Genomic DNA, 55,090 nt, shown 5'->3' with positions numbered 1-55,090 from the left:
AACGCTCAAGGACGAAGGCATCGAGATTGCAGAAGGCGCGCAAGCTGCTGAAATCCGCGGGGATGTCGGGGCGATAGAGGTGGAGGCAAAAGACGGGCGCGTGTTCAAAGGCTCGCATCTTCTGGTGGCCGTCGGCCGCAAGGCAAATACGGATCGTCTGGACCTGGAAAAGGCGGGGATCGAACCGATCAAGAACGGGATCAAGGTTGACGATTCCCTGCGCACCACCAACCGCAAGGTCTATGCCATTGGCGACGTCGCAGGCGGGATGCAATTTACCCATGTTGCGGGCTATCACGGCGGCGTCGTGATCCGGTCGCTGATGTTCGCCCTGCCTGCCAAGGCGAAGACGGCGCATATCCCTTGGGCCACCTACACCGACCCAGAACTGTCGCAAGTCGGCCTGACCGAGGCGCAAGCCAAAGAGAAACACGGTGACAAGCTGGAGGTCGTGCGCTTTCACTATAACCACAATGATCGCGCCATCGCGGAGCGGAAAACCAAAGGTTTGATCAAGGTCATGGTGGTCAAGGGGTGCCCCGTGGGCGCAAGCATCGTCGGTTACCAAGCAGGAGAGTTGATCAACCTGTGGGCTTTGGCGCTGGCAAATAACATGAAAATGAGCCAGATTGCGTCTATGGTTGCACCTTACCCTACCATCGGCGAAATCAACAAACGTGCGGCGGGGGCGTATTTCAGCCCGCGTCTGTTCGAAAGCGATTTGGTCAAGACTGTCGTTCGACTGGTGCAGCGGTTCATCCCATAAAGCGCGCGCCTATGCTCAAATCCCTCTCTGGCAGGCTTCTTATTCTGACCACCATCTTTGTGATGCTGGCAGAAGTGTTGATCTTTGTGCCCTCTATCGCACGGTTTCGCGAAGAATACATGATGAACCGGCTAGAGAGGGCGCAGATTGCGTCGCTGACCCTGCTCGCAAGCGATATGATCGACCCCGAGCTTGAGGCAGAGCTGTTGCGCACTGCGCAGGTGTTTAATGTGGTGCTGCGGCGGGACCGCATACGGCAATTGGCACTGTCCTCCCCGATGTCGCAGACGATCAAAGAGACATACGATCTGCGCGATGCCTCCGCATGGGTGTTGATTCGCGATGCGTTCCATCAGCTCGCCGAAACAGAGCCGGGGGTGATCCGCGTGATCGGTGCCCCGGTACAGGATGCGGGCCTGCTGATCGAAATCACGATGGAGGCGGGCTCCTTACGGACGGCCATGATCGACTATGGTATTCGCATTCTGGTGCTTTCTGCCGCCATCTCGATGATCACGGCGTTTTTGCTGTTTCTGACCATGCGGGCGTTTTTGCTTAAGCCGATCAAGGGTGTGGTCGGGCATATGCAGAACTACGCTCTTGCCCCCGAGGATGCGCGACGAATCATTTCGCCTTCTGCTGGTGTGACAGAGGTGCGCGAGGCCGAGGAAGCATTGATGAAGCTTGAAACCGAACTGACCCAAGCCCTGCGCCAGAAAGAGCGTCTGGCGCAGCTGGGGCAGGCGGTGAGCAAGATCAGCCACGATCTGCGTAACATACTGACATCGGCACAACTGTTTACCGACCGGATCGAAATGTCCGAGGATCCGACGGTCAAACGCATGGCCCCCAAGCTGGTCAGCTCAATCACCCGCGCCGTGCACCTGTGCGAATCCACGCTGGCCTTTGGCCGCGCAGAAGAGCCAAGTCCGACGCTGACGGTCACGCCACTGTTGCGCATCGTCGATGACGTCGTTGATAGCGAGCGGCTGGCGATCAACGGGGCGGACCTTACGTTCACCTGCGACGTGCCGCAAGATTTGCACGTGCGCGCCGATCCGGAGCATTTGTTCAGGGTCTTGGCGAATCTTGTGCGCAACGCCCGACAGGCGATCATCGCCACGGGTAAATCCGGCGAAATCATCGTTGCTGCCAGTGAACAGGCCGGCGACTGGGTGATCCGCGTCAGCGACAACGGCCCCGGCCTTCCCCCAAAGGCGCGGGAGCATCTGTTTACTGCGTTCAAGGGCGGTGCGCGCAAGGGGGGCTCCGGTCTGGGCCTTGCCATCGCGGCAGAGCTGGTGCGCGGTCACGGTGGGACGCTCAAACTGTCAGAGACAAGCGCGTCGGGCACGGTTTTCATTGTGACATTGCCCAAGGGCGACGGGTCTTTCTAATTTGTTTGAAGAAAATTCACGTTAGGCAAAAGAAGGGGTTGCAAACCCCCGCGCCCAGAACTAAACCCCGCCTTAACGGACCGATAGCTCAGCTGGATAGAGTACCTGACTACGAATCAGGGGGTCGGGGGTTCGAATCCTCCTCGGTCCGCCACTTTCAAACATCGTTAGATTTTGAACTTGGCGGCATAACCGTCCGCATTTGTTCATAATATAATTGATCACCCTGCACGCATGATCGCGCGCTGGGCTGTTTGTGTTTAATCGTTTGGTTTTATGGGGGTATGGCCCCTGGGGGCGAGGTAACCCGCGCGGGTGCAAGGGCGCGCGGGTTGTTGGTGTGGGTGCCTCATGCGGCAGGCTTAGGCGATGGCCTCGTCCCAGCCGGTGTCCTGATCCGCCAGTTTGACACGGGTCGGCAGACCGATGGTGTCGAGCAGGGCGAACAGCGGCTTTGGGTCCAGCTCTTCGACGTTCACCATCGTGCCGGTGTCATAGGTCCCATCGGCAATCAGCATCGCCATCGCCACGGGTGGCACGCCAGCGGTATAGGAAATGCCCTGGCTACCGACCTCGTTATAGGCGTCCTTGTGGTCGGCGACGTTGTAGACAAACACCTCTACATCCTTGCCGTCCTTGGTGCCTTTGACCAGATCGCCAATGCAGGTCTTACCAGTATAGTTCGGCGCAAGGGTCGATGGGTCGGGTAGTACGGCTTTGACCACCTTCAGCGGCACGACCTCGAGCCCCTCGGCGGTCACAACGGGCTGTTCAGACAGCAGGCCAAGGTTCTGCAGCACGGTGAAGACATTGATGTAGTGATCACCAAAGCCCATCCAGAAACGCACGTCGGCCTGCGGGTAGTTCGCGGCGAGCGAATGCACCTCGTCATGGCCGGACATATAGGCCTTTTGCTTGCCAACGACGGGCAGATCCCATTCGCGGCCGACCTCGAACATCTTGTTCTCTTGCCACGCGCCTTCCTGCCAGCTGTAGACCGTGCCGGTGAATTCGCGGAAGTTGATCTCGGGGTCGAAGTTGGTCGAGAAATACTTGCCGTGATTGCCCGCGTTGATGTCGACGATGTCGATGGATTTAACGTCGTCCATGAATTCGTCCACGGCGAAACGGGCGAAGGCGTTAACCATACCGGGATCGAAACCTGCCCCCAGAATGGCGGTGGTGTTGGCCTTGGCGCAATCCTCGCGGCGTTTCCATTCGTAGTTGCCGTACCACGGGGGTGTTTCGCAGATTTTGGTCGGGTCTTCGTGAATGGCCGTGTCGATATAGGCGACACCGGTGCGGATGCAGGCTTCGAGCACGGTCATGTTCACGAAGGGCGAGCCGACATTGATCACGATCTGCACGCCGAGGTCGTTGATCAGCGCCTCTACCGCGTCGCTGTCCATCCCGTCGACCGCATGGGCCTTGAATACGCCGTCCTGTTTCATCGCGCCTTTGGCATGCACGCTTTCAATGATCGCTTCGCATTTTGACACGGTGCGGCTGGCGATATGCAGATCGCCCAACACGTCATTATTTTGCGCGCATTTATGCGCCACGACCTGAGCCACGCCACCGGCGCCGATGATAAGAACGTTACGTTTCATGTATTCAGTACACCTCTTGTAAGGGAAGGGTTAGGAGAGGGCGGATTTGAAATCCTCGTAGTCGAATGACCGGACCGATGTGATCGTTCCATCAAGTTCACGAATGGCGATGCCGGGCATCTTGACGCCGTTGAACCAGTTCTTCTTGACCATAGTATAGCCCGCAGCGTCCTGAAACGAAATGCGGTCACCGGGTTTAAGCGGGGCGTCGAACTTGAACTCGCCAAAGATGTCGCCCGCAAGGCAGGATTTGCCGCAGATCATCCAGTCGTGGTCACCGGTGTTCGGGGCCACTTTGGCGGGCTCGCGGTAGATCAGCAGATCAAGCATATGCGCCTCGATGGAGCTGTCGACGATGGCAAGGTTCTTGCCGTTGTGCAGCGTGTCGAGCACGGTCGTCTCTAGCGTGGCGGCACCGGTAATCGCGGCTTCGCCCGGTTCGAGGTAGACCTGCACACCATAGGTATCCGACAGGGTTTTCAACCGCGCGGCCAGACGGTCCAGCGGGTAGCCTTCGCCGGTAAAATGGATGCCGCCGCCAAGGCTGATCCAGTCCATCTGGTGGATCGTGTCGCCAAAGCGGTCCTCGATCAACGTCAGCATGTCAGCGAAACGGTCAAAATCGTCATTTTCGCAGTTGTTGTGGAACATGAGCCCGGTGATGCGGTCGGCCACGGCGGCGATCTGCGCCGGATCATGTTCGCCCAAACGGCTGAAGGGGCGGGCGGGGTCGGCCAGATCGAATTCCGATGTCGATACACCGGGGTTCACCCGCAGCCCGCGCGTATGCCCTGCCGATGCCGCATCGAAACGGTCCAGCTGGCCGATGGAGTTGAAGATGATCTTGTCGCTATTGGCCAGCACCTCGGCGATCTCGTCATCGTCGTAGGCCACTGAATAGGCGTGGGTTTCGCCGCCGAATTTCTCGTACCCCAGTTTGACCTCATAGAGCGAGGAGGACGTGGACCCATCCATATACTGCGCCATGAAGTCAAAGACCGACCATGTGGCAAAGCATTTCAACGCCAGCAAGGATTTCGCGCCGGATGCCTCGCGCAGCCAGGCGATCTTTTCCATGTTGGCCTGAAGGCGGGATTTGTCGATCAGATAATACGGGGTCTTCATGGCAGATCCTTTACAAAACGACGCAGACGCGGTGCGCGTTCCGATTAGGGGATGTTGCCGTTCAACGCAAACTCTGATGTGTCACGAATGGATGTCGCAGTGGCGGCGTGCGGGGGGCGGTTGGTGCTTAGTTGCTGCGGAAAATACGCGACTCGCCGATCATCTGTTCCAGCGCCGCGATCCTTTCGGCACTTTGGTCGGAGCTGCGCGATTGCACGTCGGCGACCAGCGCTTCAATCAGAAAGTTAATCGCCAGCGTTGAGTCCCAGCTCGACGGCACCTCGACCATGGCGCGGAAACAGTGGCGGGCGTGTTTTTCGATGGGCGACCCCCAAGCATCGGTGAACAGCACGATGGTCGCGCCTTGCTTGACCGCAAGATCGGCGAGCTTTTCCAGCTCTTTTTCGTAGCGGCGGATGTCAAAGACGATCAACACTGAACCCGCGTCCATATCCAGCAAGGATTGCGGCCATGCACTGGGGGAGGAATCGAGCAGGGTGACCTGCGGCCGGATGATCTGCAGGTGGTTGAAAAAGTAATGCGCGTTGGACCGGGTGATCCGCCCGCCCAGCAGATAGAGCCTGTGCGACGGATCGGAAAGCAGCGCCGCAACCTCGTCGAATTCAGCCAGATCAAGCCGTTCAAGCGTGCGGTTCACATTGCCCGATACCGCCTGAATAAAGCGCGATACCACGTGATCGCTGCTGTCACCGGGGGTGTCGAGCTTGGCCAGCGGTTTTTTCATCCGTGCGCCGATTTCATCGCGGATGGCGTCCTGCATATCCGAGAAACCGTCGAACCCCAGCTTGCGCGCCAGCCGGATGATGGTGGGCGATGACACCTCGGCCAGTTCGGCCAGCCGTGTGATGGATTGCAGCCCCGTGAGCAACTGGTCGTCCAGCAGAACAGCCGACAGTTTACGCTCTGCCGCCGTTAGCTCGGTCTGCTTTTCTTTCAGCAGATCGCGGACCAGTGCTTTTTTGTGCAACTCATGTTCCTTTCGGTACAGCGCAGATCAGTGTGAAGCAAAGATTACAGAAAAAATCTTGACAGGCTAGAAAATTCTGTAGTGATTGTGAGGCAACAAGACGATAGGGGCACCGTGACCAATACCGACTGGAATGCCGTAAACATCGTGAACCCGCAGGGGCAGGGGGGCTGGCTGCTGGTGTGTGAACACGCCTCGCGCCGGATACCCGATGCGCTGGACGGGTTGGGGTTGTCCCCTGCGGCAAGCTGTTCGCACGCCGCGTGGGACATCGGCGCGCTGGATGTGGCGCACGCGCTGTCAGATGCTCTGGACGCGCCTTTGGTGGCCGGTGACATCTCCCGTCTGGTCTATGATTGCAACCGCCCGCTTGCGGCCCCGGACTGTATTCCGGCGCGCAGCGAGATCTATGATATCCCCGGAAATGCCGCTTTGGACGATGCCGGACGGCAGCAGCGTTTTGATCAGGTGCATACGCCATTTCACGATGCGGTCGCCCGTGTTCGCGAAAGCTGGCAGCCCGCCCAGGCCGCGCCGGTGCTGGTCACGATCCACAGCTTTACGCCTGTCTATAACGGGGCGACCCGCGCGGTTGAACTCGGCTTTCTCTACCACGCGCAGCCCGCCGCCGCGCAGGCCTTGCTGGCGGTTGAACAGGCGCGGGGGCGATATGCTTCGGCGCTGAACGAACCCTATGCCGCGACAGATGGCGTGACCTATACGCTTGAAAAACATGGCGAGGGGCAGGCGCTGCCAGCCGTGATGATCGAGATTCGCAATGATCTGATCGATACACCCGAAAAAGCGCAGGACATGGCGCGGCATCTGGCCGAAAGCCTGACCCAAGCCTTTCCCATCCCCGACAGCGAGGCCGCAGAATGAACGCGATGCGCAGATATATCCGGGTGGTCGACGGCTTTAACTATGGCCTTGGCCGGATCATGATGTACGGGATTTTTGTGCTCATGGGGATCCTGCTGTGGTCGTCCTATAACAAGACATTCGCCTCGCCGCAGATCTGGACGCTGGAAATGGCGCAGTTCGTGATGGTGGGCTATTACATCCTTGGCGGGCCTTATGCTTTGCAGATGGGCGCGAACGTGCGGATGGACCTGTTCTATGCCGAATTGACCCCGCGCAAGAAGGCTTGGACGGACTGTATCACCGTCTTTTTCCTCCTGATATATCTGGTGATCCTGCTATGGGGCGGTATCGAATCCACGATGTATTCGTTCAAATACGGGGGGGAGCGCAGCCCGACCGCGTGGCGCCCCTATATGTGGCCGGTCAAAGTGACCATGTGCATCGGCATCACCCTGATGCTGCTTCAAGCTGTCTCTGAACTGTTCAAGGACATCCTTTTCCTCAAATCGGCAGAGGAGACCCGCGATGCCCTATGAGTTGATCGCCATCCTGATGTTTTCGACCATGATGCTGATGCTGCTGACCGGACAGCGCGTGTTCGGGGCCATCGGCTTTGTCGCGGTGATTGCGGCGCTGTTTCTTTGGGGGGATCGCGGCGGCTATGACATCGGGTTCTCTGCCGCGATCAAGCTGATGCGTTGGTATCCGCTGCTGACCCTGCCGATGTTCATCTTCATGGGGTACGTGCTGTCGGAAAGTAAAATTGCCGACGATCTATATAAAATGTTTCACGTGTGGATGGGCGGTTTGCGCGGCGGGCTGGCCATCGGGACGATCGGGCTGATGGTGCTGATCTCTGCCATGAACGGCCTGTCGGTGGCGGGCATGGCGATTGGGGCCACGATTGCGCTGCCCGAGCTTTTGAAACGCAATTATGACAAGCTGATGGTGACAGGGGTCATTCAGGCGGGGTCCAGCCTTGGCATCCTTGTGCCGCCGTCGGTCGTGCTGGTGCTCTATGCGATGATCGCGCGGCAACCAGTGGGGCAATTGTGGCTGGCTGGCGCGATCCCGGGGCTGATGATGGCCACGATGTTCATCATCTATATCGCCATCCGCTGCCGCCTGAACCCCGATCTGGGCCCCGCCCTTTCCGCCGAGGAACGCGATGTGGGTTGGCCCGAAAAGCTGCGCTTGCTGCGCGCGGGCCTGCTGCCTGTGGTGATCTTTGCCGTGATGATGGTGCCCTTTGTGAACGGCTGGACCTCGCTTGTCGAAAGCTCTGCCATTGGTGCGATTGCGGCCTTTCTGGCTGCGGTGCTCAAGGGGCGGATGACGCGGGCGGTGTTCGAGACTTCGGTGCGCCAGACCCTTGCGATCACTTGCATGTTCATGTGGATCATCCTCGCCGCGCTGGCCTTTGGTGCGGTGTTCGACGGGCTTGGGGCGGTCAAGGCGATTGAAAACCTGTTTACCGAACAATGGGGACTGAACCCTTGGGTGATCCTGATCCTGATGCAGCTGTCGTTTCTGGTCATGGGGACGTTTCTGGACGACACGGCGATGTTGGTCATCGTGGCCCCGCTGTACGTGCCGCTGGTGGGTGCGCTCGGGTTCGATCTGGTGTGGTATGGTGTGCTTTATACGATCACCTGCCAGATCGCCTATATGACGCCGCCCTTTGGTTATAACCTGTTCCTGATGCGCGCCATGGCCCCGCCAGAGATCACGATCCGCGATATCTACCGGTCGATCATCCCCTTTGTCGGGGTCATGGTGCTGGCGCTCGCGGTGGTCATGATCTTCCCGCAGATCGCGCTTTGGCTGCCGGACTATGTCTATGGAAAATAAGCATTAACAACCAAGCGGTCAGAGCAACTGGCCCTTTTCATCCCAACCCCAACAAGGAGTATGAGACATGACAACAAGACGTAAGTTCCTGAAAGGTGCCGCCGTTGCCGGTCCGGCAACCCTTGCCGCACCATCGATCCTGCACGCCCAAGAGCCGATCCGCTGGCGTTTCCAGACCTATGCGGGGTCTGCACTTGGCGAAGAGGTGACGAAACCCGCTATCGACGCAATCAACGCCGCTGCCCAAGGTGAGCTGGAAATCGAGCTTTTCTATGCCGACCAGATCGTCCCCACAGGCGAGCTTTTCCAAGCGCTGCAACGCGGCACCATCGACGGCGTGCATTCGGACGATGACTCCATGGCGTCGCCCACGCCTGTCCGGTCCTTCGGCGGGTATTTCCCGCTGGCGACGAAACACGCGCTCGACGTGCCGGTGCTGTTTAACCAATACGGTCTGGCCGACATCTGGCGCGAGGAATACGCCAAGGTTGGCGTACATTGGCTGTCTGCGGCGGGGCAAGACCCGTGTAACTTCAACACCGTCAAACCGATCAAATCGCTGGCAGACATGGACGGGCTGAAGCTGTATACCTTCCCGACGGCGGGTCGCTTCCTGTCGCAATTCGGCGTCGTGCCGGTCAACATCCCCTACGAGGACGCCGAAGTCGCGGTGCAGACCGGCGAGCTGGACGGTATGGCGTGGTCGGGCATCACCGAAGACTACACCGTCGGCTGGGCCGATGTGACCAACTACTTCTGCACCAACAACATCTCGGGGGCGTGGATCGGGTCGTTCTTCGTCAACGCAGAGAAATGGGCAGAGCTGCCGGACCACCTCAAGCAGATCGTGAACTCCGCAATCGAGGCGAGCCACACCTACCGCAACCAATGGTACTGGGGCGGCGAGGCGCGCCTGCGTGCATCGGGCGAGAAGCTGGAGCTGACATCCGTACCGCAGGATGAATGGAAAGTGGTCGAGGAAGCGGCAGTGAAATTCTGGGACGAGATGGCGGAAGAAGGCGAAACCGCCGCCAAGATCGTGCAGATTTTCCGCGACTATAACAACGTCATCTCGAAAGCGGGCCCGCCCTATACTTTCGGCTGATCCGGCTTTGACATCATGACCATCGGGGCGGCGCATCTGTGCCGCCCCCTCACATCAAAAGGGACGTTTGCAGATGGGCAACCTTACTTTCGACACGCTCAAGGACCTGGCCGCCAAAGGCGAGGTGGACACGGTGCTGGTGGCACTGGTGGACATGCAGGGCCGCCTGATGGGCAAGCGTTTTCACGTCACGAATTTCATCGATCATTCCCACGCGGAAACCCATTGCTGCAACTATCTGCTGGCAACCGATCTGGTAATGTCCACGCCCGAGGGCTTTGCCTCGACCAGCTGGGAAACCGGCTATGGCGACTATGTGCTGCGGCCTGATCTGTCGACCATGCGCCATGTGCCGTGGCTGGATAAAACCGTGCTGGTGCTTGGCGATGTGCTGGATCACCACACCCACGAACCTGTCTCCCATTCGCCGCGCGCCATGCTGAAAAAGCAGATCGCCCGTCTGGATGCGCTTGGTTTTGATGCGATGATGGCGACCGAGCTTGAGTTCTTTCTGTTCGAGGGCGACTATCGCACCCTGCAGAAAGAAAAATACGCCAACCTCGTGCCCCTGAACGGCCACAACGAAGACTACTGCCTTTTCCAGACCACCAAGGAGGAAAGCTTCCTTCAGCCGCTGCGCAACCATCTGGTGGGGGCGGGGATTCCGGTCGAATGCACCAAGGGTGAGGCCGAGGTCGGCCAGCAAGAGCTCAACATCCGCTATGCCGATGCGCTGGCCTGTGCCGATCACCACACGATTTCGAAACAAGCGGTGAAAGAGATCGCCTATCAGCAGGGGTTCTCGGCCTCTTTCCTGCCCAAGTGGTCGGCGGATAAGGTGGGGTCGTCCAGCCACGTGCATATGTCGCTGTGGAAAGACGGCACGCCCGCGTTCTATGACAAGGACGCCAAGCTGGGCATGTCGCAGATGATGCAGCATTTCATGGCCGGTCTGATCGCCTATGCCCCTGATATTACGTATTTCTTCGCGCCCTATATCAACAGCTACAAACGCTTTGCCAAAGGCACCTTTGCGCCTACGAAAACCGTCTGGTCTGTCGATAACCGCACCGCGGGCTTCCGGCTGTGTGGCGATGGCACCAAGGGTATTCGCGTTGAATGTCGCATTGGCGGGTCTGACCTGAACCCCTATCTGGCGCAGGCTGTGTTGCTGGCGGCAGGGCTGAAGGGGATCGAGGAAAAGCTGCCCCTGCAAGAGCCGACGATGGGCGATGTCTACGAAGACGCCAACGTCACCGAAATCCCCCGCACCCTGCGTGCCGCGACCCAAACGCTGCGCAACTCTGCCATGCTGCGAGAGGCCCTTGGCGACGACGTGGTTGACCACTACACCCGCGCAGCCGAATGGGAGCAGGAGGAATACGACAAGGTCGTGACCGACTGGGAAATCAACCGCGGATTTGAGCGAGCATAAACCATGACAAACACTTTGAAATGTATCTCACCGATTGACGGATCGGTTTACCTTGAACGCCCTGTCCTGTCGCTGGAGGCAGCACGCGATGTCTGCGCCCGCGCCAAGGCAGCACAAGGCGCATGGGCCGCGCGCCCCTTGTCCGAACGTGTCCAACTGGTGCGCGATGCCATTGCCGAGGTGGGCAAAACCACCGATCGTATGGCACAGGAACTGGCGCATCAGATGGGCCGTCCCGTGCGCTATGGCGGCGAGTTCGGCGGCTTTGCCGAGCGCGGCAACTATATGGCAGATATCGCCGAAAAGGCGCTGGCCCCGACGATTGTCGAAGACAGCGACAAGGCCAGCCGCAAGATCTCCCGCGAGGCGCGCGGCGTTGTACTGGTCGTGGCCCCGTGGAACTACCCCTATATGACGGCGATCAACACGGTCGCGCCAGCGCTGATCGCGGGCAATACCGTTGTGCTGAAACACGCCACCCAAACCCTGCAAGTGGGTGAACGTCTGGCCGAAGCTTTCCACGCCGCAGGTATCCCCGACGATGTCTTCCAGAACGTCTTTCTTGATCACGACACCACCTCGGCGCTGATCGCTGAACGGCAGTTCGGCTTCGTGAACTTCACCGGATCGGTCGGGGGTGGCAAGGCGATGGAGATTGCAGCCGCAGGCACCTTCACCCCCGTCGCGACCGAACTGGGGGGTAAAGACCCCGGCTATGTGCGCGCCGACGCGGATGTCGACGCCGCCGTTGACGGGCTGATGGATGGGGCGATGTTCAACGCGGGGCAGTGCTGCTGCGGGATCGAACGGATTTATGTGCACGAAAGCCTGTATGATGCCTTTGTCGAAAAGGCCGTGGCTTGGGTCAATGCGCTCAAGCTTGGCAACCCGCTTGAGGCGGATACCGATATCGGCCCCATGGCGAACGTCCGTTTCGCCGCCGAGGTCCGCGCCCAGATATCCGAGGCCGTCGCCGCCGGTGCCACCGCGCTGATCGATACCTTTGAGGCGGATGACGGCGGTGCGTATCTCACACCGCAGATCCTGACCAACGTCACCCACGACATGCGCGTGATGCGCGACGAAAGCTTTGGCCCCGTCGTCGGCATCATGCCCGTCAAGGACGACGCCGAAGCGATTGCGCTGATGAACGACTGCCAGTTCGGGCTGACCGCCGCGATCTTTACCAAGGATGCGGATGCCGCCGATGCCATCGGCGCGCAGCTGGAAACCGGCACCGTGTTCATGAACCACTGCGATTACCTTGATCCGGCCCTGTGCTGGACCGGCTGCAAGGACACAGGGCAGGGCGCGGGCCTGTCCGAGCTTGGCTATCAGGCGCTGACGCGCCCCAAATCTTACCACCTGAAAAAGGCTTGATCCTTATGGCACTGCAAAACAACTGGTCCTACCCCACCGCCATCCGCTTTGGCGCGGGCCGTATTTCTGAAATCGGAGAGGCCTGCGTAGCCACCGGGATGAAAAACCCCTTGCTGGTGACGGACAAGGGTCTTGCCTCGATGGAGATCACGACCCGCACGCTGGACCTGCTGGACGGCGCAGGCTTTGGCCGCGCGATGTTCTCGGAAGTGGACGCAAACCCGACCGAACTGAACCTCGAGGCGGGGCTGAAGGTCTACCGCGAGGGCGGGCATGATGGTGTGATCGCCTTTGGCGGTGGCTCTGGTCTTGATCTGGGCAAGATGGTCGCCTTCATGGCGGGACAGTCGCGGCCTGTGTGGGATTACGAGGATGTGGGCGACTGGTGGACCCGCGCCGATGCCGACGCCATCGCGCCGATCATCGCCGTGCCGACCACGGCGGGCACAGGGTCCGAAGTGGGGCGCGCGTCGGTTCTGACCAACTCTGAAACCCATGTGAAAAAGATCATTTTCCACCCCAAAGTGCTGCCCAGCATCGTGATCTGCGACCCCGAGCTGACGGTGGGGATGCCCAAACATATCACGGCAGGCACCGGCCTTGATGCCTTTGCCCATTGCGTCGAGGCGTTTAGCAGCCCGCATTACCACCCCATGTCGCAGGGTATCGCGCTGGAGGGCATGCGGCTGGTCATCGACTATCTGCCGCGCGCCTATGCAGACGGCAACGACATCGAAGCGCGCGCGCAGCTGATGTCGGCGGCGGCGATGGGGGCGACGGCGTTCCAGAAGGGTCTTGGCGCGATCCACGCCATGAGCCACCCGATCGGCGCGGTGTTTAACACGCACCACGGCACCACCAATGCGGTCTGCATGCCCGCGGTGCTGGACCTGAACGAGCCTGAAATCCGCGAACGCTTTGACCGCGCGGCAGGGTATCTGGGGATCGACGGCGGCTATGACGGCTTCCGCGCCTTCGTGCAGGAGTTCAACGACAGCTTCGGTATCCCGCGCAAACTGTCGGAAATGGGCGTGAGCGCAGACCGGATCGACGATCTGGTCGCGATGGCGCTTGAAGATCCGTCTTGCGGTGGCAACCCTGTGACATTGACCACGGAAAACCTGCGCAAGTTGTTCGAGGCGACAATCTAGACCTCCGCAGAGGGCGCAAAAGAAAACCACCCCCGACGGTCTGCGTCGGAGGTGGTCTGCCGCACCGGGGGGACGGGCGGTGGGGCCCGCCGCGTTGGGGAACGCGGTCGGGCAAATCCAGCAGGGAACGAGGTAAGCCCGCTGGAAGACGCTTACGCTTTTTGATCGGCCAATGTGCCGATGGTGACCGTCCGCGTGACCTCTTTGCCCTTGTGCAGGACCATGACCTCGGCTTTGGCTTCCGGATCGGTTTCGGCCACAGCGCGGGTCAGATCGCGCAGTTCCTTGATCTCTGTGTCGTTGAACGACAGGATGATATCGCCTTTCTCAAGACCCGCTTTTTTGGCCGGGCTGTCATCGCCGATGGCTTCGATCACCGCCCCTTTCGGCGCGTCCAGCCCCAGCACTTGCGCGACCTCTGCCGTCATCGGGCGGATTTGAACGCCAAGCCAGCCGCGGGTGATTTCCCCGTCGTCGGACAGGTCGGCCACGATGTCCTGCACCAGGTCGGATGGTACGGAAAAGCCGATCCCGACAGAGCCGCCATCAGGCGACAGGATCGCGGTGTTCACGCCAATCACTTCGCCCGCGTTATTGAACAGCGGCCCGCCGGAGTTGCCACGGTTGATCGCCGCATCGGTCTGGATAAAGTCATCATAGGGGCCCGCGTTGATATTGCGCGACTTGGCCGAGATGATGCCGGTGGTGACCGTGCCACCCAGACCAAAGGGGTTGCCCATGGCGACCACCTCGTCGCCGACGCGCATGTCATCGGAAGACCCGAATTTCACCGCTGGAAGGTCCACATCCGCTTCGACCTTGAGAACGGCAATATCTGTCAGCACATCGCTGCCGACCACCTTGGCGTCAAAGCTGCGGCCATCGGCCAGCTTGACCTTGACCGTGTCGGCACCGGTGACAACGTGGTTGTTCGTGACGATCATTCCGTCCTTGGACACGATAAAGCCCGACCCAAGCCCGTGCATCGGCTGTGCGCCAGCCGGTCCTTGTGGCATCAGTTGTTCAAAACGTTTGCGCAGTTCCTCTGGCATGCCTTCGGGCAGTTGCACCTGCGCGCTGGCCTGCTCTGCCGTGCCGGTTACCTCGATGAAGACAACAGCGGGTGAGATTTGTTCGACCAGATCGGCATAGCCGCCGGCGGGGACCGCCAGAGCCGCCGACGGGGCAAGCGTCATGGCCGAGGTCGAGGCAAGGGCCGCTGCGAGCACAAAGGGTGCGGCGCGGCGGGGGGAGGAGAAAAGAGATGTCATGCGTGGTTCCTTCGTCTTCAGGGATGACACCCAAATGGCAGCCCATTCTAACAGCGGGTTTTTGCGGGCTATACAAATGTGTAAACTTGTCTCTCGCAGGTGGCAGCACGCCCTATATCAGGTATCGAAGGATCAAAGCCTCAATGGACCATTGTATATGAAACTGCTTGTCGTCGAAGATGATGCCACCACCGGAACCTATATTGCGCGGGGGTTGCGCGAAGAAGGGCATACCGTTGATCTTGTCGCTGAAGGGCGCGAGGGGCTGATACAGGCGACCTCGGGGGCTTACGACGTGCTGATCGTCGACCGGATGCTGCCAGAGATCGACGGGCTGACCCTGGTCAAGACCTTGCGCGGCGCGGGCAACCTGACGCCGGTGCTGTTTCTGACCGCCATGGGCAGCGTCGATGACCGTATCAGCGGGTTGAACGCAGGCGGCGACGACTATCTTGTCAAACCTTTCGCCTTTGGCGAGCTTTCGGCGCGTGTCACCGCCCTCGCACGGCGCCCCCAAGCGATGGAGCAGGAAACCGTGCTGCGTGCAGGCGATCTTGAAATGCAACTGATCACCCGCAAGGTGACCCGCGCCGGACAGGAGATCGACCTGCTGCCCCGTGAATTTGCACTGCTTGAGCATCTCCTGCGCCGAAAGGGCAGGGTGCAGACCCGGACCATGTTGCTCGAGGCGGTCTGGGACATCAGCTTTGACCCGATGACCAACGTTGTCGAAACCCACATCAGCCGTTTGCGGGCCAAGGTGGACAAACCCTTTGACCGCGAGCTGATCCAGACCGTGCGCGGTGCCGGCTACCGGATCGACGGATGACCGCGCGGCTGGCGCAGCTTTGGCGGTCCATGCCGGTGCGGTTGGCGCTGCTGCTGGTCTTGCTGTTCTCGACCGTCAGTCTGATGGGGTTGGCGGCCAGCTATGCGGTGACGCAGAATTCATTTGAAACCGCGATCCGTGCGGATTTGGAACAGGATATCGCGGGCTTTCGCGCGGCCCCCAATGCCCGCGCCGTGGCCCTGCTGGTGGACGCTGAATCGCGCGACGCCGATCCCAGCCGCGTTGTGCTTAGCTATATCACCCCGTCGGGGCGTATCTATGGCAACGGGGCCATCGCGCGGGATGACGAAGGCTATCATATCGTGTCGCTGGCCGAAGGACGGGCGGAATATGACGGGGTCTACCTGTCGCTGACAACGCCGCTGTATGGCGGGCAGCTGACCGTCGCCCGCAGCCGCGCACAGATCGAAGGGCTGCGCACGGTGTTCCTGAATATCCTGCTGATCAGCCTGCTGCCCACGGTGCTGGTGGCCTTGTCGGGCGGGCTTTATCTGGCGCGGCGCAGCAAGCGGCATGTGGATGTCATCGGGCGCACGCTGGATGACCTGACAACCGGCGATCTTGCCGCGCGGGTGACCGTGTCGCCGGGGTGGGCGGATGATCTGCAACGTATCGGCAGTAAGGTGAACCAGATGGCAGGCGCACAAGAGGCGCAAACCCAGATGCTGCGGCAGGTATCGTCGGACATTGCCCATGACCTCAAGACGCCGATCCAGCGCGTCGCGGTGCATCTGGACGATCTGGCGCGCAGCCTGCCCGAAGACACGGACGAAGGCATCTTGCTGGCCAAAGCGCAGGAGGAGGTCGCGGGCATCGCTTCGGTCTTTCAATCGCTGCTACAGATCGCTTCGGTCGAGGCAGGGTCGCCCAAGACGCATTTCGCCTCTGTCGATCTGAACCAGCTTTGCGAGACCCTCACCGAAGTGTACGAGCCCGCCGCCGCGGCCAAGCAGCAGCGGTTGCACAGCGTCGTGCCCGACGCGCAAATCACCGTCTCGGGCGATAAGAACCTGTTGGGGCAGATGATGTCGAACCTGCTGGAAAATGCCATGCGTCACACGCCCGAGGGCAGCGAGATCACCCTGACGCTTTCCCGCACGCAGGGGCGGCCTGTGATCGAGGTGGCCGACAATGGTCCCGGCATCCCCGAAGACGCGCGCGACAAAGTGCTGCGCCGCTTGTACCGATTGGATGCCAGCCGCCACACGCCGGGCAACGGTCTGGGGCTCAGCCTTGTGGAGGGGGTGGTAAAACTGCACGGCGGGCAGATCGCGCTGCTGGACAACGCGCCGGGGCTACTTGTGCGCATCACCCTATAGTACGCCCGTCTTCTGCGGCGATTTGAGCATGTGACTTATGGGGGGTGCAGCGCTATCTAGGGTGTAAGGGCCGAAACCCGTTGTTTTTGGCCATTCACTACGAGGTACGACATGCTTGATGGGTTTTCCGCCGAGGTTCTGGCACGGGTCCAATTCGCCTTTACCGTTTCGTTTCACATTATCTTTCCGGCGTTCTCGATCGGGTTGGCCAGCTTTCTGGCTGTGGTGAATGCGCTTTGGCTATGGACCAAGGACGAAACCTATAGGGTGCTTTTCGACTACTGGAAAAAGATCTTTGCCGTGGCCTTTGGCATGGGCGTCGTGTCGGGCATTGTGATGTCCTATCAATTCGGCACCAACTGGTCGGTCTTCTCTGACAAGGCGGGGCCGGTGGTCGGGCCGCTGATGGCCTATGAGGTGCTGTCGGCCTTCTTCCTCGAGGCCGGTTTTCTGGGCATCATGCTGTTTGGTCTGAAACGGGTCGGGCCGGGGCTGCATATGTTCGCAACGGCGATGGTTGCCTTTGGCACGTTGCTTTCGGCCACTTGGATCCTGTCGGTGAACAGCTGGATGCAGACCCCTGCGGGCTATGGCATTAACGACGTGGGGCAGTTCATTCCGCTGGATTGGTGGAAGATCGTCTTCAACCCGTCCTTCCCCTACCGTTTGCTGCATATGGTGCTGGCGGCTTATCTGACGACGGCGCTGGTTGTGGGCGCTGTGGGTGCGTGGCATTTGCTGAAGGACAATCAGGGGCCTGCATCGCGGCGCATGTTCTCTATGGCGATGTGGATGCTGCTGCTGGTCACCCCCTTGCAGATCGCGGCAGGGGATTTCCACGGCATCAACACGCTAGAGCATCAGCCCGCCAAGGTCATGGCGATGGAGGGGCATTTCGACAGCCACCCCGACGGCGCGCCGCTGATCCTGTTCGGCATCCCCAATCAGGCAGAAAAACGGGTCGATTACGCCATCGAGGTGCCGAAACTGTCGTCGCTGATCCTCAAGCATGACCTGAACGCGCCGCTGGACGGGCTGGACACGATCCCTGACGAGGACGAGCCGCCGGTTGCCATCGTCTTTTTCTCGTTCCGTGTGATGGTGGGGCTTGGTTTTGCCATGCTGGGTTTTGGCCTTTGGGGCGGGATCGCGCGCTGGCGCGGGACGCTGCACAGCTCGCGCTGGTTGCATCGGGCGGCGATCGTCATGGGGCCGATGGGCTTTGTCGCGGTGCTGGCCGGTTGGATCACGACCGAAGTCGGGCGCCAGCCCTTTACCGTCTACGGGCTGCTGCGCACCAGTGACAGCCTTGCGCCGGTCAGCGCGCCTGCGGTTGGTGCATCGTTGATCTCTTTCATCGTGGTCTATTTCTTCGTCTTCGGGGCGGGGGTGTTCTATATCCTCGGGCTGATGCGCAAACGCCCCCATGTGGGCGCGCAGGAAGAGCTCACCGACGGGCCGGTGCGGGCGGCGGGGACGACTCCGGTGGCGCAGGACAAGACCCAAGACATAGCAGCGTCAGAGTAGGAGACAGCAGATGTTTGGATTAGAGCTTTCGTTTATCTGGGCCGGCATCATCGCGCTTGCGGTGCTGATCTATGTCATCCTCGACGGGTTCGACCTTGGGGTCGGGCTGTTGTTCCCGCTGTCCAAGGACGAGGGCGAACGCGATGTGATGATGAACTCTGTCGCGCCGATCTGGGACGGCAACGAGACATGGCTGGTTCTGGGCGGCGGCGGTTTGTTCGCCGTTTTCCCGCTGGCCTATGCCACGGTGATGCCCGCGCTTTATATGCCGATCATTCTGATGCTGCTGGGGCTGGTCTTTCGCGGCGTCGCTTTCGAATACCGCTGGCGCACGGTGCGGGGCAAACATCTGTGGGATATCTCGTTCTTCGGGGGCTCGCTGGTGGCCTCCATGTGTCAGGGGATCGCGCTTGGCGCGCTGGTGCAGGGGATCGAGATCGAGAACCGCGCCTATGCCGGCGGCTGGTGGGACTGGCTGACGCCATTCTCTGTCCTGACCGGTTTCGCGGTGACCGTCGGCTATGCGATGCTGGGCGCGACCTGGCTGAACATGAAGCTCGATGGCCGTATTCAGGCGCATATGCGGCGGCTGGCCTGGCCTTTCGCCATCGCAACACTGGTGTTCATGGGGCTCGTTAGCCTTTGGACGCCCTTCCTGAACGACGCTTTCTTTGGCCGCTGGTTCGCCTTTCCGACCGCGATTTTCAGCTTTCTGGTGCCTGCCTTGGTGGCCGCGGCCGTCTATGGGCTGTTCCACGGGCTGCAACGCCACTGGGACGTGACGCCGTTCCTCTGCGCGCTGGCGCTGTTCGTGCTGGGCTTTATCGGGATCGGGATCAGCTTTTACCCCTATATCGTCCCTTCCTCGCTGACCATCGTCGAGGCCGCCGCACCTGACAGTAGCCTCAAGTTCGCCTTGGTCGGCACTTTGGTCCTGCTGCCGATGATCCTGTCTTACACGATCTATACCTACTGGGTGTTCCGCGGGAAGATCGACCCCGAAGAGGGTTACCACTGATGCGACGCAACTGGATGACACGCACCGGGTGGTTTGTCCTGATCTGGGTGCTGAGCGTCGCAGCGCTTGGGTTGGTGGCCTATGGGATCCGGCTGATGATCATGCCCTGAGGGGGGCATGGCAGGGCCAGGCATCTGCCGTTGGGTAATTTCACAAGGGCCGGGGCAAGGGGGTTGCAAAGCCGCCATTGCTCTGGCCCTTTTGCGTGAAATAGCAAAAGGATCCCCCGATGCGCGCCATGCAAGTCACCGCCTATGACCAGCCCCTGTCCGAACAAGAGCTGGAAATGCCCGTCCCCGCCGCTGGCGAAGTGTTGATCAAGGTCGATGCCTGCGGGTTGAACTTTGGTGACCTGCTGATGATCAAGGGGACCTATCAGCAAAAGCCGGATCTGCCCTTCACGCTGGGGATGGAGCTTTCGGGCAGCGTCGCCGCGGTGGGGGAGGGCGTGACCGATCTGGCCGTTGGTCAACGTATCGCAGCCTATAGCGGTCTGCTGGGGCTGGCCGAATATGCCGCGATTCCCGCCAATGTCTGCGTGCCGATCCCCGACGATATGCCGGCCGAGGATGCCGCGGCCTTTCTTGTGGCCTATGGCACCAGCCATGTGGCGCTGGACTATAAGGCGCGGCTGCAACCGGGGGAACGTCTGCTGGTGCTGGGTGCATCAGGCGGGGTCGGGCTGACGGCGGTGGAGCTGGGCAAGCTCATGGGGGCCGAGGTCATCGCTTGCGCCCGTGGTGCGGCCAAGCTGGAGATTTGCCGCGCTGCCGGGGCCGACCATCTGATCGATTCAGAAACCGATGACATCCGCGAGGTGGCGAAATCCTTGGGCGGGGCAGATGTGGTCTATGATCCGATCGGCGGCGACCAGTTCAAGGCGGCGCTGCGGGCCTGCAACCCCGAGGCCCGCATCCTGCCGCTTGGGTTTGCCTCGGGCGAGGTGCCGCAGATCCCTGCCAATATCCTGCTGGTCAAGAACATCGACGTGCTGGGTTTTTTCTGGGGCGGGTACAAGAACTTCAAACCGCAGGTGCTGACAGACAGCTTCAAGGTGCTGATCGACTGGTATAGCGCAGGCAAGCTGAAACCCCATGTGAGCCACGTGCTGCCGCTGGATCAAGCGAACGAAGCGCTGGATCTGCTGCGCACGCGCAAGGCGACGGGCAAGGTCATCGTACGGGTCAGCTAGGGTCTGCGTTTTATTGGCGATGTGGCGACTGTTGATATCTTTTGCGGCCCTATCGCAATAGTCGGACCCGCGCGTTTGACCTTGGCGTTGCCAATTGATGTGCGCTAGGTTGTCGCAAAGCCATCAACGGAGAGCCCCCATGAAAATGTCAGAGACCCGCCAGATCGCAGCCAGCCCGGCAGAGGTATATGCCGCGCTGCTGGACCCTGACATGCTGATCAAATGCGTCCCCGGCGCGACCGAGGTGACCGGTTCGCCGGAAGAAGGGTTCGAGGCGACCGTGGTGCAGAAGGTCGGCCCCGTCAAAGCCACGTTCAAGGGGCAGGTCACCATGACCGATATGGTGCCTGACCAGTCGATCAAGATCAGCGGCGAAGGCAAAGGCGGTGCTGCGGGCTTTGCCAAGGGCGAGGCGGACGTGACGCTGGCTGCTGTCGATGGCGGGACCGAGCTTTCCTATGACGTCGAGGCCAAGGTCGGCGGCAAGCTTGCGCAGCTTGGCAGCCGGATCATCGACGGGTTTGCCAAAAAGATGGCGGACCAGTTCTTTAACAACCTGCAAGAAACGCTTGAGGGCCCAGCCGAGGATGCGCCGGCGGAAGCGGCAGAGGCAGCGGATGCACCAGCCGAGAAAAAGGGCTGGTTCGGCCGCAGCAAAAGCTGACGGGTAGGGCCTGTTCACTTTGGAATAATCAGTCTAGTTTCCGGCCAACAACACCGGAGACGCCCATGCCTGACATCGTAAAGATCACCGACCTGCGCAAGGCCTATGCGGATGGGTTCGAGGCGCTGAAAGGCGTGTCGCTGAACATCCGAGAGGGCGAAATCCTTGCCCTGCTTGGCCCTAATGGCGCAGGGAAAACAACACTTATTTCAACCATTTGCGGGATCACGACCGGCACAGGCGGTAGCGTCACTGTGGGCGGTTTCGACACGGTAAACGACTACCGTGGTGCGCGGTCGATGATCGGGCTGGTACCGCAAGAGATCAACCTAGAACCCTTTGAAAAAGTCATCAGCACTGTGCGTTTCTCGCGCGGGTTGTTTGGGAAACCCAAGGATGATGCGGCAGTTGAAAAGATCCTGCGGCAGCTATCGCTTTGGGACAAGAAAGACAGCCAGATCCGCGCCTTGTCGGGCGGGATGAAACGTCGTGTCTTGATTGCCAAGGCATTGGCGCATGAGCCCCGCGTCCTGTTCTTGGACGAACCCACCGCCGGCGTCGATGTAGAACTGCGCCGCGATATGTGGAACATCGTCGCGGACCTGAAAGCCAGCGGCGTGACCATCATCCTCACCACCCACTATATCGAGGAAGCCGAGGCGATTGCCGACCGGATCGGTGTGATCGCCCACGGCGAGCTGCTGCTGGTCGAGGATAAAGACACGTTGATGTCACGCATGGGGAAAAAGCAGTTGGTGGTGCAGCTGACCCAACCGATTGACGCGATTCCTGACAGTCTTGTCTCTGATGCGCTGACCCTGTCCGACGACGGGCACGCGTTGATCTATTCCTATGACACGCGGGCAGAGCGGACGGGCATCACCAAGCTCTTGTCCGATGTCGCGGCCGCGGGGCTTGTGCTGTCTGATCTTGAGACGTCGCAAAGCAGTCTTGAGGATATTTTTGTCGATCTGGTCAAGGAGGACGCGGCATGAACTGGATCGCTGTCAAATCCATCTACACGTTTGAAATGGCGCGCTTCTTTCGCACCATCACGCAGAGTCTGATCTCTCCGGTGTTGTCGACATCGCTGTATTTCGTAGTGTTCGGCGCGGCGATCGGCAGCCGCATCCAAGAGGTAGAAGGCATCAGCTATGGCGCGTTCATCGTACCGGGGCTGATCATGCTGAGCGTGATCACGCAATCGATCTCGAACGCGTCCTTTGGCATCTATTTCCCCAAGTTCATCGGCACCGTGTTCGAACTTTTATCCGCGCCAGTTAACTTTATCGAAATTGTCTGTGGCTATGTCGGGGCTGCGGCGACCAAGGCACTGTTTATCGGGGTGATCATCCTGCTCACGGCGTTCTTCTTTGTGGACATCACCATTCAGCATCCGATCTGGATGGTGGCTTTTCTGGTGCTGACCTGCATCAGCTTTTCGCTGATGGGCTTCATCATCGGGATCTGGGCGGGCAACTTTGAACAGTTGCAGCTTGTGCCGCTGTTGATTGTGACGCCCTTGGTCTTCCTTGGGGGATCGTTCTATTCGATCTCTATGCTGCCGCCGGTATGGCAGGTGATCTCTCACTTTAACCCGGTGGTGTATCTGATCTCGGGCTTCCGCTGGGCCTTCTTCGGATCGGCGGATGTGCCGATTGTGACGAGCCTTTTGGCCATCGCGGGCTTTACGGCGCTGTGTCTTGCGGTGATCGGTTGGATTTTCCGTACCGGCTGGCGGATTAGGCAGTAAGTATCGGGTGCCCTCCTTGTTTGCAGGTATGGTGCACTCTACATGGGAAGGTATGAGAAAATACCTTCCCTTTTTGGCCTCCCGTCCGACGGTTTCCGTGGTGCGACTGTCTGGCGTGATCGGGGGCCGCACCCGTGGTGGCCTGAACGACAGCGGCATTGGCCCCGCCATCGACAAGGCATTCAACCGCGGCAAACCCGCGGCTGTGGTTTTGGAAATCAGCAGTCCCGGCGGTAGCCCGGTGCAATCGTCGTTGATCGGCGCGCGCATCCGGCGTCTGGCTGAGGAAAAGAACATCCCCGTCATCGCCTTTGTCGAAGATGTCGCGGCCTCTGGCGGCTATTGGCTGGCCGCGGCTGCGGATGAAATCTATGCCGATCCCAGTTCCGTTCTGGGGTCCATCGGTGTGATTTCGGCGTCTTTTGGTGCGGATGAATTTATCCAACGCCACGGGGTAGAGCGGCGGGTTTATACCGCAGGCCAGTCCAAATCCATGCTCGACCCGTTCCGCCCTGAAAAGCCCGAAGATGTCGCGCGGTTGAAGCAACTGCTGGAGGATATCCACGGGAACTTCATCGATCACGTCACATCACGCCGCGGGAGCAAGCTTGCGCCTGATATTGACCTGTTCACCGGAGAGGTCTGGCTGGCGAAACGCGCCACCGAGCTGGGGCTGATCGACGGCATCGGCCACCTGCGCCCGGTGATCGAACAACGCTTTGGCGACAAGGTGAAGTTCAACCGCTACGGCACCAAAAAGGGGCTGCTGTCCCGTTTTGGTGCGCAGATCATCGGCGACGCGGTCGACAGTATTGAAGAGCGCGCGGCCTATGCGCGGTTCGGGCTCTGACGCATGGTCTTTAAGATTGTCTTATTGTTTCTGGTCGCCATGGGCACGCTCGCATGGTTTGGAAAGATGCACTGGCTGGGCGGTAAGCGCCTGAGCCAGAAGAAATGTAATAATTGTGGACGCTATCGCATTGGGAAATCTCCCTGCGGATGCGGGGGTAAACGCGGATGATTATGCCTTGGGTTCTAAGTGTTTTGGGGCTGGTGATTTTGTTGCTGGCCGGGGATGCGTTGGTTAAGGGGGCGGTCAACCTGTCCCTGCGCCTCGGCGTGCCCGCTTTGATCGTCAGCCTGACGATTGTGGCGTTCGGGACGTCTGCGCCCGAATTGCTGGTGTCGATCAAGGCGGTGTTGGATGATTCACCTGGGATCGCATTGGGCAATGTCGTGGGGTCGAACACCGCGAACATCCTGCTGGTGCTCGGGGTGCCCGCCTTGCTGGCGACGATGCACACGTCAGAGTGTAGCACGCGCAAGACGTTCAACATGATGATTGCCGCTTCGGTGTTGTTCATCGGGCTGGCGTATCGTGGCGTTTTCGATTTCTGGGCGGGTTTCGTGTTGCTGGGGGCCTTGGCCTATGTGCTGTACGACATGTACCGCGACGGCAAAGAGCATCGCCGCGAATGTAAAAACGCTGCCGCTGCGGACCTGGAAGAGCCCGAAGGGGCCGATCCCGATATGCCGGGCTGGCGCATTGCGGTATTCCTTGTGCTTGGGTTGGTGGGTTTGCCCCTCGGGGCGGGGCTGCTGGTGGATAATGCGTCCATGATCGCGCGCGCCTACGGTGTGAGCGACACGGTGATCGGGCTGACGCTGGTGGCGATCGGAACCTCGATGCCCGAACTCGCCACAACTGTTATGGCTGCGCTGCGTCGTCAGGCTGATGTCGCCTTGGGTAACGTGATCGGGTCCAACCTGTTCAACCTACTGGGCATTATCGGTATCGCGAGCCTTGTAGGGCCGATCCATGTTGATCCGGAATTCCTGCGGTTCGATCTGTGGGTCATGCTGGGGGCGTCGCTGCTGTTGATCCCCTTTGTGTATCTGGGGCGTGACATCAACCGCATCTGGGGCATCGTTCTATGTGCCGTCTATGCGGGCTATATGGCGGCTGTTCTGATCTAAAAGAGGTGCGGTATGAAACACGCGTTGGTAACCGGAGCCGGAGCCCGCTTGGGGCGTGCGATGGCGCTATATCTCGGGGATCGCGGGTATGACGTTGCGGTGCATTACAACAGCTCGTCCGACGGTGCCGACGAGGTTGTGTCCGAGTTGAAGGCAAAGGGGCGGCAGGCTGTCGCCCTACAAGCCGATCTGCTGGACGAGACCGCGACGCATGATCTGCTGCCACGCGCGGCAGTGGCGCTTGGCGGGCCGATCACCTGCCTTGTAAACAACGCGTCGATTTTTGAATACGACAACATTTCTACCGCGACAGAGGAAAGCTGGAACCGCCATATCGGTAGCAACCTGCGGGCACCTTTCATTCTGACGCAGGCGATGGCCGCGCAAGGCTTGGCTCCGGAGACTGACGCACAGGACGAGCCCGTCGCCGTGGGGCTGATCATCAATATGCTGGACCAGCGTGTGCGCAAGCTCACGCCGGAGTTCATGACATATACCATCGGAAAAATGGGGTTGTGGGCGCTGACCCAGACATCTTCCCAAGCACTGGCGCCGGCGATAAGGGTCAATGCAATCGGTCCTGGGCCGACCCTGAAGGGGGCCAAGCAGACCGACGAACACTTTGCGCGACAGCGGTCCAAGGTGATTCTCGAACGGGGGGCGAATCCCCGCGATATTACCGCTGCATTGGGCTATTTCCTTGATGCGCCGTCGGTTACGGGGCAGTTGATCTGCACTGACGGGGGGCAGCACCTAGGCTGGAAAACCCCCGACGCGCAAGGCCTAGAATAGGCTTTCCACGCAAGTTGTGCACCGCGGTCACATCGGTAACAAAACCGTTACAAAAAGGGGCGTGTTTTCAGTGGGTTGGAAAGTGTTAATAAAAATAACGTCTAAAATCAATGGCTTGCACATATGCCTAAAAATTAGGCAAACACCGGAAGCCCCATTAATACATGGGAAAATCCGCGCTGTTTGAAAGTTATCTGCAAGGTTATCCACAAGAGTCGTGGGTATGTTTAATCTTGTCCTACCGCTAACACTGTTGCAGCCAAAAGGTCCGAACGCTCGAATCAATGTCAGACGCTAACGAAAAACCGAAAACCGGCCATGAGGTGATTCAATCGTACCTGAAAACGATTGATGGCTCTCCTGGTGTGTACCGGATGCTCGATTCGGAAAGCCGTGTCCTTTACGTGGGCAAGGCGCGAAATCTGCGCGCGCGGGTGAGCAACTACGCGCGGCCGTCGGGTCATTCGGGCCGGATCGCGCGGATGATATCAAACACCGCGTCGATGATGTTTCTGACCACGAAGACAGAGACCGAGGCGTTGCTGCTTGAACAGAACCTGATCAAACAGCTCAAGCCGAAATTCAACGTGCTGCTGCGCGATGACAAGAGCTTTCCCAATATTCTGGTCACGGCCACGCATGATTATCCGCAGATCAAAAAGCACCGTGGGGCCAAAAAAGAAAAGGGCAATTACTATGGGCCCTTCGCCAGCGCCGGTGCGGTGAACCGTACGCTGAACCAGCTGCAACGGGTGTTCCTGCTGCGCGATTGCTCTGACGCGATGTTCGAAAGCCGCTCGCGCCCCTGTTTGCAGCATCAGATCAAGCGCTGCTCTGCCCCCTGTGTGGGTAAGATCTCGCCGGAGGAATATCGCAAGACGGTGCAGGACGCGGAGAAATTCCTCAACGGTAAGTCCACCGATATTCAGGGCAGGCTGGCGACCGAGATGGCCGAGGCGTCAGAGGCGATGGAGTTTGAACGCGCCGCCGCCCTGCGCGACCGGATCAAGGCGCTGACGCAGGTGCAAACGGCACAGGGGATCAACCCGCAAGGCGTTGCGGAAGCGGATATTATCGCGCTGCACCTGGATCAGGGGCAGGCTTGCGTGCAGGTCTTCTTTATCCGCGCTAACCAGAACTGGGGGAACCGCGACTACTACCCCCGTGTGGGCCCGGATGTGGATGCCGCCGAGGTGCTGGAGGCCTTTATCGGTCAGTTCTATGACACCCGCGAACCACCGCGTCAGCTGATCCTGTCGAACGACATCGAAAGCCCCGATCTGATGGTCGAGGCGCTGTCGGGGAAGCTGGGGCGTAAAGTTGATATCGTGGTCCCCAAACGTGGCGAAAAAGCAGAGCTGGTCGATGGGGCGCTGCGCAATGCGCGCGAATCTCTGGCGCGGAAACTGGCAGAGACAGCAACCCAGACGAACCTTCTTAAAGGTATCGCTGACGCCTTTGATCTGCCTGCACCGCCGCAACGGATCGAGGTCTACGATAACTCCCACATCCAGGGGACGAACGCGGTTGGAGGTATGATTGTCGCCGGCCCCGACGGGATGATGAAAAACCAGTACCGCAAGTTCAACATTCGCGGCGATGACCTGACGCCGGGGGATGACTTTGGCATGATGAAAGAGGTGCTGACCCGTCGTTTCAAACGATTGCTCAAGGAAGACCCGGACCGCAAGCTTGGCATGTGGCCCGACCTGCTGTTGATCGACGGTGGTGCAGGGCAGGTGAGTGCTGTGGCATCCATCATGCGCGAATACGGGGTCGAGGATATTCCGATGGTCGGCGTGGCCAAAGGTGTGGATCGTGATGCGGGCAAAGAGGAATTTTACCGCGTTGGCAAGCGCCCGATGGCCTTGCGGCATAATGATCCGGTTTTGTATTTCATCCAGCGTTTGCGCGACGAAGCCCACCGTTTCGCCATCGGCACCCACCGTGCCAAACGTGCCAAGGCCGTGGGGGCGACGCCCCTTGATGATGTGCCCGGCGTCGGTGCCGCCCGCAAACGCGCGCTGCTGGCCCATTTCGGGTCAGCCAAGGCCGTTGGTCGCGCGAACTTGAGCGACTTGAAGGCGGTCGACGGGGTGTCGGTTGCTTTGGCCGAACGGATTTATGCGTTTTTCCATGAACGCGGATAGCCCAAAATTTCAGCCTTCGGGCACGTGGTGGGGGCAGGACGCTCCGCGGGGAGTTTATTTTGCAAAATGAAGGCGATGTCTTGGCACTTTCCCCTGTCGTCTTGCCACTGTAGGGTGACGCTATGAAGTGGAATATCCCCAATATCCTGACGCTCTTGCGTCTTGTCGCGGCCCCGGGTGTGGCTGTGATGTTCTTGTATTTTACGCGTCCATATGCGGACGCTTTGGCGATGTTCCTGTTCATCGCCGCTGCGGTCACCGATTGGTTTGACGGCTATCTTGCGCGCGCATGGGGGCAGGAAACCAAGCTGGGGACCATGCTGGACCCGATTGCCGACAAGGCGATGGTGGTGATTGCGCTGATGGTGATCGTCGCGTTTTCAAGCTGGTCGCCGTGGCTGGTGCTCCCTGCCACCGTGATCCTGTTTCGCGAAGTCTTTGTTTCGGGCCTGCGGGAGTTTCTGGGGGATGTGTCCGGCACCTTGAAGGTCACGGCGCTGGCCAAGTGGAAGACAACCGCGCAGATGGTCGCGATTGCTGTGCTGTTCGGGCAGGGGCTGTTTGAACACTACTTTGGCATGTCGATTTTCGGCATGGATAACGCCTTGGTCGGTGCCATACTCTCTGGCGAGGAAGAGGACGTTCTAGGGCTTACGTGGAAGTTCCACGGGATGATCTGGGCCGGCCGGATCGGGTTGGCGCTGCTTTGGATTGCGGCGGCGCTGACGGCGATCACCGGTTATGATTATCTGCGCAAATCCATGCCCCATCTGGTGGAGCCACGCTGATGAATATCTTGTATTTTGCATGGGTTCGCGAACGTATCGGGCTTCCTCGTGAGAAGGTCGAGACGTCGGCGCGCACTGTTCTGGATCTTGTAGAGGAATTGCGCGCTCGTGAAGAGCGCTATGCGGTCGCCTTTTCCGATCTGTCCGGCCTGCGTGTCGCCGTGGATCAGGAACTTGCCGATTTCGATGCCTCGTTAGAAGGGGTGCGCGAAGTGGCGTTTTTCCCGCCGATGACAGGGGGTTGAGATGAAAATCTCGGTTCAGGAAGCGGGTTTTGATCTGGGGCAGGAAAGCCAGGATTTTGCGGCCGGTCATCGGGATATGGGCGCCATCGTGACCTTCACCGGCATCGTGCGCGATCTGCCCGATGATCCGTTGCAGGCGATGGAGATTGAACACTACCCCGGCATGACCGAATCTGCCCTGACCGAGATGGCCGAAACCGCGATGGCGCGGTTTTCGCTGGGGGATGCGCTGGTCATTCACCGCTTTGGCCGACTGCTGCCGGGCGAGATGATCATGATGGTCGCCACCGCTGCGCGCCACCGCAAGGATGCGTTTGAAGCGGCTGAATTCCTGATGGATTACCTGAAGTCGCGCGCGCCCTTCTGGAAGCGCGAGATCACTGCCAAAGGGGCGGATTGGGTTGCATCAAAGGCAGAAGACGAAGACGCGCTGGCCCGGTGGTAAGCGGCACGTCGGCCCTTTAGCTGGCCTGTTGACGATCGATATAGGCGCGCATTTCTTCCGCTTCGTGGCGTGCATCGCGCAACCCGTCCATCGCCGCGCGCAGCTCTGCCTCGGTCTGGTTGAGCTGGTTCGTCAGCTCTGCCTCGCGCTGTTGCAGATAGGTGATCGCCTGATCGCGGGTTTCTTCCGCTTCGTGCAATTCCTGGCTCATCCGGTCAAGCTGGGCGACATCGTCGGCCGCCACGCGGGTAAAGCGGTGCAGCAGCCAGTTGGCAAACCATCCAAGGCAGAAGGCGACGAATAGGATAATCGCTGTCGCGATGACAAATTCGGTTCTGCTCATGTTAGTTGCCTTCTTGGGTCTGGTCGGATGGTGTGTCTGTATCGCCTGTATCCGCGCCATTTTCCAGCGCTGTTTCGTCAGAATCTTCCGACGGGCCTTCATTGATCAGCTTAAATTCGATCCGGCGGTTCGCCTCGCGGCCTTCTTCGGTGTCGTTGGAGGCAACGGGCGATTCTTCGCCATAGCCCTTGGCCACGAAGGAGCCGGTGATTACGCGGCGGGCGCGCAGTTCGTTCAGCACCGACTGTGCCCGTGACTGGCTCAGCGCAAGGTTCATTTCCTCGCGGCCCTGGCTGTCGGTATAGCCCTGTACCTCAAGTGCTATGTCGCGGCAGTCTTGCAGGATTTCGGCAATTTGATCCATCGTACCAAGCGCCGAGGCGTCAATGGTGGCGCTGCCGGGTTCGAAGTTGATCTTGCCCTTGGCCACAACTTTGCCGATCTCGGCTTCGCATTCCTGCGGGGTGGGCAGGCCCAGAACGGGGTCGAGCTTTTCTTGATAGGCGACTTTGACCTCATAGTCTTTGCCTTCGCCCAGTTTGCCCGCCAACAAGGTTGCGATCTGCGTGCTGGCATCGGGGTTACCGGTGTTGCCCGCGACGCTGACGCTATCGGGTGTCACGATGACCGTGCCGTTGGCGAGCTTGGACAGCGCGTCGAGTGCGGACAGCACGCGCGTCGGCCAATCGGCGGGCAGATCATCGACAATCCGCGCGGCGGTATAGACCTTGTCCGAGCCAAAGCTCGCCTTGGCGTAGCTGTCGGCCAATTCGCGCAGCGCGTCGTCTGTCAGACGGCCGCGCAGCTGCACCTGACCTTCGGGCGAGAGCGTGGCGACAAATTCGGGCGGGCCGGCGTCGGGGTCGACAGTTTGGGGCAGGCGGGCATTCAGCGCAAAGACGTCAGGCAGGGCGTTTTCCAGCTCTCCGACGACGCGGTCAAAGACGGAGCGTTCGGTGCCTTCGGCGGCGATCAGGCTGATATCGGCATCGGCAAAGCTGACGGAGCCGCCACCGATCTTGGACAGCGCGCCGATGGCTTTCTCCACGGCTTCCGACCACCGCGGGCTTGGCACGCCAAGACCCACCGTGCAGCGTGCCGACCCCGGTGCGCCAGCCGCAACGGCCGCCTTGAGGATCCGGGCGCTGGCCTGTTCGGTATCCGCGCTGCAGGCGTCAAAGCCGGTGCTGTCCTCCTCGATCTGGAAGCGCAGGGTGAAGGGCGTGATCACCGGGCGCGGTGCGGCGATCTCCAGCGTCACCACCAGCCCGGGAGGGGCCGCACGTTTCAGCTGGTTTTCCAGCCGTGCCTTGGCTTCTGCGCTGTCGGAAATGGCCGTGATCGCCACACGCCCCGCTTCGGCAGAGACTTTGGCACGGGGCAGTTTCTCCATCGCGGAAATGGCGAAACCAAAGGCGTCTTCCCATCCGTCGGGGGCAGGGTAATTCGCTGATTCCAGTAGGTCGGCGACATGATCTCGACCGGCGATGGATTGGAAACGGTCGATCGCCGCATCGCGGTCGGTGGTCGTGGGAATCAGCCCGATAATCGAAACGCCGGAATCATTGCGCAAGATCTCGACCGAGAATTTCGGCGCGGCGATTGCGGCCTGCGCGGTCACATCCATCTGGTCAATCACGCGGGCAGCATCGACGATGGTGCCTGCGGTGCTTAGCGCATTGAACCGCGCGACTTCGTCCGGCGCGGTGCCCGACAGGGTGACCTGCAACCCGTCTGCCTGCACTTCGGCCCATGTCATCTCTTTTGCATCAAGCGCATCACGCACGCCGATCTCGGAGTTTTCCTCGATCAGGGTTACCGAAAAATTCGCGGCCACCAATGACACGGTCGCAGCGGCGGTAAAGGTCATCGCGATGATCAGGAGTGCAGATAGGCGCATAAGCTCGTTTCTGAAACCGTTAACGTTGGAGCCTTTGATACGCCCGAGGGGACAGGGGTGCAATCACGCCAGCAGGGCTGCGGCAAAAAACACCAGCGGGATCATGCCGGTATCGCGGTTCACACGAAACAGGCGTAGAAGCTTGTCGTTGTCGTTGATGTCAATGCCACGCAACTGCCACGCCATATGCCACCCCATTGCCCAAGGCCCGCCAAGGGCGATGACCATCGCCAGAAAGGATGCGGAATCGCGCAGGGCAAAGATTACCGCCAGCCCCATCAGGCCCACGGTGGCGATCAGGAAGCGCCGCAGCCAATGGCCGGTATTGTCTCCGAACAGGCGGGCTGTGGATTTGACCCCGATCAGGGCGTCATCTTCCTTGTCCTGATGGGCATAGATCGTGTCATAGAACAGCGTCCACGCGATTCCCGCAGCATAGAGCACCACCGCAGGCGCGCCGAGGCTGCCGGTATGGGCGGTCCAGGCCAGCAGCGCGCCCCAGTTAAATGCGATGCCAAGGAAAACCTGCGGCCACCACGTGAAACGTTTGGCAAAAGGGTAAACGGCGACAGGCAGCAGGGCCAGCACACCAAGGGCAATGGCTGCCCCGTTGAAGGTCAGCAAAATGCCAAGCGCGATCAGCATCTGTGCGATCATCCATGCCAGCGCGCCTTTGACGCTGACCTGACCCGAGGGGATGGGTCGTGATCGCGTGCGGGCAACCTTGCCATCGATATGCCGGTCGGTGATGTCGTTCCACGTGCACCCCGCGCCGCGCATCAGCCAGGCACCGGCACCGCAGCCGATGAAGATCCACAGGTCAAACCAGCGCGGTTGCTGGTCAAACAGCATCGCCAGCGTCAGCCCCCACCAGCAGGGCAGCAGCAAAAGCCAAGTGCCAATAGGGCGGTCGGCGCGGCTGAGCCGCAGGTAGGGGCGGGTGAAACGCGGCGCAAAACGGTCCACCCAATTGTCCGCAGGGGCATCGACCACGCGTGGCGCATCATTCCCATCTGGTGTCGGCGAGGTGTCGTACATATATCTGTGCCCATGAACGCGAAAATCAGACTTTATGTAGATCATCCGTTGGGGCAGGGGCAATCCGTTCCTTTGGATAAGGCACAGGCGCATTATCTCTTTGGCGTGATGCGCCAATCGGTGGGCGCGTCGGTTCTTTTGTTTAATGGCATCGATGGCGAATGGCGCGCCGAGGTCGCCGAGGCGGGTAAACGCGGCGGTGTGCTGGCCTGTGCCGAGCAGACGAAACCGCTGCAGATGCCGCCCGACCTGTGGCTGATCTTTGCGCCGATCAAAAAGGCGCGCACGGATTTCATTGTCGAGAAAGCTGCCGAAATGGGTGCGCGGCGCATTGTGCCGGTGCAAAGTGAATTTACCAACGCCGGCCGCGTGCAGCGCGATCGTCTGCAAGCCCACGCGGTCGAGGCAGCGGAGCAATGCGGCGGGACTTTCGTTCCAGAGGTGGCCGATATGGTCCGGCTGGACCGTCTGATCGATCGTTGGGAGCCCGAGCGGTCCTTGATGTTCTGCGACGAGGCGCTGGCGGGCGAGGAAGAGGGGCTCGCATCCGCGCGGCCTGGTCCTTGGGCTATCCTGATTGGACCAGAGGGCGGATTTTCCGACAGTGAACGCGTGCGTTTGCGCGGGTTGGACTGGTCGCGCCCCGTCGCCTTGGGGCCGCGCATCTTGCGGGCGGATACGGCAGCGGTGGCGGCCATGACCCTGTGGCAAAAAACATTGGGAGATTGGGCGTGAGTGCGGTTTCCGGCACGCGCGTCGAAGTGGGGGTTTCACACCCCCACGCCCCCGTGGAGTTTATCTGGCAAAATGAAGCCTGCACTAGGAGAGCACGATGAGTTTTCTGCGACCTGAGGCGAAGGCTGAACTGTGGCGTTGGCGCGAGGTTCTGGGCGGAATCGCGGCCGCTTTGATCGGGCTTTGGCTGGTGGCGGGGCCGGGGTTGCTGTTGGCGATACCGGGCTATGCGCTGATCCTTGCGGGGGTGATCTTTGTCTGGATTGGAGGACAGCGGGTGCGGTTTCGCAAGACCGGACTCGGGGCTGGAGCGGTGCAGGTGGATGAAGGGCAGATCGCCTATTTCGGTCCCCTGACCGGCGGCGTCATCGCCCTACGCGAGATGGAGCGTCTGAGCCTTGAGCGCGGGGCCTATCCGGCGCATTGGAAACTGGAACAGCCTGGACAAAATCCCGTGATGATCCCCGTGGATGCCGCGGGGGCGGACGCGCTTTTTGACGCTTTTGCCGCACTTCCGGGGCTGCGTACCGAAAGAATGTTGGCCGAATTGGCCGATGACAAGACCCTGTCCGTCGTGATTTGGGAGCGGCGTTCGATGCGGCCGGCCTCGACCCTGTTGCATTGACACCCCGCCCAAATCGCACCATCCCTTAGACCACAGAAATTGAACTCGGAGCCACCCCACATGTCTATCCCTCAATCCGGCGGCGGCCCGATCGAAAGTTACGACCAGCTGGTCAACTACCTCGCGGACGGGTGCAAGCCCAAGGAAGATTGGCGCATCGGTACCGAGCACGAGAAATTCGGCTACAACAAAGAGACGCTGCTGCCCTTACCCTATGAGGGCGATTGTTCGATCCGCGCCATGTTGGAAGGGCTGCGCGACGGCCACGGCTGGGATCCTGTGGAAGAGGGCGGCAAGCTGATCGGGTTGGTCAAGGACGGGGCCAATATCTCGCTCGAGCCGGGCGGTCAGTTGGAGCTGTCGGGCGCGCCCGTCGAAACCATCCACGAGACCTGCGACGAGGTGAACACCCATCTGCGCGAAGTGCGCGATGTGGCGGACCGGATCGGGGCGGGGTTCATTGGCTTGGGCGCGGCACCGGAATGGTCCCACGACCAGATGGATCTGATGCCCAAGGGCCGGTACAAGCTGATGAACGAATATATGACCAAGGTCGGCACGATGGGCCGGGTCATGATGCGCCGGACCTGCACGGTGCAGGTGAACCTTGATTTCGGGTCCGAGGCGGACATGGTGCAAAAGCTGCGCGTGGCGCTGGCCTTGCAACCTGTCGCGACGGCGCTGTTTGCGAATTCGCCGTTTTTCGAAGGCAAGCCCAACGGCCATAAATCATGGCGCAGCCGCGTGTGGCGTGATCTGGATGCGGCGCGTACGGGCATGTTGCCCTGGGTGTTTGAAGACGGCATGGGTTTTGAACGTTGGGTGGAATATGCGCTCGATGTGCCGATGTATTTTGTCTACCGCGATGGAAAATATATCGATGCCCTGGGGCAGTCTTTCCGCGACTTCCTGAAAGGCAAGTTGCCTGCGCTGCCCGGAGAAATGCCGACGCTGAGCGATTGGGCGGACCACCTGACCACCGCCTTCCCCGAGGCGCGGATCAAGAAATTCATCGAAATGCGCGGTGCCGATGGCGGGCCGTGGCGTCGTCTATGTGCCTTGCCCGCGTTTTGGGTCGGGCTGACTTATGACCAACAGGCGCTGGATGGCGCTTGGGATCTGGTTAAAGGCTGGGATGCCGAAACGCGCGAGGCGCTGCGGGTCGCGGCCTCTGTCGACGGGTTGCAGGCTAAGGTGGACGGCGTGCGCATGCATGACATCGCGCGCGAGGCCGTGGCCCTGTCCGAACAAGGTCTGAAAGCACGGGCGCGCAGCGGTGCGGGCGGTATGGTCCCGGACGAGACGCATTTCCTGAACGCGCTGAAGGAAAGCATCGAGACCGGCAAGGTCCCTGCGGACGAGCTGCTGGAGGATTATGACGGCAAGTGGAAGGGCGACCTCAGCCGGATCTACGCCGATTATTCTTACTGATCCTCGATGATCAGCCCGCGGACAAAGGCGATGACCTTGGCCGCGGGCATTTCGCAGGGATAAAGGCGTGCGCCGCTGGCGAGCGCATAGAGGTTCAGGCTGATATAGTCCGGACCGCCTAATTCCTCGGCAACCAGTTTCCAGCTTTTACCTGAATTAAAGGTGCTTTTTGACCAAACATAGCGGCGGGTTTGATATCTGCCGGTGTGAGTGCCGTCAGGCAGCGCGTGGAACGCGTCCAAAAAGCGCGCGTCTACGGTAGCCGTCACAGGGTCAGTCTTTCTTGGCGCCGATCTTGGGTTCGGTGCCCGCGCGGATGCGTTTGATGTTCTCGCGGTGGCGCCAGAACACCAGCAGGGTCAGCAGAATGCCCAGAAACAGGGCGCTGCCGTAGCCCAGGAAGATCATAAAAAAGGTCGATGCCGCGGCGGATGCCAGCCCCCCGATGGACGAGGTGCGGGTGACGGCCATGGCGATCAGCCACGCCAGACAGCAGGCGAGGCCGACGGGCCATGCAAGGGCCAGCAACACACCAAGGAATGTCGCGACACCCTTGCCGCCCTTGAACCCCAGCCAGACCGGATAGCAATGGCCCAGCATCGCGGCCAATGCGGCGATTTGCGCGGCGTCCTCGCCCGCGAAGAGCCGGGCCAGCAGCACTGCAACGGCCCCTTTTCCCCCATCCAGGATCAACGTCAGCGCCGCCGCTTTTTTGGAACCTGTGCGCAGCACATTGGTGGCACCGATATTGCCCGACCCGATGCTGCGCAGATCGCCCAGATTCATCGCGCGGGTCAGCACCATGCCAAAGGGGACCGACCCGATCAGATAGGCCGCAACGGCCCAGAAAAGGAGCACGAATAGAGAAGAGTCGATCAGGGGCATATTCAGGAGGCCTTATAGATGCAGGTGCCGGAAACGTAAGTTTCCAAGACCTTACCTTGCATGCGCATCCCGTCAAAGGGGGTGTTGCGCGATTTCGACCGCAAAACCTCGCGGTTCATCACGAAAGGCGCGCCATCATCAAACAGCACCAGATCGGCGGGGGCACCGACGGACATCCGCCCCCCGGGCAGCCCCAGACGTTTCGCAGGGTTGAACGACAGCGCACGCCACAATGTGGCGATATCGATCATCTCGGAATGGACCAGTCGCAAGGCTGCGGGCAGCAGGGTTTCCAATGCGACGGCCCCCGATGCGGCTTCCTCGAACGGGAGCCGTTTGGATTCCTCGTCCTGCGGGGTGTGCATGGAACAGATGATATCGATCAGACCAGAGGCCACGGCCTCTACCACGGCGATGCGATCCTCTTCGTCGCGCAGGGGGGGCTTGAGCTTGAAGAAGGTGCGGTAGTCGGCCACATCCAGCGCGTTCAGCGTCAGGTGGTGGATGCCGACCCCGGCGGTGATATCCAGACCGTTCTTCTTTGCACGCTCCAGCGCGGGCAGGGCGCGGGCGGTGGTGATCTGGTCGGCGTGATAGCGGGCCCCCGTCATTTCGATCAGGGCGATGTCGCGGTCCAGCCCCATGCGTTCCGCCATGGGCGAGACGGCAGGGAGCCCGCGCAGCGACGCGAATTTACCAGAGGTCACCGCCGCCCCCTTGCTCAGGATGGGTTCCTGCGGGTGAGCGATGACAAGCGCGCCAAGGCTACGGGCATAGGTCAGCGCGCGGGAGAATACTTTGGTATCCGTCACCACGCGATCACAATCGGTAAAGCCCACGGCACCGGCATCCATGAGAAACCCGATCTCTGTCATCTCGCGGCCTTCGCGGCCCTTGGTCAGCGCAGCCATGGGCACGACGTTGACCGGCGCGGCCTCGTTCGCACGGCGGGTGACGAATTCAAGCACTTCGGGGCTGTCGATGGTGGGGTCGGTGTCGGGGCGGGTGACCATTGTCGTGACCCCACCCGCAGCCGCTGCCAGCCCCGCAGAGCGGAAGCTTTCCTTGTGCCGCTCCCCGGGTTCACAGACCTTGACGCCCAGATCGACGATACCGGGGGCCAGGTATTTCCCACGGCAATCCACGACCTGCGCATCCCCGGGGATCGGTGCGGTATCGTCGAGTACCGCCGCGATCTTGCCATCCTCGACCCGAATCGTGCCGCGGGTGACGGTGCCTGCTTCGGGGTCGATCAGCTGCGCGTTGATAAAATGCAGGGTCATGGAGGGGCCTTCGTCGTTAGGAAAACAGGGGTGCCGCGGGGGCGGTCAGAAAGGTCAGGACCCGATCCACACCATCATGCCCGCCACGCCAAAGGCGACAAGCAGGGCAATCATGGCGATACGGCCGGACATCTTGGGATCGGGTTTGGGTTCTTTCACAGCAGCCACCATAGAATAAGACCGATCAGCACGATCACCGCCAAAAGCACGATCATACCGCCGGCGCCGCCCTTGGGCGGAGACTTCGGGGTCATATCCGCGGCACCGGTGTAGGGCTGCGCGGAGTCAGCCTCAAGCGGGGTAACGGACATATCGGGCTGCGCCTCGCCATAGGTGCCGATCATCGTCAGTTCGGGGCCAAGGTCCAGCGTCGCTTCCTGCCCGTCAAAGGCCGAGGAGAACAGCAGCAATACATAGCCGTCCAGCGCATCCAACCGCGCGCGGTCGCGGCTGATCTGTTCACGAGGCACCGCATAGCCATCACCCAAATAGGAGGCGAGACCTACGCCGGTCAGATCAGACACGGGGAACAGTTCGGCCGCGCCTTCGGGCATAGGGCGGCCCAGCAGTTCAGCAATCAGCGCCTCTTTACTGTCGTTGCGCAGGTCGCGGGCCAATTCGTCAATCGGGCGGTTCACGGCAAACAGGCGGATCTGGCCGATCTCGCCCTTGGGGATTTCGAGTTGTGTCATCGTGTTGCACCTTTGTACGGGGTTACCATCAATGCACTTAATCTGTCGCTGTCTTCGACATATTCAAATCCTAGATGCGCGGCGCGTGCCGGATTGCCCGGCTGTTCATGCCGGATAAAGAAAACCGACGGCGGGCTGGTCGGGCGCAGATCGGGTTTCGTCTCGGCGCTGCGGGGGAAAGCTTTGGCACGGGTGCCGTCGCGGGTCAGTTTGAAAAACAGGGCGCGGTGGTTGGTCAGCGCATAGCGGGTGCGGCGCAGGTCGGTCAGACGTTTCATCCCGCGTAGCAACGACAGCACCACCAGCGCGACGATCACCGCCACCACGACCGATTGCGACACGGGCAGGGTGTTGCCCCGCAGCACAAATGCCCCCGCGATCACGGTGCCAATGGCCCCGACAAAGGGGCCGAACAGCTGAAAATTGCGCAGCGACAGCTTGGGGCGGGGGCGCCCCGTCCAGAGCAGCTCTTCCTCGGGTTCAAGCAGGTCTTGCCAAAAACGATCGCTCATGATGCAGCCTCTATCGCTTGGGCAAGGCGGGCCTTGGTCTCTGCCCTGTTCGGCACCAGCGGCAAGGTGATCCGCTGGCCGTCAGGCAGGCCAAGACTGATCGACCACAAGGACAGTTTCCCGATCGACCGGATGTCGGTCAACGGCAGGACCAGCGGCTCTGCCGTATCGGGTGAGTTGATATAGAGCGCACGGTTGGTCAGCCGCCAGACGGTATTGCGGTTGCTGCACCAGATCTGGAATTCCTCAAACACCCACATGTAGAACACCGCAATCAGGACCGAGGCAAGCAGCCAGGTGATCGGGTCCAGCCAGATGAGCAAGGGCAGCGTAAACAACATGGTCAGCACCGCCAGCGCCACGCACCGCCAAAAGAACGCCCGCGGCGAGATACGCCAGTGCAGCAGGTCCTGTTCTTCGGGCGGGGCTGCGGTCATGCGGTGGCCTTGCGGCTGTCGACAAGGTTGCGCGCCAGCAGGTCCATCGCGGCCATGCGCACGGCGACGCCCATCTCTACCTGATCCTGAATGACGCTGCGGTTGATGTCATCGGCAAGCGTTCCGTCGATCTCTACCCCGCGGTTCATCGGGCCGGGGTGCATCACGATAGCATCGGGCTTGGCATGGGCCAGTTTTTCGGCGTCCAGCCCATATCTGTGATAATACTCGCGTTCGCTGGGGATAAAGCCGCCATCCATGCGTTCTTTTTGCAAGCGGAGCATCATCACAACATCAACGTCTTTCAGCCCTTCTTCCATATCATCGAAGACTTCGACGCCGAATTCACCGATTTGCGCGGGCATCAGCGTCGGCGGCGCGATAAGGCGGATGCGGTTCTCCATCTTGCCAAGCAGCATGATGTTGGACCGTGCCACGCGACTATGGGCAATGTCGCCGCAGATGGCGATGGACAGGCGATGCAAGCGACCCTTGGCGCGACGGATCGTCAGCGCGTCCAGCAGTGCTTGCGTAGGGTGTTCATGCCGCCCGTCGCCCGCATTGAGCACCGCGCAGTTCACCTTCTGCGCCAGCAGATCGACGGCACCGGATTGTGGATGGCGGACCACCAGCAGATCGGGGTGCATGGCGTTCAGCGTCATTGCCGTATCAATCAGGGTTTCGCCTTTTTTGATCGAGGACGCCTGCATCGCCATATTCATCACATCCGCCCCCAACCGCTTGCCCGCGATCTCGAAGCTCGCCTGCGTCCGGGTGGAGTTTTCGAAGAACATATTGATCTGTGTCAGCCCGCTCAGCGCGTCGCTGTGTTTATGGGGCTGGCGGTTCAGATCGGCATAGCTGTCGGCCAGATCAAGCAGGGTTGTGATGTCGTCCTGGGACAGGTGTTCAATGCCCAGAAGATGGCGGTGTGCGAAACTCATGACGGCGGACCCCACGTTATTTTTGGCGTTATAGGCGGCGGCGCAGGGCGGGGCAAGTCGTCGGGCGGGGGCATCCGGCCATGGGGGCCGCGTTGGATTTAAGACCATTTGGAAGTTGGCATTTTTATTGCCGACACCAGCGCGTAAGTTGGGCGCATGGAATCAGTGGATTATCATCAGGCGCTTGCGCTTTTGCATTGGCAGATCGAACTTGGCGCGACCGAGGCGATTTGCGATGCGCCGGTGAACCGCTACGAGGTGCCCGCCGCGGTCGAGAAGCCGACGGCGCAAAAGGGCAAGAGCGGACCGGTGCCTTTGGCCGCCCAAGGGCCGGACGTGGTGGCAGAGGCGACACAGGCCGCGGCAGGGGCTGCGACGCTGGATGAATTGCGTGCCGCCATGGCCGCCTTCGAGCATTGCGAGCTGAAACGCGGCGCGCGCAAAATGGTTTTCTCGGACGGAACGCCGGGGGCACGGGTGATGATCGTGGGCGAGGCTCCGGGACGAGACGAAGACCGCGAGGGCCGCCCCTTTGTCGGGCGTGCCGGCGTGTTGCTGGACAAGATGCTCGCGGCCATCGACATGGGGCGTCATCACCAGACGTCGCCTGTCTATATCACCAATGTCTTGCCCTGGCGGCCGCCGCAGAACCGCGATCCGAAGCCGGATGAAATCGCGATGATGAAGCCGTTTCTGGCGCGGCATATCGCTTTGGCCAAGCCCGAGGTATTGGTCATCGTTGGCAATTGGTCCGCGCAGGCGTTGCTGGGCAAACGTGGCATCACCCGCTTGCGCGGTCAGTGGACGCAAGCCGAGGGGTTACCCGCATTGCCCATGTTCCACCCCGCCTATCTGCTGCGCAGCCCCGAGTTCAAACGCGAGGCCTGGGCCGATTTACTCTCACTGAAAGCGAAATTGACGCATGGTTGATCCCCTCACATTGCTGGCCTTTGTGCCCGCCGCCCTGGCGCTGAACCTGACACCGGGCGCGGATATGTTGTTTTGTCTGGGGCAGGGCATGCGCTTTGGTCCGCGCGCCTCGGTTGCGGCCAGTGCGGGGGTCGCCCTCGGCGGTATGGTGCATGTGACCTTGGCGGGGCTTGGCCTTGGTGCGGTGGTGGCGGCCCTGCCGTGGGCCTTTGATGTGATCCGCTGGATCGGGGTTGGCTATCTTTTGTGGCTGGCCGTGCAGACCTGGCGTAGCAGCGGGGCGGCCGCAAATCCCGTGCCTGCGCCGAAATCCGCGTTTCGCAGCGGTTTGATCGTGAACCTGACGAACCCCAAGGTGATCCTTTTCGTGCTGGCCTTTGTCCCGCAGTTCGTTGTGCCAGAAGCGGGGCCGGTTTTGCTGCAGTTTCTGATGCTGGGGTCCGTACTGTCGCTTGGCGGGTTGATCATCAACGCCTTGGTCGGTGTGTTTGCCAGTGGCCTCGGCCGCCGGATGGTGGGGGGCGGGCAGGCGCTGCGCTGGATCAGCAGCGGTATTTTCGTGGCCCTCGCCGCACGCCTTGCAGTATTGGAGCGGACATGAGCCGGATTGACGAGACGATTGACTTTATCCCCGTGCGTATCGCGGTGCTGACGGTATCCGATACCCGGGGTTTGGCCGAAGACAGGTCAGGCGATGTCTTGGTCGCGCGCATCGCTGAAGCGGGGCATTTCCTCGCGGCACGCAGCATCATCCGCGATGAGCGCGGCGAGATTGCCGACCAGTTGCGCGACTGGTGTGCCGACCCTGAGATTGACGTGGTGATCAGCACGGGGGGCACAGGGCTGACGGGGCGCGATGTTACGGTCGAGGCACATCGCGATGTCTACGAGAAAGAGATCGATGCATTCGGCACCGTGTTCACGATCGTATCCATGCAGAAGATCGGCACCTCGGCGGTGCAAAGCCGGGCCACCGCTGGCGTCGCCCAGGGGACGTATCTCTTCGCGCTGCCCGGGTCTCCGGGGGCGTGCAAGGATGCGTGGGACGAGATTTTGATCAAACAGCTCGACTATCGGCACAAGCCCTGCAACTTCGTTGAGATCATGCCGCGTCTGGATGAACACCAACGCCGGAAATAGCAGCTGGGGCGATGAATTTAACCCAATTTTCCCGCGCTGCTTTGCGATGGGCGTGATAAGCCGTGCGTGGCTGTCACAACTGTGATTTTGTTCTGCAGGCCTGCGGGGTAAGCTGGCACGGACGAAATAGGATCGGGGCAAGATGCGTTTTCTACGGCAAAGCATGATCGGGTTGTTTCTGGCAGCGGCGACATTGGGGTTTCTGGTGCTTGCGGCGGACCTCATTGGCGGGGCGGTTCAGCAGCGTCTGACCGACACGCCGCCCGAGCGCGCCCCGCGTGAGCGGGTGTTCTCGGTCAATGTGGTGCGTGCGCAGTCTGGGACCGATGTGCCGGTGCTGCAAAGTTTTGGCGCGGTGCAAAGCCGCCGCACGCTAGAGTTGCGTGCGGCCGTGGGCGGGCGCGTGGTCGAGCTGGCACCGGAATTCGAAGAGGGCGGGCAGGTCACAGCGGGTCAGGTTCTGGTGCGCCTTGACCGTTCGGACGCTTTGGCCGAGGTAGCACGGGCGCAAAGTGCCGTACGCGATGCAGAGGCTGAGGGGCGCGATGCGGACCGCGCTTTGGCATTGGGACTGGACGAGCTTGCCGCCGCCGAAGAGCAGGCCGCGCTGCGCAACCGCGCGTTTGACCGCCAGCGTGATCTGGGCGAACGCGGTGTCGGCACCGCGACGGCGACGGAAACGGCGGAGCTCGCTGCCTCAAGCGCGCGACAGGCCGTTCTTGCGCGTCGACAGGTGGTGACCCAGACAGAAGCGCGCGTGGATAACGCGGTGCGCTTGTTGTCCAACGCTCAAATCGCGTTGGAGGATGCGCAGCGTGCGTTAAAGGAAACCACGATCACCGCGCCGTTCGATGGGGCGCTGAGCGAAACCTCGGTCGTCGAGGGGCGCTTGGTCTCCGCGAACGAGAGGCTGGCAGAGCTGATCGCGCCGGATGATCTGGAGATTTCCTTTCGCATCTCGACCGCGCAATACGCGCGCCTGCTGGATGCACAGGGCCGGTTGATCAAGGCAGAGGTAACGGCGCGCCTTGATGTCGCGGGCGTGGACCTTGAGGCCCGCGGCCAGATCACCCGCGCGGGGGCCGCTGCGGGCGAGGGGGCCAGCGGGCGTCTGATCTTTGCCTCGTTGACGCAGGCACCGGGGTTCAAACCGGGGGATTTCGCGACGGTACATGTGCGTGAACCTGCGCTGGACGATGTGATCCGCCTGCCAAGCTCTGCCCTTGATGCCACGGGAGCGGTCTTGGTGCTGGATGCGGAGAACCGATTGGAAAGCATTCAGGTCTCTGTTCTGCGCCGCGTGGGCGACGACGTGTTGGTCCGTGGTCCGGTCGAAGGTCGCGACGTGGTCGAGGCGCGGTCGCCCCTGCTGGGGGCCGGTATTGCGGTAAAGCCGTTGCGTCCGGGGGCGGACGAGACCGCGCAGGGAGATGTCCCCAGCATGATCGCCCTGACAGAGGAGCGTCGCGCAAAGCTTGTGGCCTTTATCGAGGGGAACAGCCGCATGCCCCAAGAGGCGAAGGCGCGCGTGCTGGCGCAGCTGGCCGAGCCGCAGGTGCCGGCGCGCATGATCGAACGCCTTGAAAGCCGGATGGGAGGCTAGGGAGATGGCGCGCAGCATGTCCGGTCGTGCAGGGGGAATCCTGTCGTATTTCACCCGTCACCGGACGGCAGCCAACCTGCTGCTTGTGGTGCTGCTGGTCTGCGGGGCGGCCGCTGCGCCGAATATGCGGGCGCAGTTCTTTCCTGATGTGATCATCGACAGTGTGTCGGTCACTACCGTTTGGGAGGGGGCGGGGGCCGACGATGTGGACAGTGCCATCGTTCAGGTGCTTGAACCGGTCTTGCTGGCGGTCGAAGGGGTCGAAAGCTCCACCGCTGCCTCGCGCGAGGGCAGCGGGACCGTCTCGCTAGAGTTCGAGCCCAATTGGGACATGGCCCGCGCCGCGACGGATGTGCAAACGGCGGTAGATTCGGTTACTACACTGCCAGAAGATGCCGAAGATCCGGTGGTCCGGCGTGGTATCTGGCGCGACCGTGTGACCGATGTGGTGATCACGGGCCCGATCAGCGCGGAACAGCTGGGGCGTTTCGCGGATGAATTCGTCACGCGGCTGTTCGCGGCGGGTGTAACGCGCAGCACCATTCAGGGGGTCGCGGCGCCGCAAACCCTGATCGAGGTGCCGTCGACCAGACTGATCCGTCACGACATCACCATGGCCGAAATCGCCGCCGTGATCGCGGCCGAGGTGGACGCCAACCCCGCCGGTGATGTGACAGGTGCCAATGCGCGCGTGCGCACCGGCACCGCGAAGCGTAGCGCGGATGCCCTATCTCGCGTCGTGTTGCGCAGCAATGCGGACGGGTCGTCATTGCTGGTCGGGGACGTGGCACGGGTGATCGAGCAGGGCTCCGACCGAGAGGTAGGATATTTCGTGGGGGATGATCCCGCGATCTCTGTGCGTATTGACCGCTCTGACGGGGGGGATGCCATCGGTATCCAGCATAGCGTCGAAAGCGTCGCGGCGGATATGGCTGTGATGCTGCCCAAGGGCGTGACGATAGAGCTGATCCGCACGCGGGCGGAGGCGATCACCGGGCGGTTGGACCTGCTGATTGATAACGGGCTGATGGGGCTCGCACTGGTGGTGGGGTTGCTGTTCCTCTTTCTTAATGCGCGCACGGCCTTCTGGGTGGCCGCGGGCATACCTGCGTCGATGGCCGCGGCGATTGCGCTGATGTATGCGGGGGGTATCACGATCAATATGATCTCTTTGTTCGGGTTGATCATCACGCTTGGCATCGTGGTTGATGATGCGATCGTTGTGGGCGAACACGCGGACTATCGCCACAAAGAGCTGGGCGAGCCTCCCATGCAAGCGGCAGAGAATGCGGCGCGGCGGATGGCGATGCCGGTCTTTGCCGCAACGATGACAACGATCATTGCTTTTTTCGGTCTGCTTGCCGTGGGCGGGCGCTTTGGCAGTCTGATCGGGGATATCCCCCTCACAGTGATTGCCGTGCTGGCCGCGTCACTGGTTGAATGTTTTCTGATCCTACCGAACCATATGGCCCATGCGATGGCAGCAGGGGCCAAGCAACGGTGGTATGACCTGCCCAGCCGAGTGGTCAATCGCGGGTTTCTCTGGGTGCGCGAACGGCTGTTCCGCCCCTTCATGGCGGGGGTGATCCGCGCGCGCTATGTGGTGCTTGCCGGTGTGGTCGCTGTGCTGGCCTCGCAGGTGGCGCTGTTCATCCGGGGTGACGTGCAATGGCGGTTCTTCAATGCGCCTGAACGCGGGTCGGTGACGGGTAATTTTGCCATGGCCGAAGGGGCCACCCGCGACGATACGCTGGCGATGATGCGCGAAATGCAACGCGCGACAGAAGCGCTGGGCGCGCAATACGCCGAGGAATACGGCACCAACCCCATCGACTATGTGATCGCGCAGGTCGGGGGCAATGCGGGGCGTGGTCTGGACGGGGCCGACAGCAAGGACGCCGATCTGCTGGGCGGCATCTCGATCGAGCTGATCGACGCCGACCTGCGCCCCTATTCCAGCTTCGCCTTTGTCGCCGAACTGCAAGACGCGGTGGTCAATCATCCCCTTGCCGAAACCGTCAGCTTTCGCGGCTGGCGCTCGGGTCCCGGGGGGGACGCGCTGGATGTGCAGTTCTACGGCGCTGACACGCAGGTGTTGAAAGCCGCATCGCAGGATCTGCAAGATGCCCTCCGGCAATATCCCGAAGTCAGCGCGGTGCAGGATAATCTGGCCTATGACAAGGAAGAGTTGATCCTTGATCTGACGCCGCAGGGCCAGGCGCTTGGGTTCACGATTGATACCTTGGGGCGGGTGCTGCGCCACCGTCTGGGCGGGATCGAGGCGGCGACCTATCCCGACGGCCCACGATCGGCGACAATCCGGGTTGAACTGCCCGAGGGAGAGCTCACCGCGGATTTCCTTGAACGGACGCAGATGCGCACGCCGGACGGGCAATATGTGCCGCTGGCCGATATCGTCAGCGTGGACCGACGCACCGGCTTCAGCACGGTCCGGCGCGAGAATGGCATCCGTCTGATTTCGGTCACGGGCGACATATCAGAGGATGACCCCGCCCGCGCAAGTGAGATCACGACGGCCCTGCGCGAGGATATCCTGCCGCGCATCGCCTCTGAACGGCAGGTGGATTTCCGCATCGGCGGGTTGAGCGAGCAGGAAGGCACGTTTCTGTCGGATGCGCTGACCGGCCTGATCCTTGTGCTGACGGGCATCTACCTTGTTCTCGCTTGGGTTTTTGGCAGTTGGACGCGGCCCATGGTGGTGATGGCGGTGATCCCCTTTGGTCTGGTCGGCACAATCTACGGGCACGCCCTGTGGGAGGTGCCGCTGAGCATGTTCACGGTCGTGGGCCTGTTGGGGATGACAGGGATCATCATCAACGATTCCATTGTTCTGGTGGGTACGATTGACGAATACGGAGCCACCCGCGGGGTGATCCCGTCGATCATTGATGGCGCGGCGGACCGGTTGCGGCCGGTGATGCTGACCACGCTGACAACGGTCCTTGGCATGGCTCCGCTGCTCTATGAGCAAAGCCAGCAGGCGCAGTTCCTGAAGCCCACGGTGATCACGCTGGTCTATGGCTTGGGTTTTGGCATGTTTCTGGTGTTGCTGGTCGTGCCTGCGCTGGTCGCGGCGCAGCATGATATCGGTCGCCAGATCCGAGCGATGCGTCGGGCCATGCGGGCACGGGCAGGGGGGCTGCGCCTTGGCATTCTGGCGCTTTGGGTGCTGGTGGTGCTGTGGGGCGGGGCCACGCTGGGGTGGGTCGCGGTGACGGGCGGCTTGCATCCCGCACTGGTCGAGCTGCTGCCTGAGCTCGGGGCGATGGCCCCGCGCAGCGCGGCGCTGCTGCTGTTCCTGGCCGGGGCGGCTTTGATCGCGCTGGTGGGCTATATCGTCGGCGCGGTGGCGTTGCTGCTGTCGCGTCGCAAACGGGCCATGTGATCAGCCCGCATTGCATCCCACAATATCGACGGCCTGCTTGCTGCCCAATACCGTCATGCGGATGTGCGACCGGTTCAATGCCACGGGGCCGCCGCTGACGTGACCCACGTCCACCCGCGCATGCAGGACGTTGCCCTTGCGGGTGGTATCTGCCTCGCTGACCCAGAGATCTGGGTTGCCGGTTTCGATCACCACCAGCTCTTGCCCGCCCGCGGGCGGGAGGGTGATCGCGGCGTCCAGTGTCAGGTCCGCGCCTGCCATACCGATGGTGCAGGTCACGTCTTTCACGCGGGCCTCTTTCGCCGAAAACGGGCGCTGCGCCAATGAGGCGGCAATCGCTGGATCGGCGCGGGTTGTGGTGGTGTCGATCACGCCGCTCAGCTCAAGCGAGGCGGGCACGCAGATGTCGCTGCACACGCCCAGATCAATGGTGGTCTGGACCGTGACGGGGGCCCCTTTGTCGGGCACGCTGATCCGCAGCGGCAACACGACCTGATCCTTATACCCGATGGTGGTCAGGTTGGGTTCGCGGAACACCGTGGGCGCAGGCCATTCCACGGCCACCGCCGACAGGTTGCGCGAGCCGGACCAGTCGAAGCTGGGCGGGATACCCATGTCACCGGGCGCGCGCCAGTAGGTCTTCCAGCCCGGCTCCACCGTCATGCGGATCGCGGCCATGCGGTTGCCATCGGGCAGTACCCAGCCTTGCAGGATTTCCCCGTGGATCACGTCCATCGCAGAAGCGGGCAGCGGGGCGATAAGGGCAGCGGCCATCAGGCCAAGAATTTTTCTGGTCATGGCGCTTTCATGGGCCATCTGCCCCCGGTTTGCCAAGTCACGTTTGCATTATGATGTGTTGCAGTCGCGGGGGTTGAAAGCCGCAGGGGCGCAGGTCATGCTATTGGAATGACGCATAAGGACGACAGCATGAAAATGGATCTGACCGGCCAGCTTTTGGTAGCGATGCCCGGTATGGGGGATCCTCGGTTCGATCATTCGGTGATCTTTATCTGCTCGCATGATGACGAAGGCGCGATGGGGTTGATCGTCAATAAACCCGCCGCTGATCTGAAGCTTGGCGATGTGCTTGACCGGCTCAGCGATGTGGATATGGACGATGTGTCCGGTCTGGGGGTGCATGTGGGCGGCCCCGTCGAGACAGAGCGCGGCTTTGTCCTGCACAGCGCCGAATACCGGTCCGTGATGCAGACGACGGATATCGCGGACGGGGTGGCGATGACCGCGACGCTGGACATCCTCGAAGACATTGCCCGCGGCAAGGGGCCGCGTCGGGCGATGTTGATGCTGGGCTATGCCGGTTGGGCCGCGGGCCAGCTAGAGGCTGAGATTGCCCAGAACGGCTGGCTGACCTGCCAAGGCGATAGCGCTATCCTGTTCGATCTGCCCGATGCGCGCAAATGGGAAGCGGCGCTGACCTCTATCGGAGTGGACCCTTTGGGGCTCAGCGCGACAGCGGGGCGGGCCTGACTTGCGACGATCTGCGGGGCAAAAGCCCTAACGCGGTGCCGCCGCACGGCGCAAACGGTCATTGATGGCACGGCCCAGACCGGTTTCAGGGATCGGGGCCACCGCAATCGGTTTGCGCAGCCGGTCAAGCGCGTGCAGCCGGTCAAACAGATGCGCCGCCGCTTCCACTAGATCGCCGCTGGCCGATAGGGTCAGATCATCCGGCCCGCTCCCGCTTGCCGCGCCAAAGCCAAGGTAAACCTCTCCATCCGTCGCCGCTTGGGCGTTCAGACGCACGCTGGCATGGGGCGCGTAGTGAGAGGCGAGCTGACCGGGGGCGATAATCTCTGCCCCGTCGGCCACATCCAGCGGTCCGCCAAGAGCCGCCTCTATCGCCTCCGACGGCAGCCCGCCTGCGCGCAGCAATGTGGGTCGGGGCTGGTTCAGACCGATGATGGTGCTTTCCAGACCCACCGTGCAGGGGCCGTCATCAACCACAGCGGCGATCCGCCCCCCAAGCCCTGACAGAACATGTTGCGCCGTCGTGGCGCTGATCTTGCCCGAGGGGTTGGCCGAGGGGGCCGCCACCGGACCGCCAAGCGCACGCAGAATGGCGCGGGCCGTGGGATGCGCGGGCACGCGGATGCCGACGCTGTCCAGCCCTGCCGTCACCAGCGACGATAGCCCGTGCCCGTCGGCCAGAGGCAGCACGAGTGTCATCGGACCGGGCCAGAAGGCGCTTGCCAAAATCTCGGCGGTGTCGGACCAGCGCCCGTAGCGCCGCGCCTGATCCACATCGGCGACATGGATGATCAGCGGGTTGAAGCTGGGCCGCCCCTTGGCCTCGTAGATGCCCGCCACTGCCGTCCCGTTGCGCGCATCCGCCCCCAGACCATAGACCGTTTCAGTCGGTAGCGCGACCAATGCGCCTTGCTGCAGCAGGGTGGCGGCGCGGGAAATACCGGAAGGGTCGGCTGGAAGAATCTCGGTCATTGGCTTCTCTCACGGGGGATGACGCCGCGTTTTGGGTTGCGGTGCGCAGGCTTGAGCGACATTCTCGCCGCAACAGCCCGGAGTATCGCCTTGGGCTTATCAGGTCGCTGTTCGGTTTGCCAAGCAGACGAACGCGTTAATGGAGGAAAACTATGCCCTATCGCGCCCCTGTCGAAGATTTTGCCTTTCTGTTTGATCATGTCGTAGGGCTGGACGCTGTGCGTCAGACCGACCGCTTCGAGGACGCCAGCGAAGACGTCACCCGCGCGATCCTCGAAGAGGCGGGCAAGATGACCAATGACGTTCTGGCCCCGCTGCAACGCGCCGGTGACCAGACCCCCGCCAAGCTTGAAAACGGCGTCGTGCGCACCTCGCCCGGCTTTGCCGACGGGTTCAAGGCCGTGGCCGAAGGCGGCTGGATCGGCATGTCGGCCGACCCCGAATTCGGCGGCATGGGCCTGCCCATGACCCTGACGACCGCCGTGAACGAAATGATGAGCGGCGCCTGCCTGTCCCTGCAACTTGCCCCCTTGATGAGCCAGGGCCAGATCGAAGCGCTTGAGCATCACGCCAGCGACGCGATCAAGGAGCTGTACCTGCCCAAGCTGATCAGCGGCGAATGGACCGGCACGATGAACCTGACCGAACCGCAAGCGGGGTCGGACGTGGGGGCACTGGCGACTAAGGCCGAAGACAATGGCGACGGCACCTATGCGATCTCGGGTCAGAAGGTCTATATCACCTGGGGCGACAACGACTTTGGCGGCAACATCTGCCACCTTGTCCTGGCGCGTCTGCCCGGTGCGCCTGCGGGCACCAAAGGCATCAGCCTGTTCCTCGTGCCGAAATACCTGCCCAATGACGACGGCAGCCTTGGCAATGCCAATAGCCTCAAGGTGGTGAGCCTTGAGCACAAGCTGGGGATTCACGGGTCTCCGACATGCGTGATGCAATATGACAAGGCGACCGGCTGGCTGGTCGGGCCCGAGCAAGGCGGCATGGCGGCGATGTTCACGATGATGAATAACGCGCGGCTTGGCGTTGGCGGGCAGGGCATCGGCATCGCCGAAGCGGCCTATCAGCACGCGCTGGCTTATGCGCTGGACCGTAAACAGGGCAAGACATCGCGCCCTGACGGCACCGGCACCATCGTGGACCACGCCGATGTGCGCCGCATGCTGATGACGATGAAGGCCGAAACCTTTGCCGCCCGCGCCATCGCGCTGTGCTGTGCCAAGGCCATCGACATGACAAACGCCACCGGTCAGGCCGAATGGAAAGCCCGCGCGGCCTTCCTCACCCCGATCGCCAAGGCGTTTGGCACCGACACCGGCATGGCCGTCGCTGAAATGGGCGTTCAGGTCCACGGTGGCATGGGCTTTATCGAAGAAACCGGTGCCGCGCAGTACAGCCGCGACGTGCGTGTGACCGCCATTTACGAAGGCACCAATGGCATTCAGGCGATGGATCTGGTCGCGCGCAAGATGATGGACGGGGGCGAGGCCGCGAACCGTTTGCTGGACGAGATCGAGGCAGACGCCGAAGCCGCCCGCGACGTTTTTCCGAATATGACGGACGCCCTGTGGCAAGCCTCGGAAACCCTGCGCGAGGCGACCGACTGGCTGACCGAGCAATCGAACATGGACACGCGCTTTGCCGGAGCGGTGCCATACCTGCGGGCCTTTGCACGGGTGCTTGGCGCGCATATGCACCTCAAGGCGGCGCTGGCCGATAAGGGCGGGCCACGCGAAAAGCTGGCGCGGTTCTACATCCTGCGTCTGTTGCCGGAGCACGTCGGCCTGTTGGCCCATGCCCAAGCGGGCGAGGCTGATCTTTTCGCGCTTTCTGCTGACGAACTGGCCGCCTGATGCCGGATACCGCACCCACCGGTTTGCGTTTCCCCTGGGAGACTCCGCCCGCCCATGATGCGGCGATAGAGGTCGCCCCCGGCGTGCTTTGGCTGCGTCTGCCGCTGCCGATGAAGCTGGATCACGTCAACGTCTATGCCTTTGACGAAGGCGACAGCTGGACGATCATCGACACGGGGTTCGCGTCGAAAAAGTCCAAGGCGCTGTGGACGGATCTGATCGCGGGGCCCTTGGGCGGCAAGCCGGTGTCGCGGGTGATCGTGACCCACCACCACCCCGATCACATCGGGCTGGCGGGCTGGTTCCAGACCGAGCACGGGGCAGAGCTGGTGACGACGCGCACCGCGTGGTTGACCGCGCGGATGCTGACCCTTGACCCGCAAGAAGCACCGCCAGCCGAGACTTTGGCTTTCTACAAGCTGTCGGGGATGGATGCCGCGCTGTACGAGAAACGCGCCTCCGAGCGGCCATTCAACTTTGCCGACATCGTCTCGCCTCTGCCGCTTGGCTTTACGCGGATCAAACAGGGCGACGAGATCACCATCGGGGGGCGTGTGTTTGACGTGCATATGGGCAATGGGCATGCCCCCGAACACGCCACCTTCTGGAGCCGTGATGACAATCTGGTGATTGCAGGCGATCAGATCCTGTCGTCCATCAGCCCTAACGTCGGGGTCTATGCCACCGAACCCATGGCCGACCCCATTGGCGAATGGATCGAGGCCTGTGACCGTCTGTCATTGCTGGCGCGCGAGGATCATCTGGTGCTTGGCGGGCACAAGCTGCCCTTCACCGGTCTGCCCACCCGCATGCGCCAGTTGATCGAGAATCACCACAGCGCCCTGCGCCGTCTGGAAAAGGCGATTGCAGAGCCGAAATCGGCGTCTGAATGTTTCTCGACCCTGTTCAAGCGCAACATCGGCGAAGGCGAATACGGTCTGGCGCTGGTTGAAGCGGTCGCCCATCTCAGCCATCTTTACCAAACGGGCCGTGCCACACGCAGCTTGCGGGCGCTGGACGGGGCTTGGGTGTATCAATCAAAGGGCTGACCGATGGATAACGAGATCAAGACAGCGGCCGAAGCGATCGAGGCCGACGCGCTGCCGCGCCTCTACGAGGTGCATTCGGACCCCGACAGACGCAATGCCTCGGACCAGCCGGTGCCCAAGGGGATGACCCAAAAGCCCGCCGCGCAGAAATCACCGGCGCAATGGGCCTACGAGCGGGTCGTGCTTTACCTTAGAAATTTCGAAGAGCAGCTGGATGGCGATCACGAGGTCGCGATGGGGTTCGCAGGCGGTGACGCCGGTGTCCTGCGGATCGAGGGTATGGGCTATTTCGATCCGGACATCGTGACCTTCTATGGCAAGGACAACGCGGGGGCACGGATGCAGCTGGTACAGCATGTCACCCAGTTGAATGTCGCCCTGCGTGCGCTGCCCAAAGCGGTGCAGGAAGCCCCCGCGAATCGTATCGGTTTCCGCTTGGCGCAAGACCTTGAGACGCAAGAGCCGGCACAGACAGGCGAAAACACCTGATCCCGCGCATTTTGATGCCGTGACATAGGCAGATGAATACAGTATTCCCCAGTTCAAATCATACGCACGTTAAGACAAGGATCGCGCAAATGGCCAAACATGAACACGGCTCGATGGACACCAGCACGCACGAGAAGACTTTTGACAGCTTCATGAACTTCGTCAAATGGTCGTGCATCGTGATTATTGCCATTCTGGTCTTTATGGCGATCTTCGCGCGCTAAGGCGGGCAAACCTAACCGACAGGATATTTCTATGCGTGTTTGGATGGCTTTGGCCTGCGTCGGGCTGCTTGCGGCCTGTGCGAATGATACCGGGATTGATAATACACCGGCAGAAGTCGCGGCGGCCGCCTATGTGGCACCGGGGCCGCGATCCATCACGTTGATGACGATGATCAACAACCGCACCGGCAGCGGCGGCCATACGGCGCTGGTGGTCAATGGCTCGCAGCAGGTGATCTTTGACCCCGCCGGTTCCTTCCGCGATCCGCGCGTGATCGAACGCGGCGACGTGCTTTACGGTATGACGCCCAAGTGGATTCAGGGCTACAAATCCTCGCACGCACGCAGCACCTACCATGTTGTCAGCCAGGAACTTCAGGTGACGGACGCGCAAGCGGAACAGATTTTGCAGCTTGTGATGTCGAACGGCACGGTAGCAGGGGCGTTCTGCGCCAATGCGACATCGGGCATTCTGTCGCAGGTTCAAGGGTTCGAAAGCATCTCCAAGACCTTCTATCCGGCCAAGCTCAGCGAACAGTTCGCCAGCTTGCCCGGTGTCACGACGACAAAATACTACGAGAATGACGAAGGCGATGTGATCGACGCGGTGCAGGCGTCGCTTCTAGCCCAGTAACCAAAGCAGACTGTAAAGCGTTGCTGCACCGCTGATGATGGCGAGCAGCACGTTTTTGGTGATCACCCCGATTGTCAGTGCCGCAGCTGCTGCCGCCATGCGCGGCAGGTCAAGCTGCCCGTCCGTGGCTGCGGGCCAGATCACCTGCGGAGCCACCAGCGCGGGAAGGATCGCCACCGCCGTATAGCGCAGGTGCCGAAGCAGCCATGCGGGCATCTCGCGGTCGCCAACCAATCCGGTAAAGACAAAGCGCAGCCCGAAGCTGCCGATGCCAAGGGCGATGATCACGAACCAAAGCGTGCCGGTGTTGATATGATCCATTATACCGCATCCTGTTCAGGGTGTTGGGGCTGGCGCCGTTCCAGCCAAAGCTCTGTCTGCGCACCGGCCATCATCCCCGCAAGCCCCGCGATGATCAGCCCCAGCGAATAGGGCACTCCCGCCGTCAGCAGCCCCGCGACAGAGGCGACCAGCGCCGCGACCACATGGGCCGGCGTGCGGAACATCGGCGCGATCATGGCCAGAAAGGTGATCGGCAGCGCAAAGTCCAGCGCCCAGCTTTCGGGGATCTGCGCGCCCACCATCGCCCCCACCAGCGTGAACAAATACCACAGCGGCACAATCGGGGTTACACAGCCAAAGAAATACGCCATCCGTTGCGGGATCGTCATATCGGGCTGCTTCTCGTACTGCGCCATCGCGCAGACATAGGATTGATCGACCGTCAGATAGGCCGCCAGCGCGCGCTGCCACAGCGGGGCGGAGCCGATGTAAGGGGTCAGCGACGCGGAATACATCG

Annotated in this window: 57 protein-coding genes and 1 tRNA gene (2 of these 58 running past the window's edge); 40 read left to right on the top strand and 18 right to left on the bottom strand. The window is 61.2% G+C overall.

The genetic code is table 11. From position 1 onward, the window contains the following. The 3 genes from ACTRWK_RS02970 to ACTRWK_RS02960 all read left to right on the top strand — a co-directional run. A protein-coding gene (locus tag ACTRWK_RS02970; RefSeq protein ID WP_037944840.1) for a dihydrolipoyl dehydrogenase family protein crosses the window boundary here: on the top strand, positions 1-766 show its 3' portion. 653 nt of this gene lie to the left of the window's left edge; 766 of the gene's 1,419 nt are visible here — the last part of the coding sequence; its start codon lies beyond the left edge, outside the window; its stop codon occupies positions 764-766. Between the two features lie 11 nt (positions 767-777). Next, a complete protein-coding gene (locus ACTRWK_RS02965; protein ID WP_037944838.1) occupies positions 778-2,163 on the top strand; it encodes a sensor histidine kinase in 1,386 nt (461 codons plus the stop codon). A 77-nt stretch (positions 2,164-2,240) separates the two neighbouring features. Beyond that, positions 2,241-2,317 (top strand) — tRNA-Arg (locus ACTRWK_RS02960). A gap of 208 nt (positions 2,318-2,525) precedes the next feature. Here the strand turns inward: ACTRWK_RS02960 and ACTRWK_RS02955 are convergent. The 3 genes from ACTRWK_RS02955 to ACTRWK_RS02945 all read right to left on the bottom strand — a co-directional run bounded on the left by ACTRWK_RS02955 (position 2,526) and on the right by ACTRWK_RS02945 (position 5,886). Beyond that, positions 2,526-3,773, bottom strand: coding sequence for a saccharopine dehydrogenase family protein (locus tag ACTRWK_RS02955; RefSeq protein WP_348000931.1), 1,248 nt, complete (start codon positions 3,771-3,773; stop codon positions 2,526-2,528). A gap of 30 nt (positions 3,774-3,803) precedes the next feature. Further along, positions 3,804-4,898, bottom strand: coding sequence for a carboxynorspermidine decarboxylase (gene nspC, locus ACTRWK_RS02950; RefSeq protein ID WP_462843787.1), 1,095 nt, complete (start codon positions 4,896-4,898; stop codon positions 3,804-3,806). Between the two features lie 127 nt (positions 4,899-5,025). Further along, the gene (locus tag ACTRWK_RS02945) at positions 5,026-5,886 is read right to left on the bottom strand and encodes a MurR/RpiR family transcriptional regulator (RefSeq protein WP_009825273.1); all 861 of its coding nucleotides are present in this window, start codon (positions 5,884-5,886) and stop codon (positions 5,026-5,028) included. A gap of 114 nt (positions 5,887-6,000) precedes the next feature. Here ACTRWK_RS02945 and ACTRWK_RS02940 point away from each other — a divergent pair, with 114 nt between their 5' ends. The 7 genes from ACTRWK_RS02940 (at position 6,001) to ACTRWK_RS02910 (ending at position 13,672) form a co-directional block, all read left to right on the top strand. Further along, on the top strand, positions 6,001-6,768 hold the full coding sequence (locus ACTRWK_RS02940; protein ID WP_462843786.1) for an N-formylglutamate amidohydrolase: 768 nt from the start codon (positions 6,001-6,003) through the stop codon (positions 6,766-6,768). Further along, entirely contained in the window at positions 6,765-7,286 is a 522-nt protein-coding gene (locus ACTRWK_RS02935) for a TRAP transporter small permease subunit (protein WP_005849730.1), read from the top strand. The genes ACTRWK_RS02940 and ACTRWK_RS02935 overlap by 4 nt, the downstream gene beginning before the upstream one ends. Continuing rightward, positions 7,276-8,601, top strand: coding sequence for a TRAP transporter large permease (locus ACTRWK_RS02930; RefSeq protein ID WP_005849728.1), 1,326 nt, complete (start codon positions 7,276-7,278; stop codon positions 8,599-8,601). Before ACTRWK_RS02935 ends, ACTRWK_RS02930 begins: the two co-directional genes overlap by 11 nt. Before the next feature lie 67 nt (positions 8,602-8,668). Beyond that, positions 8,669-9,706: a TRAP transporter substrate-binding protein gene (locus tag ACTRWK_RS02925; protein WP_005849726.1), complete on the top strand. Its 1,038-nt coding sequence runs from the start codon at positions 8,669-8,671 to the stop codon at positions 9,704-9,706. Between the two features lie 73 nt (positions 9,707-9,779). Beyond that, complete coding sequence (locus ACTRWK_RS02920) at positions 9,780-11,141, top strand: glutamine synthetase family protein (protein WP_005849725.1); 1,362 nt, start codon at positions 9,780-9,782, stop codon at positions 11,139-11,141. A gap of 3 nt (positions 11,142-11,144) precedes the next feature. Continuing rightward, positions 11,145-12,521: an aldehyde dehydrogenase family protein gene (locus tag ACTRWK_RS02915; protein WP_462843785.1), complete on the top strand. Its 1,377-nt coding sequence runs from the start codon at positions 11,145-11,147 to the stop codon at positions 12,519-12,521. Positions 12,522-12,526: 5 nt separating this feature from the next. After that, positions 12,527-13,672, top strand: coding sequence for an iron-containing alcohol dehydrogenase (locus ACTRWK_RS02910; RefSeq protein WP_037944829.1), 1,146 nt, complete (start codon positions 12,527-12,529; stop codon positions 13,670-13,672). A 152-nt stretch (positions 13,673-13,824) separates the two neighbouring features. Here ACTRWK_RS02910 and ACTRWK_RS02905 read toward each other — a convergent pair whose 3' ends face one another. Next, positions 13,825-14,943: a Do family serine endopeptidase gene (locus ACTRWK_RS02905; RefSeq protein ID WP_005849719.1), complete on the bottom strand. Its 1,119-nt coding sequence runs from the start codon at positions 14,941-14,943 to the stop codon at positions 13,825-13,827. Positions 14,944-15,100: 157 nt separating this feature from the next. Between ACTRWK_RS02905 and ACTRWK_RS02900 the strand changes: the two genes are divergently transcribed. The 16 genes from ACTRWK_RS02900 to ACTRWK_RS02825 all read left to right on the top strand — a co-directional run bounded on the left by ACTRWK_RS02900 (position 15,101) and on the right by ACTRWK_RS02825 (position 29,663). Then, on the top strand, positions 15,101-15,772 hold the full coding sequence (locus ACTRWK_RS02900) for a winged helix-turn-helix domain-containing protein (RefSeq protein WP_005849717.1): 672 nt from the start codon (positions 15,101-15,103) through the stop codon (positions 15,770-15,772). Further along, the gene (locus ACTRWK_RS02895; RefSeq protein ID WP_037965988.1) at positions 15,769-17,112 is read left to right on the top strand and encodes a sensor histidine kinase; all 1,344 of its coding nucleotides are present in this window, start codon (positions 15,769-15,771) and stop codon (positions 17,110-17,112) included. The genes ACTRWK_RS02900 and ACTRWK_RS02895 overlap by 4 nt, the downstream gene beginning before the upstream one ends. Positions 17,113-17,223: 111 nt before the next feature. Next, complete coding sequence (locus ACTRWK_RS02890) at positions 17,224-18,639, top strand: cytochrome ubiquinol oxidase subunit I (RefSeq protein ID WP_289081718.1); 1,416 nt, start codon at positions 17,224-17,226, stop codon at positions 18,637-18,639. Positions 18,640-18,649: 10 nt separating this feature from the next. Continuing rightward, positions 18,650-19,657, top strand: coding sequence for a cytochrome d ubiquinol oxidase subunit II (gene cydB / locus ACTRWK_RS02885; protein WP_289081719.1), 1,008 nt, complete (start codon positions 18,650-18,652; stop codon positions 19,655-19,657). Then, entirely contained in the window at positions 19,657-19,767 is a 111-nt protein-coding gene (locus tag ACTRWK_RS02880; protein WP_005849709.1) for a DUF2474 family protein, read from the top strand. The genes cydB and ACTRWK_RS02880 overlap by 1 nt, the downstream gene beginning before the upstream one ends. Positions 19,768-19,886: 119 nt before the next feature. After that, positions 19,887-20,849, top strand: a complete 963-nt coding sequence (locus tag ACTRWK_RS02875) for an NADPH:quinone oxidoreductase family protein (RefSeq protein WP_289081720.1) — start codon at positions 19,887-19,889, stop codon at positions 20,847-20,849. A 139-nt stretch (positions 20,850-20,988) separates the two neighbouring features. Next, a complete protein-coding gene (locus ACTRWK_RS02870; protein WP_064215833.1) occupies positions 20,989-21,513 on the top strand; it encodes a CoxG family protein in 525 nt (174 codons plus the stop codon). A 65-nt stretch (positions 21,514-21,578) separates the two neighbouring features. Next, the gene (locus ACTRWK_RS02865; RefSeq protein ID WP_009825261.1) at positions 21,579-22,508 is read left to right on the top strand and encodes an ABC transporter ATP-binding protein; all 930 of its coding nucleotides are present in this window, start codon (positions 21,579-21,581) and stop codon (positions 22,506-22,508) included. After that, positions 22,505-23,266 carry an ABC transporter permease gene (locus ACTRWK_RS02860; protein WP_005849702.1) on the top strand — a complete coding sequence of 254 codons (762 nt, stop codon included), beginning with the start codon at positions 22,505-22,507 and terminating at the stop codon, positions 23,264-23,266. Before ACTRWK_RS02865 ends, ACTRWK_RS02860 begins: the two co-directional genes overlap by 4 nt. Before the next feature lie 52 nt (positions 23,267-23,318). Then, positions 23,319-24,116, top strand: coding sequence for a S49 family peptidase (locus tag ACTRWK_RS02855; protein ID WP_289081721.1), 798 nt, complete (start codon positions 23,319-23,321; stop codon positions 24,114-24,116). A 173-nt stretch (positions 24,117-24,289) separates the two neighbouring features. After that, positions 24,290-25,243 (top strand): calcium/sodium antiporter, encoded by a 954-nt coding sequence (locus tag ACTRWK_RS02850; protein ID WP_005849697.1) that lies wholly within the window; start codon positions 24,290-24,292, stop codon positions 25,241-25,243. Between the two features lie 12 nt (positions 25,244-25,255). After that, on the top strand, positions 25,256-26,035 hold the full coding sequence (locus tag ACTRWK_RS02845; protein ID WP_005849695.1) for an SDR family oxidoreductase: 780 nt from the start codon (positions 25,256-25,258) through the stop codon (positions 26,033-26,035). Positions 26,036-26,319: 284 nt separating this feature from the next. Beyond that, positions 26,320-28,185 (top strand): excinuclease ABC subunit UvrC, encoded by a 1,866-nt coding sequence (gene uvrC, locus ACTRWK_RS02840; RefSeq protein ID WP_037944819.1) that lies wholly within the window; start codon positions 26,320-26,322, stop codon positions 28,183-28,185. Positions 28,186-28,307: 122 nt separating this feature from the next. Beyond that, complete coding sequence (gene pgsA / locus ACTRWK_RS02835) at positions 28,308-28,973, top strand: CDP-diacylglycerol--glycerol-3-phosphate 3-phosphatidyltransferase (protein ID WP_289081722.1); 666 nt, start codon at positions 28,308-28,310, stop codon at positions 28,971-28,973. Beyond that, positions 28,973-29,218 (top strand): molybdopterin converting factor subunit 1, encoded by a 246-nt coding sequence (gene moaD / locus ACTRWK_RS02830; RefSeq protein ID WP_005849691.1) that lies wholly within the window; start codon positions 28,973-28,975, stop codon positions 29,216-29,218. The genes pgsA and moaD overlap by 1 nt, the downstream gene beginning before the upstream one ends. 1 nt (position 29,219) lies before the next feature. Next, on the top strand, positions 29,220-29,663 hold the full coding sequence (locus ACTRWK_RS02825; protein ID WP_009825254.1) for a molybdenum cofactor biosynthesis protein MoaE: 444 nt from the start codon (positions 29,220-29,222) through the stop codon (positions 29,661-29,663). A gap of 16 nt (positions 29,664-29,679) precedes the next feature. Here the strand turns inward: ACTRWK_RS02825 and ACTRWK_RS02820 are convergent, their stop codons facing one another. From ACTRWK_RS02820 to ubiA, 3 genes are all read right to left on the bottom strand, one after another. Beyond that, positions 29,680-30,006, bottom strand: coding sequence for a hypothetical protein (locus tag ACTRWK_RS02820; RefSeq protein WP_005849689.1), 327 nt, complete (start codon positions 30,004-30,006; stop codon positions 29,680-29,682). A gap of 1 nt (position 30,007) precedes the next feature. Then, positions 30,008-31,906, bottom strand: a complete 1,899-nt coding sequence (locus ACTRWK_RS02815; RefSeq protein WP_462843784.1) for an OmpA family protein — start codon at positions 31,904-31,906, stop codon at positions 30,008-30,010. A 63-nt stretch (positions 31,907-31,969) separates the two neighbouring features. Continuing rightward, positions 31,970-32,944, bottom strand: coding sequence for a 4-hydroxybenzoate octaprenyltransferase (gene ubiA / locus ACTRWK_RS02810; RefSeq protein ID WP_289081723.1), 975 nt, complete (start codon positions 32,942-32,944; stop codon positions 31,970-31,972). Between the two features lie 12 nt (positions 32,945-32,956). Here ubiA and ACTRWK_RS02805 point away from each other — a divergent pair, with 12 nt between their 5' ends. From ACTRWK_RS02805 to ACTRWK_RS02795, 3 genes are all read left to right on the top strand, one after another. After that, a complete protein-coding gene (locus tag ACTRWK_RS02805; RefSeq protein WP_260003676.1) occupies positions 32,957-33,679 on the top strand; it encodes a 16S rRNA (uracil(1498)-N(3))-methyltransferase in 723 nt (240 codons plus the stop codon). A gap of 97 nt (positions 33,680-33,776) precedes the next feature. Next, positions 33,777-34,304, top strand: a complete 528-nt coding sequence (locus tag ACTRWK_RS02800) for a hypothetical protein (protein ID WP_037944813.1) — start codon at positions 33,777-33,779, stop codon at positions 34,302-34,304. A 60-nt stretch (positions 34,305-34,364) separates the two neighbouring features. Further along, complete coding sequence (locus ACTRWK_RS02795) at positions 34,365-35,735, top strand: glutamate--cysteine ligase (protein WP_289081724.1); 1,371 nt, start codon at positions 34,365-34,367, stop codon at positions 35,733-35,735. Here ACTRWK_RS02795 and ACTRWK_RS02790 read toward each other — a convergent pair. The 7 genes from ACTRWK_RS02790 to ACTRWK_RS02760 form a co-directional block, all read right to left on the bottom strand. Then, positions 35,729-36,004 (bottom strand): hypothetical protein, encoded by a 276-nt coding sequence (locus ACTRWK_RS02790; protein WP_037944810.1) that lies wholly within the window; start codon positions 36,002-36,004, stop codon positions 35,729-35,731. The genes ACTRWK_RS02795 and ACTRWK_RS02790 overlap by 7 nt on opposite strands. 4 nt (positions 36,005-36,008) lie before the next feature. Then, a complete protein-coding gene (plsY, locus tag ACTRWK_RS02785) occupies positions 36,009-36,620 on the bottom strand; it encodes a glycerol-3-phosphate 1-O-acyltransferase PlsY (RefSeq protein ID WP_005849669.1) in 612 nt (203 codons plus the stop codon). A gap of 2 nt (positions 36,621-36,622) precedes the next feature. Continuing rightward, positions 36,623-37,903, bottom strand: coding sequence for a dihydroorotase (gene pyrC / locus ACTRWK_RS02780; RefSeq protein ID WP_289081725.1), 1,281 nt, complete (start codon positions 37,901-37,903; stop codon positions 36,623-36,625). A 155-nt stretch (positions 37,904-38,058) separates the two neighbouring features. Next, positions 38,059-38,595, bottom strand: a complete 537-nt coding sequence (locus ACTRWK_RS02775; RefSeq protein WP_289081726.1) for a hypothetical protein — start codon at positions 38,593-38,595, stop codon at positions 38,059-38,061. Further along, a complete protein-coding gene (locus ACTRWK_RS02770) occupies positions 38,592-39,107 on the bottom strand; it encodes a hypothetical protein (protein WP_064215844.1) in 516 nt (171 codons plus the stop codon). The genes ACTRWK_RS02775 and ACTRWK_RS02770 overlap by 4 nt, the downstream gene beginning before the upstream one ends. Next, positions 39,104-39,544, bottom strand: coding sequence for a hypothetical protein (locus tag ACTRWK_RS02765; RefSeq protein WP_289081727.1), 441 nt, complete (start codon positions 39,542-39,544; stop codon positions 39,104-39,106). Before ACTRWK_RS02765 ends, ACTRWK_RS02770 begins: the two co-directional genes overlap by 4 nt. Then, complete coding sequence (locus ACTRWK_RS02760) at positions 39,541-40,488, bottom strand: aspartate carbamoyltransferase catalytic subunit (protein ID WP_009825243.1); 948 nt, start codon at positions 40,486-40,488, stop codon at positions 39,541-39,543. The genes ACTRWK_RS02765 and ACTRWK_RS02760 overlap by 4 nt, the downstream gene beginning before the upstream one ends. A 156-nt stretch (positions 40,489-40,644) precedes the next feature. On the opposite strand from ACTRWK_RS02760, the gene ACTRWK_RS02755 reads away from it, so the two are divergent. From ACTRWK_RS02755 to ACTRWK_RS02735, 5 genes are all read left to right on the top strand, one after another. Beyond that, the gene (locus ACTRWK_RS02755; protein ID WP_037944803.1) at positions 40,645-41,418 is read left to right on the top strand and encodes a uracil-DNA glycosylase; all 774 of its coding nucleotides are present in this window, start codon (positions 40,645-40,647) and stop codon (positions 41,416-41,418) included. Next, on the top strand, positions 41,411-42,019 hold the full coding sequence (locus tag ACTRWK_RS02750) for a LysE family translocator (protein WP_037944802.1): 609 nt from the start codon (positions 41,411-41,413) through the stop codon (positions 42,017-42,019). Before ACTRWK_RS02755 ends, ACTRWK_RS02750 begins: the two co-directional genes overlap by 8 nt. Further along, positions 42,016-42,558, top strand: coding sequence for a molybdenum cofactor biosynthesis protein B (gene moaB / locus ACTRWK_RS02745; protein ID WP_005849653.1), 543 nt, complete (start codon positions 42,016-42,018; stop codon positions 42,556-42,558). The genes ACTRWK_RS02750 and moaB overlap by 4 nt, the downstream gene beginning before the upstream one ends. Positions 42,559-42,700: 142 nt before the next feature. After that, on the top strand, positions 42,701-44,161 hold the full coding sequence (locus tag ACTRWK_RS02740; RefSeq protein WP_037944801.1) for an efflux RND transporter periplasmic adaptor subunit: 1,461 nt from the start codon (positions 42,701-42,703) through the stop codon (positions 44,159-44,161). A 4-nt stretch (positions 44,162-44,165) separates the two neighbouring features. Further along, positions 44,166-47,567 (top strand): efflux RND transporter permease subunit, encoded by a 3,402-nt coding sequence (locus tag ACTRWK_RS02735; RefSeq protein WP_289081728.1) that lies wholly within the window; start codon positions 44,166-44,168, stop codon positions 47,565-47,567. Here ACTRWK_RS02735 and ACTRWK_RS02730 read toward each other — a convergent pair whose 3' ends face one another. Continuing rightward, the gene (locus tag ACTRWK_RS02730; RefSeq protein WP_235183808.1) at positions 47,568-48,365 is read right to left on the bottom strand and encodes a protein-disulfide reductase DsbD domain-containing protein; all 798 of its coding nucleotides are present in this window, start codon (positions 48,363-48,365) and stop codon (positions 47,568-47,570) included. It lies immediately after the preceding gene. Between the two features lie 135 nt (positions 48,366-48,500). On the opposite strand from ACTRWK_RS02730, the gene ACTRWK_RS02725 reads away from it, so the two are divergent. Further along, positions 48,501-49,055, top strand: coding sequence for a YqgE/AlgH family protein (locus ACTRWK_RS02725; protein WP_039912157.1), 555 nt, complete (start codon positions 48,501-48,503; stop codon positions 49,053-49,055). 27 nt (positions 49,056-49,082) lie between these two features. Here ACTRWK_RS02725 and ACTRWK_RS02720 read toward each other — a convergent pair whose 3' ends face one another. Beyond that, positions 49,083-50,027: an L-threonylcarbamoyladenylate synthase gene (locus ACTRWK_RS02720; protein ID WP_462843783.1), complete on the bottom strand. Its 945-nt coding sequence runs from the start codon at positions 50,025-50,027 to the stop codon at positions 49,083-49,085. Positions 50,028-50,179: 152 nt separating this feature from the next. Here ACTRWK_RS02720 and ACTRWK_RS02715 point away from each other — a divergent pair, with 152 nt between their 5' ends. The 5 genes from ACTRWK_RS02715 (at position 50,180) to ACTRWK_RS02695 (ending at position 54,291) form a co-directional block, all read left to right on the top strand. Then, complete coding sequence (locus ACTRWK_RS02715; RefSeq protein WP_037966042.1) at positions 50,180-51,895, top strand: acyl-CoA dehydrogenase; 1,716 nt, start codon at positions 50,180-50,182, stop codon at positions 51,893-51,895. Then, a complete protein-coding gene (locus ACTRWK_RS02710) occupies positions 51,895-52,944 on the top strand; it encodes an MBL fold metallo-hydrolase (protein ID WP_005849639.1) in 1,050 nt (349 codons plus the stop codon). Before ACTRWK_RS02715 ends, ACTRWK_RS02710 begins: the two co-directional genes overlap by 1 nt. Positions 52,945-52,947: 3 nt before the next feature. Then, the gene (locus ACTRWK_RS02705) at positions 52,948-53,433 is read left to right on the top strand and encodes a DUF6173 family protein (RefSeq protein WP_005849637.1); all 486 of its coding nucleotides are present in this window, start codon (positions 52,948-52,950) and stop codon (positions 53,431-53,433) included. 89 nt (positions 53,434-53,522) lie between these two features. Beyond that, positions 53,523-53,657, top strand: coding sequence for an aa3-type cytochrome c oxidase subunit IV (locus ACTRWK_RS02700; protein WP_005849635.1), 135 nt, complete (start codon positions 53,523-53,525; stop codon positions 53,655-53,657). 31 nt (positions 53,658-53,688) lie between these two features. Then, entirely contained in the window at positions 53,689-54,291 is a 603-nt protein-coding gene (locus ACTRWK_RS02695) for a hypothetical protein (protein ID WP_037966046.1), read from the top strand. Here the strand turns inward: ACTRWK_RS02695 and ACTRWK_RS02690 are convergent. Then, on the bottom strand, positions 54,280-54,612 hold the full coding sequence (locus ACTRWK_RS02690) for an AzlD domain-containing protein (RefSeq protein ID WP_009825231.1): 333 nt from the start codon (positions 54,610-54,612) through the stop codon (positions 54,280-54,282). The two genes, ACTRWK_RS02695 and ACTRWK_RS02690, sit on opposite strands and share 12 nt — an antisense overlap. Next, positions 54,612-55,090: the 3' portion of an AzlC family ABC transporter permease gene (locus ACTRWK_RS02685; protein WP_005849629.1), read on the bottom strand. 256 nt of this gene lie beyond the right edge of the window; only the last 479 of its 735 coding nucleotides appear in the window; its start codon lies beyond the right edge, outside the window; its stop codon occupies positions 54,612-54,614. The genes ACTRWK_RS02690 and ACTRWK_RS02685 overlap by 1 nt, the downstream gene beginning before the upstream one ends.

The sequence above is a fragment of the Sulfitobacter sp. G5_S2_6_S6 genome, assembly GCF_054968505.1.
This window is presented reverse-complemented; position numbering and strand designations above follow the sequence as displayed.

What these genes read in the sequence shown, in the direction of transcription:
- ACTRWK_RS02965 (WP_037944838.1), top strand. Translation starts at nt 778, where the DNA reads ATGCTCAAATCCCTCTCTGGCAGGCTTCTTATTCTGACCACCATCTTT.
- ACTRWK_RS02955 (WP_348000931.1), bottom strand. Translation starts at nt 3,773, where the DNA reads ATGAAACGTAACGTTCTTATCATCGGCGCCGGTGGCGTGGCTCAGGTC.
- nspC (WP_462843787.1), bottom strand. Translation starts at nt 4,898, where the DNA reads ATGAAGACCCCGTATTATCTGATCGACAAATCCCGCCTTCAGGCCAAC.
- ACTRWK_RS02935 (WP_005849730.1), top strand. Translation starts at nt 6,765, where the DNA reads ATGAACGCGATGCGCAGATATATCCGGGTGGTCGACGGCTTTAACTAT.
- ACTRWK_RS02930 (WP_005849728.1), top strand. Translation starts at nt 7,276, where the DNA reads ATGCCCTATGAGTTGATCGCCATCCTGATGTTTTCGACCATGATGCTG.
- ACTRWK_RS02925 (WP_005849726.1), top strand. Translation starts at nt 8,669, where the DNA reads ATGACAACAAGACGTAAGTTCCTGAAAGGTGCCGCCGTTGCCGGTCCG.
- ACTRWK_RS02920 (WP_005849725.1), top strand. Translation starts at nt 9,780, where the DNA reads ATGGGCAACCTTACTTTCGACACGCTCAAGGACCTGGCCGCCAAAGGC.
- ACTRWK_RS02915 (WP_462843785.1), top strand. Translation starts at nt 11,145, where the DNA reads ATGACAAACACTTTGAAATGTATCTCACCGATTGACGGATCGGTTTAC.
- ACTRWK_RS02910 (WP_037944829.1), top strand. Translation starts at nt 12,527, where the DNA reads ATGGCACTGCAAAACAACTGGTCCTACCCCACCGCCATCCGCTTTGGC.
- ACTRWK_RS02905 (WP_005849719.1), bottom strand. Translation starts at nt 14,943, where the DNA reads ATGACATCTCTTTTCTCCTCCCCCCGCCGCGCCGCACCCTTTGTGCTC.
- ACTRWK_RS02900 (WP_005849717.1), top strand. Translation starts at nt 15,101, where the DNA reads ATGAAACTGCTTGTCGTCGAAGATGATGCCACCACCGGAACCTATATT.
- ACTRWK_RS02895 (WP_037965988.1), top strand. Translation starts at nt 15,769, where the DNA reads ATGACCGCGCGGCTGGCGCAGCTTTGGCGGTCCATGCCGGTGCGGTTG.
- ACTRWK_RS02890 (WP_289081718.1), top strand. Translation starts at nt 17,224, where the DNA reads ATGCTTGATGGGTTTTCCGCCGAGGTTCTGGCACGGGTCCAATTCGCC.
- cydB (WP_289081719.1), top strand. Translation starts at nt 18,650, where the DNA reads ATGTTTGGATTAGAGCTTTCGTTTATCTGGGCCGGCATCATCGCGCTT.
- ACTRWK_RS02880 (WP_005849709.1), top strand. Translation starts at nt 19,657, where the DNA reads ATGCGACGCAACTGGATGACACGCACCGGGTGGTTTGTCCTGATCTGG.
- ACTRWK_RS02875 (WP_289081720.1), top strand. Translation starts at nt 19,887, where the DNA reads ATGCGCGCCATGCAAGTCACCGCCTATGACCAGCCCCTGTCCGAACAA.
- ACTRWK_RS02870 (WP_064215833.1), top strand. Translation starts at nt 20,989, where the DNA reads ATGAAAATGTCAGAGACCCGCCAGATCGCAGCCAGCCCGGCAGAGGTA.
- ACTRWK_RS02865 (WP_009825261.1), top strand. Translation starts at nt 21,579, where the DNA reads ATGCCTGACATCGTAAAGATCACCGACCTGCGCAAGGCCTATGCGGAT.
- ACTRWK_RS02860 (WP_005849702.1), top strand. Translation starts at nt 22,505, where the DNA reads ATGAACTGGATCGCTGTCAAATCCATCTACACGTTTGAAATGGCGCGC.
- ACTRWK_RS02855 (WP_289081721.1), top strand. Translation starts at nt 23,319, where the DNA reads ATGAGAAAATACCTTCCCTTTTTGGCCTCCCGTCCGACGGTTTCCGTG.
- ACTRWK_RS02850 (WP_005849697.1), top strand. Translation starts at nt 24,290, where the DNA reads ATGCCTTGGGTTCTAAGTGTTTTGGGGCTGGTGATTTTGTTGCTGGCC.
- ACTRWK_RS02845 (WP_005849695.1), top strand. Translation starts at nt 25,256, where the DNA reads ATGAAACACGCGTTGGTAACCGGAGCCGGAGCCCGCTTGGGGCGTGCG.
- uvrC (WP_037944819.1), top strand. Translation starts at nt 26,320, where the DNA reads ATGTCAGACGCTAACGAAAAACCGAAAACCGGCCATGAGGTGATTCAA.
- pgsA (WP_289081722.1), top strand. Translation starts at nt 28,308, where the DNA reads ATGAAGTGGAATATCCCCAATATCCTGACGCTCTTGCGTCTTGTCGCG.
- moaD (WP_005849691.1), top strand. Translation starts at nt 28,973, where the DNA reads ATGAATATCTTGTATTTTGCATGGGTTCGCGAACGTATCGGGCTTCCT.
- ACTRWK_RS02825 (WP_009825254.1), top strand. Translation starts at nt 29,220, where the DNA reads ATGAAAATCTCGGTTCAGGAAGCGGGTTTTGATCTGGGGCAGGAAAGC.
- ACTRWK_RS02820 (WP_005849689.1), bottom strand. Translation starts at nt 30,006, where the DNA reads ATGAGCAGAACCGAATTTGTCATCGCGACAGCGATTATCCTATTCGTC.
- ACTRWK_RS02815 (WP_462843784.1), bottom strand. Translation starts at nt 31,906, where the DNA reads ATGCGCCTATCTGCACTCCTGATCATCGCGATGACCTTTACCGCCGCT.
- ubiA (WP_289081723.1), bottom strand. Translation starts at nt 32,944, where the DNA reads ATGTACGACACCTCGCCGACACCAGATGGGAATGATGCGCCACGCGTG.
- ACTRWK_RS02805 (WP_260003676.1), top strand. Translation starts at nt 32,957, where the DNA reads ATGAACGCGAAAATCAGACTTTATGTAGATCATCCGTTGGGGCAGGGG.
- ACTRWK_RS02800 (WP_037944813.1), top strand. Translation starts at nt 33,777, where the DNA reads ATGAGTTTTCTGCGACCTGAGGCGAAGGCTGAACTGTGGCGTTGGCGC.
- ACTRWK_RS02795 (WP_289081724.1), top strand. Translation starts at nt 34,365, where the DNA reads ATGTCTATCCCTCAATCCGGCGGCGGCCCGATCGAAAGTTACGACCAG.
- plsY (WP_005849669.1), bottom strand. Translation starts at nt 36,620, where the DNA reads ATGCCCCTGATCGACTCTTCTCTATTCGTGCTCCTTTTCTGGGCCGTT.
- pyrC (WP_289081725.1), bottom strand. Translation starts at nt 37,903, where the DNA reads ATGACCCTGCATTTTATCAACGCGCAGCTGATCGACCCCGAAGCAGGC.
- ACTRWK_RS02775 (WP_289081726.1), bottom strand. Translation starts at nt 38,595, where the DNA reads ATGACACAACTCGAAATCCCCAAGGGCGAGATCGGCCAGATCCGCCTG.
- ACTRWK_RS02770 (WP_064215844.1), bottom strand. Translation starts at nt 39,107, where the DNA reads ATGAGCGATCGTTTTTGGCAAGACCTGCTTGAACCCGAGGAAGAGCTG.
- ACTRWK_RS02765 (WP_289081727.1), bottom strand. Translation starts at nt 39,544, where the DNA reads ATGACCGCAGCCCCGCCCGAAGAACAGGACCTGCTGCACTGGCGTATC.
- ACTRWK_RS02760 (WP_009825243.1), bottom strand. Translation starts at nt 40,488, where the DNA reads ATGAGTTTCGCACACCGCCATCTTCTGGGCATTGAACACCTGTCCCAG.
- ACTRWK_RS02755 (WP_037944803.1), top strand. Translation starts at nt 40,645, where the DNA reads ATGGAATCAGTGGATTATCATCAGGCGCTTGCGCTTTTGCATTGGCAG.
- ACTRWK_RS02750 (WP_037944802.1), top strand. Translation starts at nt 41,411, where the DNA reads ATGGTTGATCCCCTCACATTGCTGGCCTTTGTGCCCGCCGCCCTGGCG.
- moaB (WP_005849653.1), top strand. Translation starts at nt 42,016, where the DNA reads ATGAGCCGGATTGACGAGACGATTGACTTTATCCCCGTGCGTATCGCG.
- ACTRWK_RS02740 (WP_037944801.1), top strand. Translation starts at nt 42,701, where the DNA reads ATGCGTTTTCTACGGCAAAGCATGATCGGGTTGTTTCTGGCAGCGGCG.
- ACTRWK_RS02735 (WP_289081728.1), top strand. Translation starts at nt 44,166, where the DNA reads ATGGCGCGCAGCATGTCCGGTCGTGCAGGGGGAATCCTGTCGTATTTC.
- ACTRWK_RS02730 (WP_235183808.1), bottom strand. Translation starts at nt 48,365, where the DNA reads ATGACCAGAAAAATTCTTGGCCTGATGGCCGCTGCCCTTATCGCCCCG.
- ACTRWK_RS02725 (WP_039912157.1), top strand. Translation starts at nt 48,501, where the DNA reads ATGGATCTGACCGGCCAGCTTTTGGTAGCGATGCCCGGTATGGGGGAT.
- ACTRWK_RS02720 (WP_462843783.1), bottom strand. Translation starts at nt 50,027, where the DNA reads ATGACCGAGATTCTTCCAGCCGACCCTTCCGGTATTTCCCGCGCCGCC.
- ACTRWK_RS02715 (WP_037966042.1), top strand. Translation starts at nt 50,180, where the DNA reads ATGCCCTATCGCGCCCCTGTCGAAGATTTTGCCTTTCTGTTTGATCAT.
- ACTRWK_RS02710 (WP_005849639.1), top strand. Translation starts at nt 51,895, where the DNA reads ATGCCGGATACCGCACCCACCGGTTTGCGTTTCCCCTGGGAGACTCCG.
- ACTRWK_RS02705 (WP_005849637.1), top strand. Translation starts at nt 52,948, where the DNA reads ATGGATAACGAGATCAAGACAGCGGCCGAAGCGATCGAGGCCGACGCG.
- ACTRWK_RS02700 (WP_005849635.1), top strand. Translation starts at nt 53,523, where the DNA reads ATGGCCAAACATGAACACGGCTCGATGGACACCAGCACGCACGAGAAG.
- ACTRWK_RS02695 (WP_037966046.1), top strand. Translation starts at nt 53,689, where the DNA reads ATGCGTGTTTGGATGGCTTTGGCCTGCGTCGGGCTGCTTGCGGCCTGT.
- ACTRWK_RS02690 (WP_009825231.1), bottom strand. Translation starts at nt 54,612, where the DNA reads ATGGATCATATCAACACCGGCACGCTTTGGTTCGTGATCATCGCCCTT.